The 57,671-nt window shown below is 72.1% G+C and carries 42 protein-coding genes, 1 tRNA gene and 3 pseudogenes (2 of these 46 cut by a window edge); 18 read left to right on the forward strand and 28 right to left on the reverse strand.

Annotated elements, in window-relative coordinates; genetic code table 11:
- The 6 genes and pseudogenes from ACSNN9_RS00235 to ACSNN9_RS00260 all read right to left on the reverse strand — a co-directional run.
- A protein-coding gene (locus ACSNN9_RS00235; RefSeq protein WP_436670586.1) for an ABC transporter ATP-binding protein/permease crosses the window boundary here: on the reverse strand, window positions 1-1,469 show its 5' portion. 253 nt of this gene lie to the left of the window's left edge; 1,469 of the gene's 1,722 nt are visible here — the first part of the coding sequence; it begins with the start codon at window positions 1,467-1,469; its stop codon lies beyond the left edge, outside the window.
- The gene (locus ACSNN9_RS00240; RefSeq protein ID WP_436670587.1) at window positions 1,466-2,263 is read right to left on the reverse strand and encodes an ABC transporter ATP-binding protein; all 798 of its coding nucleotides are present in this window, start codon (window positions 2,261-2,263) and stop codon (window positions 1,466-1,468) included. The genes ACSNN9_RS00235 and ACSNN9_RS00240 overlap by 4 nt, the downstream gene beginning before the upstream one ends.
- Window positions 2,260-3,234, reverse strand: coding sequence for a FecCD family ABC transporter permease (locus tag ACSNN9_RS00245; RefSeq protein WP_436670588.1), 975 nt, complete (start codon window positions 3,232-3,234; stop codon window positions 2,260-2,262). The genes ACSNN9_RS00240 and ACSNN9_RS00245 overlap by 4 nt, the downstream gene beginning before the upstream one ends.
- Window positions 3,231-4,205, reverse strand: a complete 975-nt coding sequence (locus ACSNN9_RS00250; RefSeq protein WP_436670589.1) for a FecCD family ABC transporter permease — start codon at window positions 4,203-4,205, stop codon at window positions 3,231-3,233. Before ACSNN9_RS00250 ends, ACSNN9_RS00245 begins: the two co-directional genes overlap by 4 nt.
- Complete coding sequence (locus tag ACSNN9_RS00255) at window positions 4,202-5,056, reverse strand: ABC transporter substrate-binding protein (RefSeq protein ID WP_436670590.1); 855 nt, start codon at window positions 5,054-5,056, stop codon at window positions 4,202-4,204. Before ACSNN9_RS00255 ends, ACSNN9_RS00250 begins: the two co-directional genes overlap by 4 nt.
- Window positions 5,057-5,495: 439 nt before the next feature.
- A pseudogene (locus ACSNN9_RS00260) lies at window positions 5,496-5,848 on the reverse strand (PEP-utilizing enzyme); the annotation flags it as partial.
- Window positions 5,849-5,993: 145 nt separating this feature from the next.
- Between ACSNN9_RS00260 and ACSNN9_RS00265 the strand changes: the two are divergent.
- Window positions 5,994-6,662, forward strand: a complete 669-nt coding sequence (locus ACSNN9_RS00265; protein ID WP_436670591.1) for a hypothetical protein — start codon at window positions 5,994-5,996, stop codon at window positions 6,660-6,662.
- 401 nt (window positions 6,663-7,063) lie between these two features.
- On the opposite strand, the gene ACSNN9_RS00270 is transcribed toward ACSNN9_RS00265, so the two are convergent.
- Window positions 7,064-7,627, reverse strand: coding sequence for a dihydrofolate reductase family protein (locus ACSNN9_RS00270; RefSeq protein WP_436670592.1), 564 nt, complete (start codon window positions 7,625-7,627; stop codon window positions 7,064-7,066).
- Window positions 7,628-8,092: 465 nt separating this feature from the next.
- On the opposite strand from ACSNN9_RS00270, the gene ACSNN9_RS00275 reads away from it, so the two are divergent.
- Window positions 8,093-8,932: a hypothetical protein gene (locus tag ACSNN9_RS00275; RefSeq protein WP_436670593.1), complete on the forward strand. Its 840-nt coding sequence runs from the start codon at window positions 8,093-8,095 to the stop codon at window positions 8,930-8,932.
- A 279-nt stretch (window positions 8,933-9,211) separates the two neighbouring features.
- On the opposite strand, the gene ACSNN9_RS00280 is transcribed toward ACSNN9_RS00275, so the two are convergent.
- The 3 genes from ACSNN9_RS00280 to ACSNN9_RS00290 all read right to left on the reverse strand — a co-directional run bounded on the left by ACSNN9_RS00280 (window position 9,212) and on the right by ACSNN9_RS00290 (window position 11,161).
- Window positions 9,212-9,652, reverse strand: coding sequence for a hypothetical protein (locus tag ACSNN9_RS00280; protein ID WP_436670594.1), 441 nt, complete (start codon window positions 9,650-9,652; stop codon window positions 9,212-9,214).
- A 210-nt stretch (window positions 9,653-9,862) separates the two neighbouring features.
- Window positions 9,863-10,777: an aminoglycoside phosphotransferase family protein gene (locus ACSNN9_RS00285; RefSeq protein WP_436670595.1), complete on the reverse strand. Its 915-nt coding sequence runs from the start codon at window positions 10,775-10,777 to the stop codon at window positions 9,863-9,865.
- A 72-nt stretch (window positions 10,778-10,849) separates the two neighbouring features.
- Window positions 10,850-11,161 (reverse strand): hypothetical protein, encoded by a 312-nt coding sequence (locus ACSNN9_RS00290; RefSeq protein ID WP_436670596.1) that lies wholly within the window; start codon window positions 11,159-11,161, stop codon window positions 10,850-10,852.
- Between the two features lie 138 nt (window positions 11,162-11,299).
- Between ACSNN9_RS00290 and ACSNN9_RS00295 the strand changes: the two genes are divergently transcribed.
- Both ACSNN9_RS00295 and ACSNN9_RS00300 read left to right on the forward strand, forming a co-directional pair.
- Window positions 11,300-11,575 (forward strand): dihydrofolate reductase family protein, encoded by a 276-nt coding sequence (locus ACSNN9_RS00295; RefSeq protein WP_436670597.1) that lies wholly within the window; start codon window positions 11,300-11,302, stop codon window positions 11,573-11,575.
- A gap of 165 nt (window positions 11,576-11,740) precedes the next feature.
- Window positions 11,741-13,129, forward strand: a complete 1,389-nt coding sequence (locus ACSNN9_RS00300) for an alkaline phosphatase PhoX (RefSeq protein WP_436670598.1) — start codon at window positions 11,741-11,743, stop codon at window positions 13,127-13,129.
- A gap of 82 nt (window positions 13,130-13,211) precedes the next feature.
- Here the strand turns inward: ACSNN9_RS00300 and ACSNN9_RS00305 are convergent, their stop codons facing one another.
- On the reverse strand, window positions 13,212-13,973 hold the full coding sequence (locus ACSNN9_RS00305) for a hypothetical protein (RefSeq protein ID WP_436670599.1): 762 nt from the start codon (window positions 13,971-13,973) through the stop codon (window positions 13,212-13,214).
- A gap of 128 nt (window positions 13,974-14,101) precedes the next feature.
- Here ACSNN9_RS00305 and ACSNN9_RS00310 point away from each other — a divergent pair, with 128 nt between their 5' ends.
- Both ACSNN9_RS00310 and ACSNN9_RS00315 read left to right on the forward strand, forming a co-directional pair.
- On the forward strand, window positions 14,102-14,776 hold the full coding sequence (locus tag ACSNN9_RS00310; protein WP_436670600.1) for a DUF6891 domain-containing protein: 675 nt from the start codon (window positions 14,102-14,104) through the stop codon (window positions 14,774-14,776).
- Window positions 14,777-14,901: 125 nt separating this feature from the next.
- On the forward strand, window positions 14,902-16,467 hold the full coding sequence (locus ACSNN9_RS00315) for a class I SAM-dependent methyltransferase (RefSeq protein WP_436670601.1): 1,566 nt from the start codon (window positions 14,902-14,904) through the stop codon (window positions 16,465-16,467).
- A gap of 340 nt (window positions 16,468-16,807) precedes the next feature.
- On the opposite strand, the gene ACSNN9_RS00320 is transcribed toward ACSNN9_RS00315, so the two are convergent.
- Window positions 16,808-17,005 (reverse strand): hypothetical protein, encoded by a 198-nt coding sequence (locus ACSNN9_RS00320; protein WP_436670602.1) that lies wholly within the window; start codon window positions 17,003-17,005, stop codon window positions 16,808-16,810.
- A 122-nt stretch (window positions 17,006-17,127) separates the two neighbouring features.
- Window positions 17,128-18,090: a phosphotransferase family protein gene (locus ACSNN9_RS00325; protein WP_436670603.1), complete on the reverse strand. Its 963-nt coding sequence runs from the start codon at window positions 18,088-18,090 to the stop codon at window positions 17,128-17,130.
- Window positions 18,091-18,291: 201 nt separating this feature from the next.
- Between ACSNN9_RS00325 and ACSNN9_RS00330 the strand changes: the two genes are divergently transcribed.
- The 5 genes from ACSNN9_RS00330 to ACSNN9_RS00350 all read left to right on the forward strand — a co-directional run bounded on the left by ACSNN9_RS00330 (window position 18,292) and on the right by ACSNN9_RS00350 (window position 24,259).
- Window positions 18,292-18,720, forward strand: coding sequence for a hypothetical protein (locus ACSNN9_RS00330; protein ID WP_436670604.1), 429 nt, complete (start codon window positions 18,292-18,294; stop codon window positions 18,718-18,720).
- Window positions 18,714-18,947: a helix-turn-helix transcriptional regulator gene (locus tag ACSNN9_RS00335; protein ID WP_436670605.1), complete on the forward strand. Its 234-nt coding sequence runs from the start codon at window positions 18,714-18,716 to the stop codon at window positions 18,945-18,947. Before ACSNN9_RS00330 ends, ACSNN9_RS00335 begins: the two co-directional genes overlap by 7 nt.
- A complete protein-coding gene (locus tag ACSNN9_RS00340) occupies window positions 18,944-19,915 on the forward strand; it encodes an NAD(P)-dependent alcohol dehydrogenase (RefSeq protein WP_436670606.1) in 972 nt (323 codons plus the stop codon). Before ACSNN9_RS00335 ends, ACSNN9_RS00340 begins: the two co-directional genes overlap by 4 nt.
- Before the next feature lie 490 nt (window positions 19,916-20,405).
- Window positions 20,406-22,007: a class I adenylate-forming enzyme family protein gene (locus tag ACSNN9_RS00345; protein WP_436670607.1), complete on the forward strand. Its 1,602-nt coding sequence runs from the start codon at window positions 20,406-20,408 to the stop codon at window positions 22,005-22,007.
- A 98-nt stretch (window positions 22,008-22,105) separates the two neighbouring features.
- The gene (locus ACSNN9_RS00350) at window positions 22,106-24,259 is read left to right on the forward strand and encodes an MMPL family transporter (RefSeq protein ID WP_436670608.1); all 2,154 of its coding nucleotides are present in this window, start codon (window positions 22,106-22,108) and stop codon (window positions 24,257-24,259) included.
- 95 nt (window positions 24,260-24,354) lie between these two features.
- On the opposite strand, the gene ACSNN9_RS00355 is transcribed toward ACSNN9_RS00350, so the two are convergent.
- Together ACSNN9_RS00355 and ACSNN9_RS00360 are read right to left on the reverse strand one after the other, a co-directional pair.
- Entirely contained in the window at window positions 24,355-26,751 is a 2,397-nt protein-coding gene (locus tag ACSNN9_RS00355) for an acyl-CoA dehydrogenase family protein (RefSeq protein WP_436670609.1), read from the reverse strand.
- 23 nt (window positions 26,752-26,774) lie between these two features.
- A complete protein-coding gene (locus ACSNN9_RS00360) occupies window positions 26,775-28,418 on the reverse strand; it encodes a fatty acyl-AMP ligase (RefSeq protein ID WP_436670610.1) in 1,644 nt (547 codons plus the stop codon).
- Window positions 28,419-28,627: 209 nt separating this feature from the next.
- Here ACSNN9_RS00360 and ACSNN9_RS00365 point away from each other — a divergent pair.
- A pseudogene (locus ACSNN9_RS00365) lies at window positions 28,628-34,204 on the forward strand (SDR family NAD(P)-dependent oxidoreductase); the annotation flags it as partial.
- Window positions 34,205-34,277: 73 nt separating this feature from the next.
- Here the strand turns inward: ACSNN9_RS00365 and ACSNN9_RS00370 are convergent.
- Genes ACSNN9_RS00370 through ACSNN9_RS00380 form a run of 3 tightly spaced genes read right to left on the reverse strand, consistent with a single transcriptional unit; the run spans window position 34,278 to window position 37,046 of the window.
- Complete coding sequence (locus ACSNN9_RS00370; RefSeq protein WP_436670611.1) at window positions 34,278-34,748, reverse strand: type II toxin-antitoxin system RatA family toxin; 471 nt, start codon at window positions 34,746-34,748, stop codon at window positions 34,278-34,280.
- A 31-nt stretch (window positions 34,749-34,779) separates the two neighbouring features.
- Entirely contained in the window at window positions 34,780-35,805 is a 1,026-nt protein-coding gene (locus ACSNN9_RS00375) for an SDR family oxidoreductase (protein ID WP_357868829.1), read from the reverse strand.
- Window positions 35,802-37,046 (reverse strand): aspartate aminotransferase family protein, encoded by a 1,245-nt coding sequence (locus tag ACSNN9_RS00380; RefSeq protein WP_436670612.1) that lies wholly within the window; start codon window positions 37,044-37,046, stop codon window positions 35,802-35,804. The genes ACSNN9_RS00375 and ACSNN9_RS00380 overlap by 4 nt, the downstream gene beginning before the upstream one ends.
- Window positions 37,047-37,167: 121 nt before the next feature.
- Here ACSNN9_RS00380 and ACSNN9_RS00385 point away from each other — a divergent pair, with 121 nt between their 5' ends.
- The 3 genes and pseudogenes from ACSNN9_RS00385 to ACSNN9_RS00395 form a co-directional block, all read left to right on the forward strand.
- Window positions 37,168-38,001 (forward strand): enoyl-CoA hydratase-related protein, encoded by an 834-nt coding sequence (locus ACSNN9_RS00385; RefSeq protein WP_436670613.1) that lies wholly within the window; start codon window positions 37,168-37,170, stop codon window positions 37,999-38,001.
- A gap of 16 nt (window positions 38,002-38,017) precedes the next feature.
- Window positions 38,018-38,497, forward strand: a complete 480-nt coding sequence (locus ACSNN9_RS00390; RefSeq protein ID WP_436670614.1) for an SRPBCC family protein — start codon at window positions 38,018-38,020, stop codon at window positions 38,495-38,497.
- Between the two features lie 68 nt (window positions 38,498-38,565).
- A pseudogene (locus ACSNN9_RS00395) lies at window positions 38,566-38,712 on the forward strand (NAD-dependent malic enzyme); the annotation flags it as partial.
- Window positions 38,713-38,769: 57 nt separating this feature from the next.
- On the opposite strand, the gene ACSNN9_RS00400 reads toward ACSNN9_RS00395, so the two are convergent.
- Together ACSNN9_RS00400 and ACSNN9_RS00405 are read right to left on the reverse strand one after the other, a co-directional pair.
- Window positions 38,770-39,312 (reverse strand): hypothetical protein, encoded by a 543-nt coding sequence (locus tag ACSNN9_RS00400; protein WP_436670615.1) that lies wholly within the window; start codon window positions 39,310-39,312, stop codon window positions 38,770-38,772.
- A 156-nt stretch (window positions 39,313-39,468) separates the two neighbouring features.
- On the reverse strand, window positions 39,469-40,035 hold the full coding sequence (locus tag ACSNN9_RS00405) for a sugar O-acetyltransferase (protein ID WP_436670616.1): 567 nt from the start codon (window positions 40,033-40,035) through the stop codon (window positions 39,469-39,471).
- A 529-nt stretch (window positions 40,036-40,564) separates the two neighbouring features.
- On the opposite strand from ACSNN9_RS00405, the gene ACSNN9_RS00410 reads away from it, so the two are divergent.
- Entirely contained in the window at window positions 40,565-41,323 is a 759-nt protein-coding gene (locus ACSNN9_RS00410; protein WP_436670657.1) for a class I SAM-dependent methyltransferase, read from the forward strand.
- A gap of 394 nt (window positions 41,324-41,717) precedes the next feature.
- Here ACSNN9_RS00410 and ACSNN9_RS00415 read toward each other — a convergent pair whose 3' ends face one another.
- Both ACSNN9_RS00415 and ACSNN9_RS00420 read right to left on the reverse strand, forming a co-directional pair.
- Window positions 41,718-43,877 (reverse strand): hypothetical protein, encoded by a 2,160-nt coding sequence (locus ACSNN9_RS00415; protein ID WP_436670617.1) that lies wholly within the window; start codon window positions 43,875-43,877, stop codon window positions 41,718-41,720.
- 55 nt (window positions 43,878-43,932) lie between these two features.
- Window positions 43,933-44,059, reverse strand: a tRNA-OTHER gene (locus tag ACSNN9_RS00420).
- Between the two features lie 127 nt (window positions 44,060-44,186).
- Between ACSNN9_RS00420 and ACSNN9_RS00425 the strand changes: the two genes are divergently transcribed.
- On the forward strand, window positions 44,187-44,999 hold the full coding sequence (locus ACSNN9_RS00425; protein ID WP_436670618.1) for a hypothetical protein: 813 nt from the start codon (window positions 44,187-44,189) through the stop codon (window positions 44,997-44,999).
- 44 nt (window positions 45,000-45,043) lie between these two features.
- Here ACSNN9_RS00425 and ACSNN9_RS00430 read toward each other — a convergent pair whose 3' ends face one another.
- From ACSNN9_RS00430 to ACSNN9_RS00445, 4 genes are all read right to left on the reverse strand, one after another.
- Entirely contained in the window at window positions 45,044-45,757 is a 714-nt protein-coding gene (locus ACSNN9_RS00430) for a hypothetical protein (protein WP_436670619.1), read from the reverse strand.
- Between the two features lie 289 nt (window positions 45,758-46,046).
- Window positions 46,047-46,994, reverse strand: a complete 948-nt coding sequence (locus ACSNN9_RS00435) for a carbohydrate ABC transporter permease (protein ID WP_436670620.1) — start codon at window positions 46,992-46,994, stop codon at window positions 46,047-46,049.
- Entirely contained in the window at window positions 46,991-47,962 is a 972-nt protein-coding gene (locus ACSNN9_RS00440) for a carbohydrate ABC transporter permease (protein WP_436670621.1), read from the reverse strand. Before ACSNN9_RS00440 ends, ACSNN9_RS00435 begins: the two co-directional genes overlap by 4 nt.
- A gap of 129 nt (window positions 47,963-48,091) precedes the next feature.
- A complete protein-coding gene (locus ACSNN9_RS00445) occupies window positions 48,092-49,456 on the reverse strand; it encodes an ABC transporter substrate-binding protein (protein ID WP_436670622.1) in 1,365 nt (454 codons plus the stop codon).
- A gap of 226 nt (window positions 49,457-49,682) precedes the next feature.
- Between ACSNN9_RS00445 and ACSNN9_RS00450 the strand changes: the two genes are divergently transcribed.
- Window positions 49,683-52,187, forward strand: a complete 2,505-nt coding sequence (locus ACSNN9_RS00450; protein ID WP_436670623.1) for a hypothetical protein — start codon at window positions 49,683-49,685, stop codon at window positions 52,185-52,187.
- Window positions 52,188-52,257: 70 nt separating this feature from the next.
- Here the strand turns inward: ACSNN9_RS00450 and ACSNN9_RS00455 are convergent, their stop codons facing one another.
- Entirely contained in the window at window positions 52,258-55,311 is a 3,054-nt protein-coding gene (locus tag ACSNN9_RS00455; RefSeq protein WP_436670624.1) for an alpha-mannosidase, read from the reverse strand.
- Window positions 55,312-57,488: 2,177 nt separating this feature from the next.
- A protein-coding gene (locus ACSNN9_RS00460) for an alpha-mannosidase (RefSeq protein ID WP_436670625.1) crosses the window boundary here: on the reverse strand, window positions 57,489-57,671 show its 3' portion. It continues 2,646 nt past the right edge of the window; the window shows 183 of its 2,829 coding nt (coding positions 2,647-2,829); its start codon lies off the right edge, out of view; its stop codon occupies window positions 57,489-57,491.

The raw sequence follows: 57,671 nt of genomic DNA on the forward strand, positions 1-57,671 counted from the left end.
GTGTCGGCGAGCAGCGCGCGGGCGATGGCCAGTCGCTGCCGCTGCCCGCCGGAGAAGGTGGCGCCGCGCTCGCCCACGGCTGTCGCGTACCCGTCCGGCAGGGCCGTGATGAAGTCGTGTGCGCCGGCGGCGCGGGCCGCGGCCCGCAGGTCGGCGTCGGTGGCGTCCGGGCGGGCCAGGCGCAGGTTCTCCGCCACCGTGCCATGGAAGAGGTACGTCTCCTGCGCGACCACGGTGACCGTCCGGTGCAGCGCGTCCCGCGTGAGGTCGCGCAGGTCGACGCCGTCCACGGTGATCCGGCCGGTGTGCGGGTCGAGGTGCCGCAGCAGCAGGCTGGCCAGGGTCGACTTGCCCGCTCCGGACCGGCCGACCACCGCGACGGTCTCGCCGGGGGCCAGCCGCAGCGTCACGTCCCGCACCGCCGGCGACTCCCGGTCGGGGTAGCGGTAGCTGACCGCCTCGACGGCGACTGCCGGGCCCTCGGTGAAACGGGGGGCGAGGCGGCCGGTGTGTGTCACCGGGGCCGGCGCGGTGAGCAGGTCGGTGAGGCCGTCGACGGCGGTGATGCCGAGGTAGCCGGCGTGCCAGTGCGCGCCCAGGTCGCGTACCGGCCGGAAGCACTCCACCGAGACCAGCAGCACCAGGAACGCGGTGGTCGCGTCGGCCCGGCCGCCGCTCGCGGCCACGGCCGCGGCGACGGTCGCCGCGGCGAGCCCGGCCTGGATGAGCAGGGCGCTGATCCCGCTCTCGATCAACGACAGCCGCAGCTGCGTCATGGTGGTGGCGTGCAGGTCGTGGTTGCGCGCCTCGATGCGGTCGCGCATTCGGCCGACCGCGCCGAAGGCCCGCAGGGTCGCGGCGCCCTGGAGGGTGTCGAGGAAGTCGGCGGCGAGCGCGGTGAAGGCCGCCCACCGTCCCCGGCCCCGCCGCAGGAGGGTGGCGTCCCACACCCTTGGGACGGTCAGCACCAGCAGCACGGCGGTGCCGAGCAGCGTCGCGGCGACGGGTGCGACGGTGGCCAGCCACCCCACCAGCGCCGTCGGGACGGCCACCGTGACGAGCACCTGCGGGACGTAGCGGCTGTAGTAGGCGTCGAGCCCTTCCACGCCGTCGACCAGCGTGGCCTGGGTGCGCCCGGTGCGCGCCCCGGTCAGCCAGGCCGGGCCCAGCTCGGCCAGCCGCGCCACCAGCCGGTCGCGCAGCCGGGCCCGGATCCGGGCGCCCGCCGTGGCGGTTGCGACCTCCCGCCAGTACAGCAGCACGGCCCGGGTCACGATCACGGCGAGCACTCCGGCCAGCAGCGGGGGAGTGGCGTCGAGGTCGCGGCGCGCCACCGCCGCCAGCGCCGCGGCGAGCAGCAGGGCCTGACCGACGTACGCGGCCGAGACCGCCACGCCGAGCGCCGCGCACCCGGCCACCGGTCCGGCGACGGCGCCGCCGAGCCGCACCAACTCCCGATGGACGATCACGCCGCCTCCAGCGGGGCGTCCGCCAGCGCCCGGACGGTGCCGGTGTGCGCGTCGGTGACCACCCGGCCGCGTACGCCGAACACCGTGGCGAGCAGCTCCGGGGTGACCACCTCGGTGGGCGGCCCGTCGGCGGCGACCCTGCCCTCGGCCAGCGCCACGACCCGGTCGGTGAACCGGGCGGCGTGGTCCAGTTCGTGCAGCACCGCCACCACGGTCAGGCCCCGCTCGGCGTGCAGGCGGCGCACCAGCGACAGCACCTCCAACTGGTGCCGTACGTCGAGGAAGGTGGTCGGCTCGTCCAGCAGCAGCACCGGGGTCTGCTGCGCGAGCGCGAGCGCGAGGCGGACCCGCTGGCGTTCCCCGCCGCTGAGCGTGTCCACCTCCCGCGCGGCGAGCCCCGCCACGCCCGCCGCGTCGAGTGCGGCGACCGCTTCGGCGTCCTCCGGGCGCCACAGCATCCCCAACGGCCCCCGGTGCGGATAGCGGCCCTGCGCGACGAGTTGCCGCACGGTCATCCCCGGCATCGGCGGTAGCTGTTGGTGCAGCACGGCCACCTGCCGCGCCACGTCCCGCCGGCGCATCGCGTGTGCCGGGCGGCCACGTAGCAGTACCCGCCCGCTCTGCGGCGAGTCGATGCCGGCGAGCAACCGCAGCAGGGTCGACTTGCCGCAGCCGTTGCGGCCCACGAGCGCCACGCACTCGCCTGGACGGATGACCAGGGACACCCCGTCGAGCACCGGCCGGTCGCGGTACCGGTACCGGACCTCCTCCGCCGCGAACACCGGTTGCGTCATGACACCTCCACGTGAGACGACCTGCGTGCCACGACGACCAGGGCCACCGCCCCGAGCAGCGCGGTCACCGCGCCCGCCGGCACGCCCAGCCGCTGCGCGGCCGATCCGGACTGCACCATCACCGTCAACACCTGCGCGAGCGCGTCCGCACCCGCGACCGCGCTCGCCCCGACCAGCGCGCCGGCGGGCAACGCCCGGCGCAGGTCCGCCCCGCACATCGCCCGGGCCACGTGGGGCACGACCAGCCCGACGAAGGCCAGCGCGCCGGCCAGCGCGACCGCCCCGGCAGCCAACGCCACCGCCAGCGCGAGGCCGACCGCGCGGGCCGGGCGGGGCGGCACACCGAGCGCGACGGCGTGCCCGTCACCGGCGGCCAGCACGCCCAGCGGGGCCGAGCACAGCCAGGCCAGTACCAGCGACGCGACCAGCCAGGGCCACGCGGTCTGCACGTGCGCCCAGACCCGGCCGTCGGTCGAGCCGACGAGCCAGCGCATCGCGTTGCCGAACCGACCCGGCTGGTACGCCAGCAACAGCGTGGTGACCCCGGCCAGCGCCGCCGACCCGAGCAACCCGTACGCCGCCACCTGCGTCGTCGAGCCGTGCCGCGCCAGCAGCCACATCAGCGCGCCACCGAGGGCGCCGCCGGCCAGCGCGGCGAAGAGCGCACCGGAGGCCGAGTCCGCGGGCACCAGCCCGAGCTGGATGCCGGTGAGCACGCCGAGCACCGCGCCCGGGCTCACCCCCGTCAGCTCCGGCGCGGCCAGCGGGTTGCGCAGCACCGCCTGCAACAGCAGCCCGGCCGCGCCCAGCCCGGCGCCGGCGAGCAGCGCGGTGACCAGGCGAGGTAGCCGCAGCTCGACGAGTATCCGCTGCTCCAACGGGTCGAGCTGCGGCCAGTCCACGCCGTTGCCCACGGCCAGTTCCGCGACGGCCGCCGCGAGCAGCGCCCCGACCGCCCACCACCACCTCACGACGTGCTCCGTCGCGCCAGCATGAGCAACCCGGCGACGATACCGACGGCCGCCGTCCACGCGCCGAGCGGAGTCTCCGCCGGGGCGAAGACGTGTCGGGCGGCGAGGTCGGCGACCGTGGTGAACAGCGCGCCGATCGCCGCCGCCCACGGCAGCAGGAGGCGCGCGTCGGCGGCCGGGCGCAGCCGGCGGGCAACGTGGGGCGCGACGAATCCGATCCACGCGATCGGTCCGCACGGTCCCACCACCACGGCGACCAGGACGGCGGCGAGCCCCAGCACGGCGATCCGGGCCCGGCCCACGTGCAGCCCGACGGCCGCCGCCGCCTCGTCACCGAGGCGTAGCACCCCGAGCGCGGGCAACGCCAGCACGGCCAGCGGCACGCACGCCAGCAACCACGGCAGCGTCAGCCGGGCGTGGTCCCAGGTGATGCCCGTGAGGCTGCCGACCAGGTACCGGAACAGCGTGTCGTACTGCAGCCGGTCGGCAGCCGCCATCACGGCCAGCAGTACCGCCTGCAACGCGGTGGAGACCGCCGCGCCGATCAACAGCACCGCGCCCGGCCCTCGACCCGTGCCGGCAGCGGCCAGACACACCGCACCCCCACACACCGCCCCGGCCAGCGCCACCACCGGCTGCAACGCCACCGGGACCGGCAACGCCCAGACCACCGTCACCGCCGCTGCCAGGGCACCGCCGGTGGACACCCCCAACAGTTCCGGCACGGCCAGCGGATTGCGCAGTGCCGCCTGCATCAGCAGCCCCGCTGCCCCGACCGCCGCGCCGCCCAGGAGGGCGAGCAGCAGCCGTGGCATCCGTAGCTCCCACAGCACCACCCGCGCGACGTCCGCCTCCGCGGGCAGGCTCACGCCCAGGGTCAACCCGACCGCGACGGCGAGGGCGGCCACCAGCGCCAACGTCGTCGACCAGCGCAGCACCGGCCGGGTCACGGCGACGACGAGCGCCGTCATGCGGTCGCCTTGGCGACCGCCTCGTCGAGAATCAACCCCAACGCGCGGGTGCCCCGGCCCGAGGCCCACAGCTCCGCCGGCACCTCGTGCGCCCGGCCCTCCCGCACTGCCGTGATCCGCTTCCACACGGGGTTGGCGGCGTACTGGGCCGACACCGTCTTGGCGTCCGGGCCGAAGGTGAACGACTGGATGAACACGATGTCCGGGTCGCGCGCGAGGATCTCCTCCACGTTGTACGCCTGCGCGGTGTCGAAGCCGCCGCCCTTGCTCGGCCACGGGTAGTCGAACACCTGCGACAGCAGGTGGCCGAGCAGGTCGTCTGAGGTGTTGACCCCGATCGACGTGCCGCCGTACATCGCCAGCGCGGTCGTCCTGTTCAGCCCACGCTCGGTCGAGGTGGCTCGGGCGGCGGCGAGCCGGTCGCGGAACGCGCGTTCGGCCAGCACCTGCTGGGCGCCGCGGTCGGTGAGCGTCGCCACGTCGCGTAGGTAGCGCACCGAGTCCTCGTACGTCTTCACCTCGACCAGCCACAGCGGCGCGAACTTCTCGATCGCCGGGCGAAGCTGGTCGTGTGCTCCAGCGAGACCCATGACGAGGTCGGGCTTCGCGGCGGCGATGGCCGCCACGTCCTCGTTGCCGAACATGCCTGGCACGGTGGGCACGGCCCTGCCGGCCTCCCCGAGGTAGTCGGGGCGGGCGACGAGCTTCGGCGTGGTGGTCGCCACCGGCGTCAGACCCAGTTCCACCAGCGCGTCGTCGCACAGCCCGGTCAGGCAGACGATCCGGTCCGGCTTCGACTTCAGGCTGACCGTCTGCCCTCGTGCGTCGGTCAGGCTCAACGTGTGGGTCACGGCCTCCACCGGCGGCGCGGAGGGCGCGGGGGCGGCAGCGGGCTGTGACGGTGCGGAGGGACCGGCGCAGCCGGTCAGCGTGACACCGGCGGCGAGCAGGGAGGCCAGAGCGAGACGTAGTCGTGTCACAACCAAGAACTTTCGTCGGGGGGTGGAAACACGGTAACGATAACGGTTGTCATAAGCGATTTCGTTTCGGGGTCGGGCCGGCCCGCGAGCCGGATGGCGGCGACCACTGACGGCAGCCCGGTGAGCGGGGGGTGCCGACGCCCTCAGCGCCGTCGCGCAGGCCGCCGGAGGCGTTCGGGCCGAAGAAGTTCCAGGCGGGTTGCGGATCGAGGGCGGCGTCGGCCACCCGCCGACAGCGCCTCGAAGCCGGTGAGCGTGGCCGGACGTGAGCTCCACCCACATGCCGGACGCGGCCTGGTCGAGCGGTCGGTCAGGGCAGGATTTCGACGTATCCGTCGGTCGCGTGCACCCGAATCCGCTGCCCGTCCCGGATCAACTTGGTCGCCTGCTCCACGCCGACGAGGGCGGGCAGGCCGTACTCCCGGGGATCACCGCCCCGTGGGTCATGCGACCGCCCACCTCCGTCACCAGTCCCTCGATCGCGACGGACAGGGGTGACCAGCTCGGGTCGGTGTAGGCGGTGACCAGGATGTCGCCTGGTTCGAGATCGGCCCTGGCCAGGTCCAGGACGACGCGAGCCCGCCCCTCGACGATGCCGCCGGAGACCGGGAGGCCGACCAGCGCGCCGGCCGGCACATCGTCGCGCCGGTACGCGCCGGCGATGAAGGCGAGGACCAGCGCGGCGTAACCGGGGGGCCTCGCGCGCGTCGGGCTGCCCGACAGCCGGCCGGTTCAGCCGATCCTTCACCGAGTCTTCCCTCGACGCATCCCGCTTGACCGTCCTGACGGGATTTGTGAGAGTCGGTTGATGATCGTGGTCCAGCGGGTGCTGACGGCATGGACCAAGCGGTCGCGAGGCGCCCCCGGCGCGGTACGCCGTAACGCCGTAGCGGAGATGTTCCGGCTGCCACCTGGTGACCCGGCCGCCCCCGAGGAATGGGTGAAGCAGTCGCGAGGTGCGCGACGGGTGGCGCGACGCAACACGGCCGCCAAGGCACTCCAGCTGCCACCACCCGAGGGCCGAGCCGAGGTGCTTGTGCACCAGGTCGTTGCCCGTGAGGAGGACGACTTCGCGGTGCGACAGACGGCGGCCAGGCTCACCTTGCCGGAAGTCGGGCCGATCAGATCGGCTGGCGTGCAGTTGGAGATGGTGGCTGGGCGGCTCGTGGTGGTCGGCGACACCCGTGTCTGGTGTCAGTGCTTCATTGTCTTCCCGCCGCGCCCGAATGACACGGTGCTCCGCCTGCCCGCTGGCCAATGGGGGCGTTGGCGCCTCAACTTCCGGCTCTGGGAGGACTGGGGCAACTGCGAGTGGCACTACCAGAAATGGGCGATCAACGTCGCCCATCTGGCCGGCCCGCCGCCGGCCGACCTGTTCCAGATGACGGAGCCGGCCGACATCGTCGACGACATGGTCCGGCTCTCGCGCCCGACACGGTCGGAGGACCGACGGATCTTGCGGTCCGGGCGCCGTTGAGTCGGGAGGGCAACGCTGCTTCGAGCAGAGCAGACTTGAATCTCTCCCCGCCCTTGGGGCGACGCCCGGGCCGCGCAGGCCGGATGAGAGCCACACGACCAGCGTGGGCAGGCGCGATAGGAGCGACAGCCCGGGCGCCTCGACCGAAGTCTGGCCGGACCACGGTCGCAGGTCAATGAGACAAGTAGCCGCGATCAGGGCGACCCGCGAGCGGCTGCGACGCTGACTGCTGAGGTTCGTGCCGCTGCAGCGGTTACACGCCTGTGGGGTAGAGCCTCACCACGAGAACAATTGCTCGCATGCGCCAGATGATCGCAGCCGACATCCGCTCATGCCGCCGTCCGCCAGTCGTCAACGCTGCGCTTGTCATGCACGCGTCGGCGATTGGACAGGGCTGTCGTTCATTGTCCGACAGTGCGGTAGCGCAGGTGTACGACGCCGTTTCGGAATCGGCGCTCATCGAGGAGCTCGAGGTCGGCGCGCATGCCGGTCGCCAGCCCTGGCTTGCCCCCGCCGACGACGATGGGCAGGATGAACAGCTGGCACTCGTCGACCAGTCCGGCCTTGAAGGCCTGCGTCGCGAGGTTCGCGCCTCCTACGGTGAGATCGCTGCTGGCCGTGGCCTTCAGTTCGCGTACTGCGGCGGGGTCGAAACGGCGTTCGAGTCGGGTGTCGGCAGTTGACACCGCGGCGAGGGTCGTGGAGTACACGACTTTGCTCGCCGCTCGCCAGGCGCTCGCGAAGTCGGCCATGAGATCGGACTGCGCGGCCAGAGCGGCGTCGGTCTCCCAGACGGCCATCGCCTCGTACAGGCGCCGCCCGTAGAGACACGTGCCCACGGACCGCAGGAGGTCGGTGTGGAACGCGAACACTTCGTCGCCGATCGGGAACCAGTCGAACGCGCCGCGTTCGTCCTCGATGTAGCCGTCAAGCGACACGTTCGTCACGTAGATGAGCTTGCCCATGCTGTTACCTCTCGGTGGCCGATCGAACTAGATCAAGTATCGGGCCGTTTCATGACTCCCTTGTCCCGGGAGCCCAAAACCGACTGCCTTCACCTGTTCTACGAACGACCCGCGGCGGATCCGACACCGTGCCGGAAACGTCCTCAGACTCCCGCCGCTCGGCGCCTATGATCCTGAAGCGCCCCTGCTCGTCTAGATCATCGTCTCCGTGAACCGGCCGCGCGTCCATCTGCCCCTCTGGGCGGGCTGGCGTCCATCGCTGCTGGTGACGCACGGTGATGTACGACAACCTCTCCTGCTCCCGCTTCCAGTGTCGTACCGACTGATCAGCTCGTTCTGCGCGCCTCAGTGTCCGCCTTTCTCGGCCGCTACCGTGGGCAAACTCGCGTCCATACTGAGTCCGACCTGCGAGTCTGCCTCCGTTGGGGCACCGGCCAGGCCCTTGATCCGCTCGCCATGGCGCGGATGGACGTCGAGCGGTACGTGCGCTGGCTGCAGGACGTACGCCGCTACCAGCCCTCGACGGTCTCGCGGCGCCTGTCGGTCGTGGTCCGGTTCCATCGGGTCTGCGTCAACGACGCCATCCTGGAGCATTCGCCGGCCGACTACGTCCGTCGGCCCACGGCGCCGTCCGGGTCGCCGACCCTTGGGCTGGGGCACCTGCGGTTCGAGGCTCTGATCACTACCGCCCGGCTGTCGGCCAAACCGAACGACTTCGCCCTGGTCGCGCTCCTGGGTCTGCTCGGGCTGCGGATCTTCGAAGCCTGCGGTGCGGACATCGCCGACCTGGGTGAGGCGCACGGGCACCGGGTCCTACGCGTGCGCGGCAAGGGAGGCAAGGTCGTGCTCGTCCCGCTGCCACCCGCGGTGGCCCGCCATCGACCGGCCGTCGAGGAGCGCGCCAGCACACGGGCAACCCAGGGGCGAGAGCGGATCGAGGCCGCTTTCCGTGGCCGTTCGCGTTACGGAGCGGTTGTATGGCCCGAACGAGCGCAGTCCGGGATAGCCTTGCCGTATATGGCTACCTATCGCAGCGCCTCAGTGCTTCTTTCCTCCGACGGCACCAGGACCCCCGGCACCGCCGCGCTCTTCGCCGAGCCCGCCCGCAGGGGTGGGACCCCGCCGTGGGCAGGCGACTTCCGACCCGCCAACAGCGCCGGCAACGGCCCCAAGAACGCCGTCGGGAAGACCTTCACGTTGGAGCTGCCCGACGGCAGCACCGGCAAGGTCGTGGTCCAGGGCCTCAAGAGCGGAAAGGGAGGCGTCGTGCTGGCGTTGATGGGCGAGGACGCGCCCCCCTTCTGAGCAGGGAACTGATCGCCGCCGACGCCACCGGCCAAAGACGGCCGGTAGGTGACCCTGCCGATGTCGATGCGTTCGGATGGCTGCCGGGCGCATCGCCTCACCAGTGGTTGGGCGTCGACGAGGGTCAGGTGTACTGATCCTTCGCTGAGAACGCTCGAGCCGCTCGCCGCCGTCGACGCACCGTGAGCGGCGGGGGTGTCGCGGGTGGTTCCGCAGCGCCGGTGATGGCTCGGGTCCGGGCTGCCCTGGGTCGGCGGCCCGCCGGCCCAGGGCGACCGGTCAGCGGCGGCCGGTGGCCAGGGCGACGAGGTACTGTCCGGCGCCAGCGTCGACGCTGGCGGTCACCGGCAGTCCGGGCACCAGCCGGGAGAACCGGTCGACCAGCCAGTCCGCCGCCTCCTGGGCGTCCTTCCTGCTCGGACAGCGGGCGACCAACTCGCGGCCACCCTTGCGTTCGAGTCGCTCGGCGACGGTGATCAGTGGCGCGGGCTCCACCACGTGCAGATGGTCCGGCCAGGCGATGACCACCTTGACAGCGCCCTTGCGGGTGTTGCAGGCCCGGTGCGCGAGTCGCTCGGCGACCTTGGCCTTCTTGTCGGCGGTGCGGCTGTCGACGCTGGGGCCACGGGGATCGTTCACCGACATGTCGGCGTCGACCGGCTGGTCGCAGACCCAGCACCGCCAACCGTCACGCCTGGCGACGTCATCGAGGAGACTCATCCACGCAAACTAGCCTGTCAGCCTCCGGCCAACGGCAGCCCCGGTCGGGGCGAGCGCCGCCAGGGGGTCTGAAGGTGCAAGGGATCGCTCTCCTGCGCCCTCCGCCTCGACGCGCGGGTGACGCATCGGCCGCCGGACCATGACGAGCGACTCGGCCGAGGTGCGGAGGGTCGGTCACGCCGTCTGTCGGACGCAGTCGCGATGCCCGGGTCAGCGGGCTGTGGCGACGAGGCGTCGCAGGGCGGCGTGGGCGGGTGGGCCCCAGCTGGGCTTGCCGCCCGGGCGGCCGTGGACGCCGGCGTCGCCGATGAGGATGCCGCCGAGGGCGCGTGCCATCGCCCAGCCGCGGGCGCGGCGCATCATGGCGGTGTCCGGGGTCGGCTGGTAGGCCGCGTAGAAGTGGTCGGTGGTGTCGTCCGGTAGCAGGAGCCACATGGCGGCCAGGTCGCATGCCGGGTCGCCCGCGCAGAGGTCGCCGAAGTCGATGACGCCGCAGAACGTGCCGTCGGCGGTGAGGACGTTGGCCGGATGCAGGTCGGCGTGCAGCCATAGCGACGGGCCCGTCCATTGCGGCGCGGCGACCGCGTCGTGCCAGACGGCGCGGACGGCGTCCGGGTCGTGGATCAGTCCCCGCTCGGTGGCGGAGGTGAGCGCCTTGGCGAACTGGTCGGCGTGGTCGGCCAGTGGCCCGCCGCGGTCCCGGCCCACGGGCGCGCCGCTGGGGGCGGGCTGGTGAAGAGCCGTCAGGAACGTGGCCAAGGAATCGGCCGCGTGTGCGGCGCGCGTGACGGGGGCCCGGTCGGCGGGCGTGCCCGGGATCCAGGTGGTGACGAGCCACGGCCGAGGGAAACGTTCGGAGGGCTCGCCGAACCGCTGCGGGACGGGAATCGGCAGCGGAAGTCGCGGGGCAAGCGCGGGCAGCCAGGAGTACTCCTTGCGCAGCAGCGCGTCTGCGGACCTGGTCGCCCAGGGGAGCCGGACGGCGAGGTCGTCACCGAGGCGCCACAGTTGGTTGTCCCAACCACGCGCGCCCAGCCGAACCGGGCGATCGGCGAGGTCGGGGTGCTGGTCGCGTACCAGATCCCGGACCAGCTCCGCGGTGATCTCGATCTCGACGTGGGTCATGTCGAGCAACGGTAGTGCGGTCGTCGCCGCGTCCGGCTTGCTCTGCTCGACCACGTCGAGACCGGCTTCTGGTCAGTCGATCGGCGGGCGGTCGATGACCTCGACGAACATGATCGTGTTATCGACCACGTCAAGGATGAGCATGCCCGCCCGGTGTGGGCTGAGACCGACGTTCCGGTGGCCCGGACCGTAGGCGCCGGCCGGTGGTGGTTGCGTGTAGAAGCTCTGGCAGAAGCCGTCGCCGCAACCGCACTCCTGGAGCACTCGGAGACTGTCGACCTGGCCGGCCAGGCTGCCCTCGTCCGCCTCGCGAAGCGCGGTCGCAAGCTCCGCCGCCAAACGCGGCCATCTGTCCACCACAAGCGGTGGTTGCCCAAGCGTCATCGTTGCGACGGTAGCCGACGACGGAGGTTCGGAATGGCACGCGCTGATCGGTGGCCAATCGGGCGCGTGGGCCGCCGACCCCGCATCCACACTGGGCCACGGGACGAAATCGATCCGCGCGCTACGTTGGCCGGGTCGGTGGAGCTGGACGGCCAGTCCGAGGTGCGCTTCGTCCGGGATCCGGCGGGACGGAGCCGCCGCTCGGCCGATCGTGACCTCACCGTCGACGGCCCGAACCTCGCCGCCCAGGCGATCGCGGCCGGCCTGGTGGACGAGTACCACCTGTTCATCACCACGAGCGTGGTCGGCGGCGACAAGCGGTTCTTCCCCGACGGCGTGCGCCTCGATCTCGAACTGGTCGAGGAGCGCTCCTTCGACAGCGGACTGATCTACGCGCGCTACCGGACCCGCTGAGCCGCACCGGTTGGTGACGCTTCCCGCGGCCGAGCCGAGGGAGTCGGCGGGGGTCGATTCGAACGGCGTCTTGACGGGCGGGTCAGGATGTGACGTAGTGGATCGAGCGATTCGGGTCGATGTCGGCCGGGGCGCAACGGTCCGTGACGTCCAGGAGGCTTGTCCGTGTCTTTGTCTCGCCGCCAGTTCCTGTCCCGCTCGGCTGGAGCCGGTTTCGCCGTGGCCGTGGCCGGTTCGGTCGACGCCCTGTTCACCGCGGCGCCCGCGCTGGGGGTGTCCGGCCCGAAGACCGGGTACGGTCCGCTCGTGCCTGACCCGGCCGGCATGCTCGACCTGCCGGTGGGCTTTCGCTACACGGTGCTGTCGCGCGAAGGCGCCGTCCGGCCCGACGGTGGCATCGTGCCGAGCCGGTTCGACGGTATGGGCTCCTTCGCCGACAGGGCACGCGGCACTCGCCTGGTCCGTAACCACGAGTGCTCCCCGACCGCGAGGATCACGGTCGTGGCTCCGCCGGAGCGCACGTACGACCCGGCGGCCGGCGGCGGGACCAGCACCCTCGTTGTCGACGCGTCGAACCGCGCCGTCTCCGAGCACGTCAGCCTCGGCGGCACGGCCATCAACTGTTCCGGCGGCCGGACGCCGTGGCGCACCTGGCTGACCTGTGAGGAGACCGAAGACAAGGCGGGCGCCCGCGGGTACGCGAAGGACCACGGGTTCGTCTTCGAGGTCGACCCGTACGACGAGGCGCGCAACACCGATCCGACACCGCTGACCGCGATGGGCCGGTTCCAGCACGAGGCGGTCGCGGTCGACCCGCACACCGGCATCGTCTACGAGACCGAGGACGCGTTCGTGGCGCCACTGGGCAGCTTCTACCGTTTCCTGCCGAACCGGCCGCTCGGCGGTCACGGGAGCCTGCGGGCAGGCGGCGTGTTGCAGGCCCTGCACGTCCCGGACCTGCCGGACCTGTCGGTGGTGACGAGCGCGGGCACGTCCTTCTCCGGCGTCGAGTGGCTGGACGTGCCGGACCCGCTGGCGACGACGGAGTCGGTCCGCGCCCAGGACTACGGCAAGCCGATCACCGGTGGGTACAAGATCGAGGGCGCCTGGTGGGGGGAGAAGGACGGCTGCGCCTACTTCGTCTCGTCGTTCGCCCGGCGTGAGCAGGGCTCGGCCCGCGACCACGACGGGCAGGTCTGGCGGTACGACCCGCGAGCCAACACGTTGCGCCTGGAGACCATCTTCACCCGTCCCACCCCGGCACCGGAGAACCCGGAGTTCGACGCTCCGGACAACATCTGCATGTCGCCGTACGGGGGCCTGATGATGTGCGAGGACGGGATCGGGGACCAGCACATCCTCGGTACGACCGCCGCTGGCGAGGTGTTCGTCTTCGCACGTAACCGGGTCAACGTCGGCACCGCCGGGGACCCGGAGTTCGGCGAGCTGGCCGGCGCGACGTTCTCCGCCGACGGCCGGACCATGTTCTTCAACGTCTACAACCCGGGCATCACGTACGCCGTCACCGGCCCCTGGAACCGCCGCCAGCGCTGACCCCGCAGCCACCGTCGGTGCGTCCGGGGGTCCCGACGTGATCGGGGGAGCCCCGCCTCGCCGGGGCCCCGGTGGGCGCGTCTCAGACCAGGCCGGCGACGGCGCCTATCGCGGTGATGGCGACTGCGACCCGCTCGGTGAGGGCGCCGCCGACCGGCCACGAGCCGTCCGGGCGCTGGGTGGCGGTGAGTCGCCGGACCACGACGTGGAACACCGGATGGTGCGAAGGCAGCAACGCCGTCCGTAGCGCGCATCCGGCGCGGGCGACGTCGGCCGGCGGGGCGTCGAGCAGCCGGCGCGCCAGGACGTCCAGTCCCTGGTCCGCCTCCTCGCGCAGCCCCACCGCCCACAACAGGGCGGCGGCGAGCCAGGTGGTGGTGAGGCACGACGGCCAGGCGCCTGAGGCCTCGACGGCGTCGCGCACCGCCCGGGCGGCCGGCCTGGCCGCCTCGGGCCGGTCCAGGACCGCCAGGCACCAGCCGACGTTGGCGGTCAGATGGAGCGGGTCCTGCGACGGCAGGTGTCCGGTGTCCACGGCGGAGCGCACCGTGCCGTCCGGCGCGACCAGCGCGGCGAGCCAGTCGGCGCAACGGTCCACCCGTGAGCCGTACCGCAGGTCCAACTCGATGATGCGGTCGAGCCGATCGCACGTCGCCGCCACGGAGGGTGCGCCGGCTGACCAGGGCGCGGGGAAACCGCCCTCGGGGGACTGGTCGGCGAACAACGCGTCCGCCACGTCCAGCGGCGCGGGCCACACCCCGGTCAGCACCGTCGCCAGCCGGTGCCTGTCGGACTCGTCGCCGTGCGCGACCACCCACTCGACCGCCGCAGCAGTGTCGATCATGCGCGGAACCTAGCAAGCCCGGAGCGATGGGACGAGCCGAGGCACGGCCCGGCGGGCGAGGTGGTGCTTGCCACGGCCGGTCACGGCCTGGCTCAGACCTGTCACAGCCCTCTGCGAGCATCGCTGCCGTGACTGGATGGATCTACAACGATCGCCCTGAGGGCGTCAGGTTCCTCACCGAGCGGATCACTGAGCCGGGCCGTGGGGCGATCGAGGCCGAGGTCTGGGACTGGGTCGTGCGCGGCCAGGATGACGCCGACGAGTTCGTGGAATTTCTCGACCAGGACGAGCTGCGCCACGGCGCCACCGACGAGGAACTCAGGGCGGCGTACGAGAAGGCTCTGGCCGTCCGGCGGGAGCAGCAGCGCCAGTGGGGTGCGGTGCGGAGCAACCTCACCCGTGCCTTCGTCGATCTCAACGAGCTCGGCGTGTTGGCCAGGGAGGACTTCAGCTGCTGTGGCACCTGCGCGGCCGCTGAGATCCACGATGAGCGGGACGACTCCCGGCACTGGCACGGATACCTCTGGTACCACCGCCAGGACACGGAGTCGTTGATCGCGAGCGAGGACGGGGCGGTCTACCTCGGCTACGGCGCCTATCCGGCAGCGGACTTCGACGAGGCCGCCTATGCCGCCCTGCCAAAGGCCGAACAGCGGGCCCGCTACCAGGCCGACGTGGAACGGCTACTGGACGAGATCGTCTTTCCGGTGCTCCGCACGTACGGCATGCGGGTGGAGTGGAACCGCGAGCAGTCGAGTCGGATACGGGTCACCGGCGCCCGGTGGTACGCGCCGTTGGTCTGAAACGTGCCGCGCGGCTCCGAGTCTCGGGCGGTCCGCGCCGTCCGTCGAGGGCTGCTGACCCTCGGGTCGGTTGACGGGCACCCCCTGCCGCGCACCGCCCAGCAGGCATCGGCTAGGAACGTGGCATGCCGCGCTACCTGCTCTTTCCTGGCCGCCACCACCTGCTGACCCGCTTCCAGGCCGGGTACCTTCGCCAGCTCGCGGCGCAGGGCGACGGCCCCCTCGCCGACGGTGACGGTGCGGCCGGGAGTGAGGACGCCGGCGGGACGACCGTGGTCTGGGCGGTCACCTCGGCCAACCACGAGAACACCCGGCGCAACCCGGTCCCGTACCACCGTCGGGAGGCGGCGATCGAACGGTTCAGCGTGCTCGCCGGGCTCCGGTCGGTGGTGGTGCCGATCTTCGACACCACACCCACCGACCGGTTCGCCGAGGTGACCCTCAAGACCGTCGCGGCGTCCACCGGGCTGGAGCTGACCCCGGCGGACACGGTGGTCGCCTGCTCCACCCCGGAGGTCGCCGCCATGTACGAACGGCTCGGGTTCCGCATCGCCGGGGTGGAGGCCGACGTCGAGCCGGCGCCGGTGCGGCCGTGGGACGTCCTGCTGCGGCTGGCGGACGACGACCCGTCGTGGCGTGAGCTCACCCACCCGGCGACCATCGACGTGTACCGCCGCTACCGCCTCGACGACCTGGTCCGCTCGGTGGTGAACGACCCGGTGGTCGGCGACGAGGGCGGGCTGACCACCACCCGCGACTACCGGACGTACGCCGAGGCGTTCAGCGACGCCGCGCAGCGCAAGTGGGACGCGGTGCGCGAGCACGTGCGGCCGGGGCGGATCGTCGACGTCGGCTGCGGCGCGGGCGCCGTCCTGGAGTTGGCCGACCGGGAGCCGGCCCTGCGGGAGAGCGACCTGATCGGCGTCGAGGTGGCCCGGCACCTGTACGAGGAGTGCGTCCACAAGAAGGCGCAGGGCGTGTTCACCAACCCGAACGTCTTCTTCTACCGGCGTAACGTGCTCGGCGGGGCGGTGTTCGCGCCGCGCTCCGTGGACACCACGATGACCTTCGCGCTGACCCACGAGATCTGGTCGTACGGCGAGCGGATGGCCTCGCTGCGCCGGTTCGTGCGGGCCCTCTACGACCACACCGTGCCCGACGGGGTGTGGATCAACAGCGACGTGTGCGGGCCGGACGGCAAGGACCGGACGGTACACCTGCGTCTGGCGACGACCGACGGCCTCAACCCGCCCCGGCCGCGTACCGACCTGGCGGCCGCGCCGCCCGGTGAGGTGGCGGCGCACGTCCGCGCGCTGTCGACCCGGGCCCGACTGGACCAGTTCGCGGTCGACTACCGGTTCCCGTTCGCGTACCGCCCGGTCGACGGGGCGGACGGCACGGTCGAGCTGACCCTCGGCGCGGCGATGGACTTCCTCACCCGCAAGGACTACACCGACAACTGGCTGTCGGAGACCCAGGAGCAGTTCTGCGGCATGGAGTACGCCGACTGGAAGTCGTTGCTCACCGACGTCGGCTTCGAGATCGACGCCGCGAGCGGTACGTCCCGCAACGACTGGATCATCACCAACCGTCTCGCCCCGGTGGCCGCCCTCAGCACCCCGGCGGGCGAGCCGCTGGACTGGCCGGTCACCCACGTGCGCCTGGTCGCCCGTCGTCCGGTCAACACCTGACGCCCAGGCGGCCCCGTCGTCGAAGCTCACAGGTGGGTTCCGCCGGTGGCGTCGATGATCGACTCCCGTTCCGCCGAGCCGTTGCCGAGTACCTGGCCCGGGCCGCCCGCGAGTTCATCACCGGTCCCGGGCGCGGGTGCATGATCTCGACCGGCATGACGGTGCCGACACCCGGCAACTCGAAGGCCTCGCCGAGACCGCCCTGGCAGTCATCCCGGGTCGTGGATAGCGGCGGGCCGTGCGCGATCCACAATCCGCTGTGCGGCACCCCGTCGGCTCGGCCAGGCTCGGTGGCGGCATCGTGGTGATCGCCCGCCGACCCCGCTCGGCGCGGGGCGGGTCATTCGCAGCGGTCTTCGGCGCCTCGGCCGTACGGCTCGCAGCAGTCGGGGCGGTGCCGGTAGACCCGGAGGTCCCGGCCGCGCCGGTGGCCGTACTCGGTCGTGATCTCGTACAGGCAGGCCTGCCACACGACGACCTCCCCGCCGCCGAACACCACCCGTCCGTCACCCGGCCCGCCGCGCAGCAGCACGTCCACCCCTCGACGGTACGTCCCCCGCGAGCGCACGACGCGGCGTACGGAGCTCTGCCCCCGAGCGGGTGGCGGTGCGAGCCTCCCCCTGAACGCATCACCCAAGGGCCGCGCCCGACCGCCTCGGCTCAGCCCAGCGCGTCCATCAGGGCGGTGACATAGGCGTCCAGCCGCTCCTCCACGGCCCGCGTCGTCAGCTCCGTCCTCCCCGCTTCCCGCCATGGCCGCGCCACCACCCGCACCTCCTCCGAGCACGCCAGCGCGTCCCGCACCTGCCAGTACAGCCGCTCGCTCGCGGCCGCGGCCAGCACCCCGCCGGCCTCCTCGTACGCCTGCGCGAACCGCAGGCCCCACGCCGGGCCGTGCAGCAGCGCGAGATTGGTGCAGCAGTGCGCCACATCGAGATCTGCCGGGCCCCAGGAGGTCGCTGCCCAGTCGACGACGCCGGCGATCCGGGCACCTGCCGACCCCGCGGGCGGCACGTCGAACAGCACGTTGCCCGGTTGGAAGTCCCGGTGCAGGAATCGCCCTTCGTAGGGCGGCGCGGGCCTGCGGATCACGTCGATCGCCGCGGCCCATGCCGCCGCGTCGGCGCCCTTCGGCGTCACGACGGTGTCGGCGGTCGTCAACGCCACGTACTCCCGGGGCCGCTCGGCGGGCCGCACCGCGTGGATCGCGACGAGTTGACGGGCCAGCAGAGGAACGCGCGTCTCCAGTCCCTCGTCCTCGAGGACCGTCCGGCCGGCCAGATGCGTCATCAACAGCGATGGATGCGCGCAATGCGCGGCGGTCGGATCGACGGCGACCAGCTCAGGAGCCGGCACGCCGGTCCCCATGAGCAGGGACAGGGCGTCGGCCTCCCGATGCAGCCAGTCCTCGGCGTGTCTGACGTAGATGGGGTCGACGAAGCTTCGCAGCACCAGCTCACGGGTGCTTCCGTCCCGCGTGCCGATGGTCAGCCTCCGCATCTCGGCGGTGATGCCGCCGTGCAGCGCCTCGGTCCTGACAATCCGTTCGCCGAGCTCCAGGTGCCGGCTCACCCAGGCCAGCGTCGACGGCGGGACAGCCGCCGCCTCATCGGGGTCGATCACCCTGCCACCTCATCATGCGGAGGGCGGCACGCGAAGTGTTCATGCCGGAGAGCACCGACGCGGCAGGACCACCCACCAGCGGCGCCCGAGTACCCGGATTGCGGTGCGACAGCGCCGGGTGATGTAAAGATTTCTAGACACGAAGTCAAAAATTCAGTACCTTGGTGATGTCAAAGATTCCAGACATCCGGAGGGCTTGTCGTGACGCACGAAGAGAAGCGCGCCTGGATCAGGCTGGTCGCCGCCGTGCTCGGCTACTCCGCCTACGTGGCCCTCATCGCCAGCCGCGCCGACGGTCGCTCGCTGCCCGACGTGCCGTACGCGAGCGCGCTGTTGTGGACGGTCGGCGCGGCCATCGTCGCGTCGATCGTGGCGGAGACCGGTATGGCCGTCGTGGATCCGCGCGCGTCGCGCGCCAAGGACGTGCGGGACCGCGAGATCGGGCGGCTCGGCGACCACGTCGGCCAGTCGTTCGTCGTCATCGGCGCGGTCGCTGCGATGTCCATGGCCATGGCGGACTGGGACCGGTTCTGGATCGCCAACGTCATCTACCTGTGCTTCGTGCTGTCGGCCATCGTCGGCGGCATCACCAAGGTCGTCGTGTACCGCAGGAGCTTCCCGCAGTGGTGAAGCCGACGCAGGTCACCAACCGCATCCGCGCGCTGCGCTTCGCGCACGGCGAGATGACCCAGGCCGAGCTCGCCGAGCGCATCGGCGTGACCCGGCAGACCCTCATCGCCATCGAGCAGGGCCGCTATTCGCCGTCCCTGGAAATGGCCTTCCGGATCGCCCGGGTGTTCGGCGTTCCGCTCGACGACGTGTTCCAGTACCCCGACTCCCCCGAGGAGAAGCCGTGAAGGCGATCGTCCGAGACGTGTACGGCCCGGCCGACGTGCTCGAGCTCCGCGAGGTCGGCAAACCCTCGATCGGAGACGAGGAGGTGCTCATCGAGGTACGCGCCGCCGGCGTGGACCCCGGCGTGTGGATCTTCATGACCGGCCTGCCCATGGCGGTGCGGCTCGCGGCCGGGCTGCGCCGACCCAGGGTCGCGGTGCTCGGTCGGGCCGTCGCCGGTGTGGTGGTGGCGGTCGGCGCCGGCGTGACCCGTTTGCGCGCCGGCGACGAGGTGTACGGCACCTGTCAGAGCGGCTCGTTCGCCCAGTACGCGACGGCGCGGCAGCACCGGGTGGCACCCAAGCCGGCCAACCTCACCTTCGAGCAGGCGGCGGCGGTGCCCATCTCCGCGGTGACCGCGCTACAGAGCATCCGCGACGCACGCGTGCAGCCCGGACAGCGGGTGCTGATCATCGGCGCCGCCGGAGGCGTCGGGTCGTTCGCCGTCCAACTGGTCACGGTGTACGGGGCGAGCGCGACCGGTGTCTGCGGCCCCTCGAAGATCGAGCTGGTGCGTTCCCTCGGTGCCGAGGACGTCATCGACTACACCCGGCACGAGATCGACCGTGGCGGCGCGCGATACGACATCGTCGTCGACACCGCCGGCAACCGGCCGTTGCCGCTGCTGCGGCGCGCGACCACACGGCGCGGCACGATCGCCCTCGTCGGTGGCGGCCACGCCACGGGTCGGCTGCTCGGCGGCTTCCAACGCCAGATGGCCGCGCCGTTGCTCTCCCTGTCCGGCAGCCAGCGGGTGCTCGGCGTGACCGCTCGGGAGCGCTACGAGGACCTCGAGGAACTGACCACCCTCATCGAGGCGGGCTCGGTCACCCCGGTCATCGACCGCAGCTACGCTCTCGCCGACGCGCCCGCCGCGATGCGCTACCTCGCCCAGGGCCATCCCGCGGGGAAGATCGTCGTCACGGTGTAGCCCCGCCGGCCGCCGCACCGCACGACCCCCGCGACCGCGAACACCACCAGCCCACCCGATGGTGGCGACCACGACCCACCACCGGGTCGGCCCTGGCGGACCGGGCCACCCACCGGGCGTACCGGATCGGGCGGAAGCCGGCGCCGGGTCGTCACCATCGTGCCAGGGGGGCGCATTATGGCCGGTCGCCGATCCGTCCACACTGGTCGGACGGTCCGGAGTTCGGAGGCGTTCGTGGTCGGATCTCCGTCCACCCAGATCTGGTCCGCGCCGGACAACGTCGATATCGTTACCGGCCAATCGGACGGCCGATGACCGTTCGTCGTCGGCCGACCTCCCCAAGCTTCCAGATCAGGAGGACGCGCTCGTGGCCTCACCCGCCGATTCGACAGTCACCGGCGACGACGTCGAGCCGCAGCGGCCCATTCCGCGGTTCCTCACCGAGTTCACGCCCACTCGGTGGCGCCGTCGGCTGAGCCCTTTCTCGCGCGTGCCCAAGCACTCCAAGATGGGCGAGACCTGGCACGTGGCGGCGAAGACCGCCCCGGACGAGCTGGTCATCGTCGATCGCCCGCCGGACATCGACCCCGGCGGAGCCGAAGCCCGCACCTACACCCAGTGGGCGGAGCTCGTCGACCGCGCGGCGGCCTGGCTGCACAAGGCGGGCGTGCGCCCGTGGGACCGGGTGGCGATCCTCAAGCAGAACCACCTGGACATCGTCGTTCTCGGCTGCGCCATCGCCCGGATCGGCGCCATTCCCTGCATGTTCTCCGGCTCCTACGGGCCGGAGGCGATGATCCCGATGCTGAAGCGGCTGGAACGACCGTTCCTGCTGACCGACCAGAAGCACCTCGACAAGTGCGGCATCACCCCCGAGGTGGTGGCCGAGCTCACCGTACGGACGATCAGCGTCGACGCGGTCGCGGACCGGCCGGACGTGCTGCGCCTGGACGACTTCAAGGACGCGCCGCCGGTCCAGCCGAACATGCGCGAGTTCAAGGAGCCGGTGGTCATCACGCACACCTCCGGCACCACCGGCATTCCCAAGCTGGTCATGCACTCCGCCGAGTCCATCTACGCGATGGCGATCGTGGAGACCGAGCGGTGGCCCCGGTTCGGGCTGCGGCGCAGCGACACGGTGGCGTTCTGCGACCCCTACACGCACGAGCGGCTCACCACCATGCAGCTGGCGATGGCGGCGGTCGGCCCGCGGGTGATCTACCTGTCCGACCCGCTCTCGCCACGGGTCCGGGAGCTGCTGGCCGAGCACAAGCCGACACTGGTGGAGGCGCTGCCGAACATCTACCTCGCCTGGGAGCCGCTGGCCCGCGACCCCGCCGGCCTGTTCAGCAACGTGCGGGAGTACGTCAACTCGTTCGACGCCATCCACACCCGCACGATCCGCACCTTCATGGCCGCCACCAAGCGCCGGTTCCCGATCTGGGTCCAGTCGTGGAGCCAGAGCGAGAACGGCGCGCTGTGCATCCGGCCGTTCTTCCGCTTCGTCGTGCGCCGCAGGGGGCACCGGCCGCCGCCGACGCAGCTGATCGGCTGGCCCATCCCGTTCCACGCCAAGATGCGGGCGGTGGACCCGGAGACCGGCAAGGAGGTCCCGCGCGGCCAGGTCGGCCTGATCGAGATCGACCAGCCGGGGCGGTGCCTCGCGTACGTGGGCGAGCAGGACCGGCACGACCTGAAGTGCAACGGCAGGTGGTGGAACACCGGCGACCTCGCGGTCATCAACAGGTGGGGCGCCGTGCGGATCGTGGACCGGGAGATCGACCGGATCCCCGGTGGCAGCGCGATCGAGTTCGAGGACCTCATCCTCGACCGGATCGAGTACACCACCGAGGTCGTCATCCTTCCGGTCGCCGGTGACCTGCCGGTACCCGTGGTGAGCACCGCGGACGACGTACCGCTGGACAAGGCCGACTGGGAGCGGGCGGTCGCCGACCTCAGCCCGATGGCCGCGCCGATCCAGATAAAGTGGGACGAATTCCCACGGACTGGCACCTGGAAGATCCGCCGGGTCGCGCTCCGGGAGAAGCTGCTCTCCGGTGCCCAGCCGATCGGCATCGGGCGTTGGAACTGAGCGTCCTCGTCCCCTGATCACCCCGACGCGGCGCCGGTCCTGACCGTGCCGGCGCCGCGTCGTTCCGCGCCACCGCGGTCGAGCGAAGGGTAACTGCGATGTTGGATCTCCTCGGCCGGCTCGCGCACCGGGCGCGCTGGTGGGTGATCGCCGCCGCCGCGGTGTTCCTGGTCGCCGCGGGCGGCTGGGGAGCCGGCGCCTTCGACGACCTGGCCGTCGGCGGGTTCACCTACGCGGCCAGTGAGAGCTCCCGCGCCGACGAGGTCGAACGCGAGGCGCTCGGACGCAACGACGCGGACGTCGTCGTGCTGTTCGGCAGCGACCGCTGGACGGTGGAGGACCCCGCGTACGCCGACGCCGCCCGCCGCGTGCTGGACGGGCTGCCGGCGGACCGGGTCGAGGGCGTGACCGACTACTGGCGGGCCAGAGTTCCCGCCCTGGTCAGCACCGACCGGCACGAGACGTTCGCGGCGGTGCAGATCGCCGGCGCCACCGAGAACGACCGCCTCACCAACTACCTGGCCATCAAGGACAGCCTGACCAGTCCGGACCTCGACGTCACCGTCGGGGGGCCGCTGGCGCTGATCGACGACGTCAACAGCCAGAGCAAGGCCGACCTCACCCGGGCCGAGGCGCTGGCGCTGCCGATCCTGTTCCTGCTGCTGGTGCTCATCTTCCGCAACCTGCTGGCGGCGCTGCTGCCGGTCGTGGTCGGAGTGCTGGCGATCGTGGGCTCGATGGCCGGCCTGCGGCTGCTGGCGCAGTTCACCGACATCTCGATCTTCGCGGTCAACGTGGTCACGCTGCTCGGTCTCGGGCTGGCCGTGGACTACAGCCTGTTCATGGTCAGCCGGTTCCGGGAGGAACTCAGCGCCGGCCACCCCGTCCCGGAGGCGTTGCGGCGGACCATGGTCACCGCGGGTCGGACCATCGTCGTCTCCGCGGTGACCGTCGCGCTCGCGCTGGCCAGCCTGGCCGTCTTCCCGCAGGTGTTCCTCCGCTCCATCGCCGTCGGAGGCGTCGCCGCGGTGCTGCTGGCGGGGTTCTTCGCGATGACCGTGATGGCGGCGATGCTGTCCCTGTTCGGGCTGCGGCTGCGGGAGCGGCGCCGCAGGCCGGTCGACACCGACCCGGACTCCGGCGCGTGGGCGCGGATCGCGCGGACGGTGATGCGTCGACCCGTACTCATCGGGGGCGCGGTCATCGCCGTGCTGGTGGTTCTCGGACTGCCGTTCCTGCGCATCTCGTACGGCTGGCTGGACACCCGGGTGCTGCCTGCCTCGGCGGAGAGCCGGCAGGTCCAGGACACCATCGAGCGGTCGTTCCCGGACAGCGTCACCCGGCCCATCGAGGCCATCGTCACGCTGGACGGCCCGGTGACCGGTTCTCCCGGCCGGGAGGAGATCGCCGCGTACGTGCAGCGGGTGGCCGCCCTGCCGGGCGTACGGCAGGCGGACCTCAGCGGTCTGGCCGGCGACACCGCGCGGGTCACCGTCCGCTTCGACGCGGAACCGATCTCAGAGCAGGGACGGGACCTCGTCGACGCCGTCCGCGACGTCGCACCGCCGCCGTCCGGCACGGTGCTGGTCGGCGGCGACGCCGCCGGGTTCGCCGACCTGATGGACATGCTCGCGCAGCGGCTGCCGTGGATGGCGCTGCTCGTCGTGGTCACCACGTTCGTGCTGTTGTTCCTGTCCTTCGGCTCGCTGGTGCTCCCGGTCAAGGCGATCCTGATGAACGTGCTGAGCCTGACCGCGGCGTTCGGCGCGGTGGTGTGGGTCTTCCAGGACGGCAACCTCGCCGGGCTGCTGCGCTTCACCTCCACCGGCAACATCGACGTGGTGCAACCCATCCTGATCTTCGCCGTCGCCTTCGGACTGTCGATGGACTACGAGGTGTTCCTGCTCTCGCGCATCCGCGAGCACTACGACCTCAGCGGTGACAACACCGAGGCGGTGGCGGTCGGGTTGCAGCGGTCCGGCCGGATCATCACCAGCGCGGCCCTGCTGCTGGTGGTGGTGATCGGGTCGTTCGCGACCGCCAGCGTGCTGGTCGTGAAGATCATCGGTATCGGGCTCGCCCTCGCCGTCGTCGTCGACGCCACCGTCGTCCGGGCGCTGCTGATGCCGGCCACGATGCGGCTGCTCGGCCGGCTCAACTGGTGGGTGCCCGGGCCGCTGCGACCGCTCTACAGCCGGTGGGGGATCCGCGGCGAGAACGCCCACCTCGACGCGGAGCGCACGACCGTGTAGAGCCACCCCGCCGCGGTGCCCGCGGCGGGGAGGTCGCCGCCCGCGTGAGGCGCGCCCGTGGCCTGGGGGACCGCCCCAGGCCACGGGATGGAAGGTCAGTAGATCAACGCCCGGCCGAGGCCCATGTCGGTGAGGCGGGTGGAGTGCACGATGCTCGTGACCTCGACAGCCTTCTGGAGGCGCTCCTCGGGCGTGGTGTCGACCAGCCGCCGCCCGTCCCACACCTCGTAGTCACCGATGGCGGCCCGGTGCGGGGCGATGCCTTCCTGGAACCAGTTCTCCCAGCGGGTGAGCTGGTCGGACACCGGCAACTGCTCCCACAGCCGCATGCCGTCGCGGATGAGCGCGACGAGGCGTTCCTTGTCGTCGGGGTGCCGCTGCACATGCTCCCGGATGATCGACGTGCCGACGGCCAGGTGGCGCACCTCGTCGATGGCGGCGCCCTTCTCCATGTCCGCCATGCGCGGGTCGAGCGGCCGCCACTTGCGTTCGCTGAGTTCGAACGACGGGGCGAGGAACCCTTCGACCAGGATCGTCAGCAGCACCACGCCGCCGAGGAAGTCCTGTCGATCGCGCACGATCGGCATGCCGTACTCCTCCAACGGATCGAGGATGGCCGCCCGGTCGTGCGCGGTCTCCCGCGCGATGACGGCGGCGACGTCCCGCTCGTCGACGCCGAGGTTCCGCAGGTGGTTCCGGAAGATCATCGCGTGCCGGGTCTCGTCCATCAGCTGCGTGGCGTAGAACTCGGCGGTCGTGGAGTCCGGCGCGCACGCCACGATGTAGCCGATCGCGCGGGCCGCCCGCTCCTCGGCCAGCGCCCGGAACGCGACCTCCTGGATCAGTGCGTCGCGCAGCGGACCCGGCTCGTGCAGGAAGTCCGGGGTCACCAGTTCCGGCGAGTAGCCGACGATGTTTCCGCGCAGCGTGCGCTGCGGGACGTTGGCGAACCAGTACCGCAGGTCGCAGTCGCGTGCGGTCAGCCGGATGCCCTCCGCGCCGTCGAACAGGGCGGACGCCTGGTCCCAGTCGGCGGCGTCGTCCGCCGTCATCCCCGACCGCTCGTCGGTGCGCGGGGCGGCGGGCTGGGGACTGTAGGTGACCGCCGGCTGCGGGCGCGGGGCGGGCACGGTGGCCGGCGCCGCGTCGGCGGCTCGAGCAGGGGCCGGGGTGGGGGCCGGCTCGATCGTGGGACCGGGCGCGGGTGCGCCGGCCGGCGCGACCACGGACGGCGGCGCCGGCGCCGCCGGTGCCTGCGGCGCGACCGGTGGCTGCGGCGCGACCGGTGGCTGTGGGGCAACCGGTGCCTGAGGTGCCGTCGCCGGTGGCTGCGCGGCCGGTGCCGGGGCGCTGTCGTTCATCATGAACGGGCCGGTGCCGTCGAGGAAGTCGACAAGCGGGGCCGCGACGCTGGCGCGCGACGGCGGGTGGAACGCGACGCACTGGCAGGCCGCGACCAGGTAGGCCACCTCGGGGGAGCGGATGAACGACATCCCCCCGAGCATCTCGACCGCCTGGCGGGCGGCGTCGGTGATGGCGTCCTGCGCGCCGTAGCGGGCCATCAGGACACGGGCCAGCGCGTCGTTGTCCGTCTCGCCGGCCTGCATGGCGCGGGCCGCGCCCTCCAGCAGCTGCGTCGCCGTCTCCAGGCGGGTGCCGAGGGCGGCGCGGTCGGTGACCGCGCCCCGCCGCTCGGCCAACGCGCGTGCGACGAGCGCGCTGGCCATGCCCAGGTACGACGCGGTGATGAGCAGCTCGAACCAGATGAACCCGACGGTCTGCAGGTCGTCGAGCATCCCGTCCGGGCCGTTCTCGGTCGGGATGACCAGTTCCTCCTCGATGAACACGTCGGTCAGCCGGACCTCGTCGCTCTCCGCGCCGGCGAGCACGCTGCTGCCCCAGAACGGATGCCGGGTGATGCCGCGCAGCGTGGCCGGCATGAGCAGGAAGGCCGTCTGCTGGCCGCCGCCCGGTGCGGGCACCGCCACGCTGGCCGTCAGCAGGTCCATCGAGTGGCTCAGGCTGCACGGTTTCTTCGACCCGTTGATCCGGTAGCCGCCGTCCACCGGCGTCGCCGTCATCGAGGGGGAGAGGATCCCCTGCGCCGGGCGGCCCTCGGCGAAGCCCGAGGAGACCAGCAGGTTGCGGCTGGTGATCGCCTCCAGCAGCGCCCACTCCATGCCCGAGTTCTTGATGCTCTCGGCGAAGGTGAACAGCGTCGCCACGGAGAAGTGGTGCATCGTGGTCGCGACCGCCAGCGACGGCGCGTGGGCGCCGATCGCGCGGGTGACCCGTACCGCGTCCAACGGGGACGCGCCGAGCCCGCCGTAGTCCTTCGGGATCACCAGGCTCGGGCCGCCGCTGGCCCGGAACACCGGCAGCGTGGCGGCCCCGGCGGCTTCCCGCTGCGCGAACGGGATCTTCGACAACCCGTCGAGCAGCCCCGGCAGGTACGACTCGCAGAGGGCGTGGGCCTGATCGAGGGAGCGCACAGATGTCCTCCGGGGGGCGACGGTCAACGAGGGATGAGTGAGTGGGCCGCCGCGCGGCGCAGCTTGCCCGACGGCGTCTTCGGAAGGGTGCCCGGCGGCAGCACCACGATCTGCGCCGGACGGGCGTCGACGTCGGCGAGGACCCGGCTGGCGATCGCGTCGGACAGCGCCTTCTCGGCGGCCGGGTCCCCGGCCAGGCGTGACTCGACCAGCACCGCGAACGACTCCCGCGCCACCGAGTCGCCGGCCATGAGTCGCACCGCCGCGACGTTGCCGTCCCGGACGCCGTCGACACCGGCGGCCGCGCGTTCGATGTCGGTGGGATAGATGTTGCGCCCGCCCATGATGATGACGTCCTTGCGGCGGCCGCAGACCACGATCTGCCCGTCGACCAGGTAGCCCTCGTCGCCGATGTCCAACCAGCCGTCGTCGTCCAGGGCGGGGACCGGACCGTCCTCGGTGAGGTAGCCGCGGGTCACCGAGTCACCGCGCAGCTGCAACCGGCCGACCTCGCGGTCGCCCAGCTCGGCACCGGAGTCGTCGACGACCCGCACGGCGACGCTCGGGTGGGCGGCGCCGAGCATCGGCAGCCGGCGTACGCCGGTCGGGTGGTCCTCGCCCGCCGGTACCGCCCGCCGGTTCTTCTCCAGCTCCAGGGCGTCGACGGTGTCGAGGAGCATCGGATCCGACAGCGCCGACAGCGAGATGACCAGGGCGCTCTCCGCCGCGCCGTAGCAGCAGTTCACCGCCTCGGGCCGCAGGCCGAACCGTGCGCCGGCCGCGACGAACGCTTCCACCGTCGACGGGTCGATCGGCTCCGCGCCGTTGCACAGGGCCTTCAACCGGGACAGGTCGAGCGAACCGGCGTCGGCGCGGGCGAGCTGCCGGGTCAGGATCGCGTACGCGAAGTTCGGCGCGGCCGTGATCGTGCCGCCGTAGCGGCTCATCAGTTCCGCCCACACCATCGGTCGGGCGAGGAACTCCGCGGGCGTGACCATGACCAGGTCGATGCCGGTGAACATGGGCAGCAGCAGGCAGCCGACCATGCCCATGTCGTGGAAGAGCGGCAGCCAGCTGACCAGCACGTCGTCGTCGCCGCACTCGAGGTGGGCCGCGGTGTCGACGAGGTTGGCGTGGATGTTGCGGTGGGTGATCCGCACCGCCTTCGGCTCGGCGGTCGAGCCGCTGGTCAACTGCAGCAGCGCGGCGTCGTCCTCGTCGGCGGGCACGACGGTGAACTCCCGGTCGCTGTCCAGGTCGCCGATCATCAGGTGCGGGATGCCCCGCTCGCGCAGCACGCCGGCCATCGCCTCGAACGGGGCGCCCACCAGCACCAGCCGCGCGTCGATCATGCGCAGCACCCGCAGCGTGTCGTCGCGCCAGACGGACAGGTCGGTCCGCGGGGTCGGCTGGTGCAGCATCGTCACGCTGCCGCCGGCCAGCCACGTCCCCTGGGCGACCCGCGCGACCTCTCCCGGGTCACCGGCCAGGACCGCCACGGCCTGGCCGGGGGCCAGCCCGCCCGCGACCAGTGCCGCCGCCGTACGCCGGGCCGCCTCGTGCAACTGCCCCCAGCTGCGCCGCAACGGGTTCGCGGGGGCGCCGGTGACCATGCCGCCCGGCGACCGCCCGGCGGTGCCGACCACGGCGTCGACGAAACGGCTCACCTCAGTCTCGCCAGAATCATGCGGGCCAGCCTAGACAGGCCGATCGACAAAGACCATAGATCCTTTGTGGAGTCCGTACGGGCGATTGTGCCCGCGACCATGGCCGATAAAGGATGACCGCTGCCCGGTAGTCGACCGCGGCACTGACGATGATGATCCGGAAGGCGGCCGCCTGAATGGGTGACTCCAGGACGCAGTGGTGGTTGGATGTCGTACGCACCCAGGCGGCCGAGGCGCTCGGCCGGCCGCGGAGTGACGTCACACCGGACGGCGCCTTCGCCGACCTGGGCTTCGACTCACTGACCGCGCTCGAACTGGCCGACCGGCTGTCCGAGGCGAGCGGTCTCCAACTGTCCGGCACCCTCGCCTTCGACCATCCCAACCCGCAGGCCCTGGCCGAGTACCTGGCCGCACAGGTCGACGGCCCGGACGCGGACCCGGACCCGGGGCGCCACAGCGCGGCCGGCGAGCCGGGCGGCGCACGGTCGGGTGAGCCTGAGCCGATCGCCATCGTGGCGATGGCCTGCCGCTTTCCCGGCGGAGCGGCCACCCCCGAGGACTTCTGGACCCTCCTGGCCGACGGCCGCGACGGCGTCGGTCCGTTCCCGACCGACCGGGGCTGGGACCCGCAGGTCTTCCATCCCGACCCCGACCGCCCCGGCTCCACCTACGCCCGGCACGGGGGATTCCTCTACGACGCCGGTGACTTCGACGCCGGGTTCTTCGGCCTGTCGCCCCGCGAGGCGTTGGCCACCGACCCGCAGCAGCGACTGATGCTGGAGATCTCCTGGGAGGCGCTGGAACGCGCCGGCGTCGACCCCCGCACGCTGCGCGGAAGCCGCACCGGCGTGTACACCGGCGTCATCGCCAGCGACTACGCCCCGCGCCTCGGCGCCATCCCGGCGGAGGTCGCCGGCTTCCTGATGCCCGGCAACGCGTCCAGCATCGTCTCCGGTCGCGTGTCGTACGCGCTGGGCCTGGAAGGGCCCTCCCTGTCGGTCGACACCGCCTGCTCGTCGTCGCTGGTCGCGCTGCACCTGGCGGCCCGCTCGCTGCGTAGCGGCGAGTGCGACCTCGCCCTGGCCGGCGGGGTCACCGTGATCGGGACGCCGTTGGTGTTCACCGAGTTCAGCCGCCAGCGCGGCCTCTCCCCGGACGGGCGGTGCCGGTCGTTCGCCGCGTCCGCCGACGGCACCGGGTGGGCCGAGGGCGCCGGCGTGCTGGTCCTCGAACGACTCGCCGACGCACGCCGCCACGGCCGGCGCGTCCTGGCGGTCCTGCGGGGCAGCGCGGTCAACTCCGACGGGGCGTCCAACGGCCTCACCGCCCCCAACGGCCCGTCCCAGCAGCGCCTCATCGCCGACGCGCTCGCCGATGCGGGGCTCGACGCCCGCGACGTGGACGTGGTGGAGGCACACGGCACCGGCACCCGGCTGGGCGACCCGATCGAGGCTCAGGCGCTGGCCGCCGCGTACGGCCCCGGCCGGCAGCGTCCGCTGTGGCTCGGATCGGTCAAGTCGAACATCGGACACACCCAGGCGGCGGCCGGCGTGGCCGGTGTCATCAAGATGGTGTCGGCACTGCGGCACGGGCGGCTGCCCCGCACCCTGCACGTCGACGAACCCACCCCGTACGTGGACTGGTCCGCCGGCCCGCTGCGGCTGCTCACCGACGAGCAGCCCTGGCCGGCCGGCGACCGGCCGCGCCGCGCGGCGGTGTCGTCGTTCGGGATCAGCGGCACGAACGCGCACGTCATCGTCGAGGAGGCGCCGCAGGACGAGCCCGCCGCCGCGACCGACGACGCGGCCGTGCCGGCGCCGCTGGTGCTCTCCGCGCGGACCGTCCCCGCGCTACGCGAACACGCCCGCCGCCTCGACGCCTTCCTCGACGCCCACCCCGACCTGCCGACCCGCGCGGCGGCGGTCGCGGCAGCCCGGCGTACGGCGTTCGAACAGCGCGCCGTCGTCCTCGACCGCGCCGCCCTCGCGGCGCTCGCCGCCGGGCAGGACACCCCGGCCGTGGTCACCGGCACGGCCGGCGAGGGCAGGCTGGCCCTGGTCTTCCCCGGACAGGGATCGCAGCGACCCGGGATGGGGCGGGAACTCGCCACGGCCGAACCGCGCTTCGCCGCCGCCCTGGACGAGGTCTGCGCCGCACTGGACCGGCACCTGGACCGCCCCATCCGCGCGGTCGTCGACGGCGACCCGGACCTGCTGGACCAGACCGAGTACACCCAGCCGGCGCTGTTCGCCGTGGAGGTGGCGCTGTTCCGGCTGCTGCGGCACTGGGGCGTCCGGCCGGACTTCGTCCTCGGCCACTCGATCGGGGAGATCACCGCCGCCCACGTGGCCGGAGCGCTGTCGCTGGACGACGCCGCCCGCCTCGTCGTCGTCCGTGGACGGCTGATGCAGGCGCTGCCCGCCGGCGGCGCGATGGCCGCGATCCAGGCCACCGCGCAGGAGGTCGAGCCGCTGATCGCCGACCCCGCGGCGCGGGTCGGGCTCGCCGCCGTCAACGGCCCGACGTCGGTCGTCATCGCCGGCCCGCGCGACGCGGTGCAGACCGTCGCCGACGCGTTCGCCGCCCGAGGCCGCAGGACCACCCGGCTACGCGTCAGCCACGCGTTCCACTCCCCGTTGATGGAGCCGATGCTCGCGGACCTCGCCAAGCTGGAGGCGGACCTCACCCACCGGGCGCCGGAGATCCCGCTGGTCTCCAACGAGACGGGCCTGCCGGTGGACATGATCACGCCGGGGCACTGGAGCCGGCACGCGCGGCAACCGGTGCGGTTCGCGCAGAGCGTACGCCGGCTTCGCGAGCAGGGGGTGAGCCGGTTCCTGGAGGTCGGGCCCGGCGGCGTGCTGTCGGCCATGGTCCTCGACTGCGTCGGCGACCTGGACGCCGACACGGGTGACCCGACGATCGCCGTGCCGCTGCTGCGCGACGGGCGCGACGAACGGGACTCCGCCTGGGACGCCGTGGCCCGCCTGTTCGTCCGCGGCGTGGACGTCGACTGGCCCGCGCTGGTCGGCGGGGACGTCGCGCCCGCGGAACTGCCCACCTATCCGTTCCAGCACCGGCGGTACTGGTTGACCCCAGCGGCCCGGCCGCTGCCCGGGGAGCCGGTCGAGACGCCGGGCGCCGCGGTGCTGACCGGCGAACTGTCGGTCGCCGCCCAACCGTGGCTCGCCCAGCACCGGGTGGGCGGGGCGGTCGTCGTGCCGGGGGCGTTGCTGGCGGAGCTGGCGGCGCGCGCGGGTGCGCACGCCGGCTGCCCCGAGGTGGTGGAGCTCCTGCTGCAGGCGCCGCTGGTGCTCCCCGAGGCCGGCGCCGTGCAGACCCGGGTGGTCGTCGCCGGGACCGACGGCGACCCGACCCGCCCGCTGACGATCCACGCGCGCCCACCCGGCGGAGCGTGGACGCCGCACGCGACGGGAACCGTCGCCCCGGTGCGGACCAGCGACGCCACCCGGTTGAAGCTGTGGCCGCCGCCGGGCGCGGCGCCGCTGGACACGGAGGGCTTCTACGACCGCCTGCGCGCCGGTGGCTACGACTACGGCCCGGTGTTCCGGGGCGTCGGGCGGGCCTGGCAGCGGGGCGACGAGATCTTCGCCGACGTGACGCTGCCGGCCGACGCCGCCGGCGCAACCGACGAGTTCCTCATGCACCCGGCGCTGCTCGACGCCTCGCTGCACGCCCTCGGCCTGCTCGGCGACGCCGGCGCGGACGACGGGATCGCGCTGCCGTTCTCCTGGGCGGGCCTGCAGGTGCACGCCGCAGGCGCCACGGCGCTGCGGGTCCGGCTGACCCGCGACGGCGACGGTGTCGACGTCGTCCTCGCCGATCCGTCCGGTGCGCCGGTCGCCTCGGTGCGGCACGTCGCGCTACGGCCGATCGCCCCCGACCGGCTCGCCCTCGGGCCGTCCGGGTCGGGCGGCGGGTACGAGCTGCGCTGGGTGCCGGCGGCCGCGGTCCGCTCCGAGCGGCCGGTGGTCTGGCTCGACGAGTCGACGGCCGGCGACCAGGTTCCCGACCTCGTCTTCACCGAACTGCCGCCGGGCGGTGACGACCCGCACCCCACCGTCGCCGCCGCACTCGAGCTGGCACACCGCTGGCTGGCCGACCCGCGGTACGGCGCCGCCCGGTTGGCGGTGGTGACCCGGGGGGCCGTCGGCGACCAGTGCCGGGATCTGGCTCAGGCGGCGGCGTGGGGGCTGCTGCGCTCGGCGCAGTCCGAGCACCCCGACCGCCTCGTGTTGATCGACCTGGACGACGACCCGGCGTCGCGGCAGGCGCTCGCCGCGGCCGGCGCCGCCGGAGAACCGCAGGTCGCCGTCCGCGGCGGCGACCTGCTGGTGCCTCGGCTGCGCCCGTCGGCCACCGACGGCCACGGCCCGGAGACCGGGGCCCCCGCTGATTCCCCGGCCGTCACCGGCGTCGGAGCGCGGCCGTGGGCCCCGCAGGGCACCGTCCTCGTCACCGGCGCGACCGGCGCCATCGGCCGCCTCGTGGCACGGCACCTCGTCGAGCGGCGCGGGGTACGGCACCTGGTGCTCACGTCCCGGCGCGGGGCCGACGCCCCCGGCGCCGACGACCTGCTCGGCGAGCTGTCCGCGCTCGGCGCGGAGTCGGTGCGCGTCGTCTCCTGCGACGTCGCCGACCCGGCGGCCCTGACCGACCTGCTGAGGTCCGTACCCGCCGAGCATCCGCTCACCGCCGTGCTGCACCTGGCCGGTGTGCTCGACGACGGGGTCGTCGAGACGCAGACCCCGCAGCGGGTGGCCGCGGTGCTGCGGGCGAAGGCGGACGGCGCCCGGCAGCTGCACGAGCAGACCCGCGGCTGTGACCTGGCCGCGTTCGTCCTCTTCTCCTCCGCCGCCGGCCTGCTCGGCTCGCCCGGACAGTCCGGGTACGCCGCCGCCAACGCCTACCTCGACGCCCTCGCCGAGCAGCGGCGCGCGCAGGGGCTGCCCGGGCAGTCGCTGGCGTGGGGCCTGTGGGAGCTGCCGGACGGGATGGCCGGGCAGGTCGGCGCCACCGGCCTGCGTCGCATGCGCGGGATCGGGCTGACGCCGTTGTCGCCGGCACGCGGACTGGCCCTGCTGGACCGGGCGCTCGACTCGGACGCGGCGACGCCGGTCCTCGTCGACGTGGACAGCGCCCTGCTCGACGGGCACGACCGGCGGTCGGTGCCGCCGGTGCTGCACGACCTGATGGCCACCGACCGCCTGGCCGGCGCGCACGACGCCGGCCTGGCGTCGCCGGCCACCGCGTCGGTCGACCCGGTACCCGGCGGCACCCGGGCCGCGGGCACGGACCTCGCCGGGACGCTGCCCGGGCTCGCTCCCGCCGAACAGGACCGGGTGCTGCGTGAGCTGGTGCTCGCCGAGGCCGCGATGGTGCTCGGCCACACCTCCGCCGCCGACCTGGACGGCACCCGGAGCCTGCCCGAACTCGGATTCGACTCGCTGACGGCGGTCGAGCTGCGCAACCGGCTCGCCGCCGCGACCGGGCTGACGCTGCCGGCGACCCTGGTGCTGGACTACCCGAACGTGCGGGAACTCGTCGGCTACCTGCGCGGTGAGCTGCTGCCCGAGCAGGCGTCCACCCCGATCGGGGTGCTGGAGGAGCTGACCCGGCTGGAGTCCAGCCTGGCCAACCTGAGGATGGACGCCGTGGCGCGCAAGCGGCTCGCCGACGCCCTGAACCAGCTGCTGTCGCTGGTAGACACCGAGTCGGACAAGGTCGACGCGGCGAAGGACGACTTCTTCGACCTGCTCGACTAGGGGACCGCCCGGCCGCAGCAACGCGGGGCGCCTTCCAGCCGCTGCGGCGACTGGAAGGCGGCCCGCGGGTCGCTCAGCCGACCGGGGCGGCCTCCACCACGGTGACCTCGATGTCGGAGCCGAACAGCCCGAGCAGGATGTTGCGGATCGAGTCGCGCATCGCCGCGCACGCCACCGGGTCGATCAGGCTCGCCAGGGAGGCGATGCCCAGGTCGAATCGGCTCTCGAACTCGACCCGTACCGCCTCGCCGGCCTCGACGACCAGCCACGAGCCGGTGAACGTCGCGAAGTCGCCCTTGGTCTGTGCGAAGTCGATGCGGCGGTTGACCGGGTCGATCTCGTCGCGTTCGGTCCAGACGAGGATGCCCCGGCGGAAGTTCACCTCCCACGTCGACTCCACCTGGGTCGGGCTGACCTGGGTCACCCCGACCGTCCGTACGGTGTCGGTGAACTCCGGATACGCCGCGAAGTCGGCCAGCCGGTCGAACGACTCCTTGGCCTCTGCCCTGGGCAGCAGAGCGTGCACGATGACGGAACACTCCATCGCGGGTGGCCTCCTCAGCTCGGGTTGAGGATCACTGCTGCAACCCCCGGATCAGGTGACGCAGGCTGACCCGCCACGCGTCCTCGGCCTGCGCCGGGGTCATCGCGTCCGGTCCGCCGGGAATCGTGCCGAACGACGTCGGCAGCAGTTCGGGGATGATGACCAGCCCGCAGACGGCCACCACGCCGTCCAGCCGTGCCAGGTCCTCGGGGGGAAGGACGTCCGCGAACGCCGGCCGGACCAGCCGGTCCACGATGGACGGGTCGGCGATGCGGCCGTCGGGCACGTCCATGCCGCACTCGCGGGCGGTCTCCGTCACCAGTTCGAGGTAGCGCTCCACAGGGATGCCGGCGGGTCCGGCGGTCAGCCAGTAGTCGCCCTTGCGCAGGTCGGCGTCGAGCACCGCGCGGATCGCCTGCGCGACCATGTCCTGCGGGACGAGGTCGAAGAACGTGCCGGGATGCGCCGGGACGAAGGGCAGCTCGCCCGTCACCAGGTACTCGGCGAGCTGGTGCACTCCCTGGTGCTGGCGGATGACGCCGGTACGGGAGTCGCCGATGACGATCGCCGGCCGGACGATCACCGCGTCGATGCCGCTGTCGCGGACCAGCTGCTCGCCGAGGTACTTCGACGTGACGTACTCGTCGGTCCGGGCGGCCGCCTTCTCGGTGCCCAGCCTGCCGCCGCCGCCTTCGCAGCCGTACCGGGAGACGTAGGCGGTGCTGACGTGGACCAGGGTCGCGTCCGCCTCGGCGGCGAACTCGACGACCCGGCCGAGGCCCTCGATGTTGAGCCGGTTGACCTCCGCCTGGTCGGCGGAGAAGTTGACGATGGCGGCCGAGTGGACCACCGCGTCGACCTCGGCGCACAGCTCGCGGTAGGCGCGGCGGTCGAGCCCGAGCGAGGGGGCGTGCAGGTCGAGCCTGACCACCCGGTTCGAGCCGCCCGGCAGGCGTCGGTAGGCGGCGGCGAGCACGTCGTACCCGGAGAGTTCGGCCAGCACGGCGGTGCCCACGACGCCGCTGGCCCCGGTGACCAGGACGGTACGTCGCGTCATGCGGGGGAGTCGCTTCCGGTGGCGGGGAAACGCGCGGCCAGGCCGGCGCAGGCCCGCTCGAACGAGGTGACCAGCCGCGTCTCCTCGTCGGGGGTCATCGTGGCGGGCGGGGTCAGCCGCAGCACCGGGTGCGCGTTCATCGAGTGGTTGACGACCACGTCGTTGTCGAGCAGGTCCATCAGGAACTCCGCGGCGTGCATGGCGGAGCGGAACTCCACCCCGATGAGCAGCCCGGCGCCGCGTACGTCGGCCACCAGGTGCCCGATCGGGCGCACCGCCTCGGTGATCGCCGCGAGTAGCCGTGCGCCCAGCTCGGCGGCCCGCTCCACCAGCTTCTCATCCCTGATCACCTCGACCGTCGCGCGGACGGCGGCCATGGCGAGGGGGTTCGCGGAGAACGTGGACGTGTGCAGGTAGGGGTCCTTGTCGAACGGGGCGAACGCCTCCGCGGTCGCCAGGGTCGCCGCGACCGGCACCAGCCCGCCGCTGAGCGCCTTGCCGACCAGCAGGACATCGGGCCGTACGCCTTCGCGGTCCGCTGCCCACCAGGTCCCGAGCCGCCCCAGCCCGGTCATCACCTCGTCCAGGACGAGCATCGCCCCCCGATCGCGGCACAGCGTCTCGACCGCCTTGAGGTAGCCGGGCTCGGGGATGATCACCCCGCCCTCGCTCTGCACCGGTTCGACGACCACGCAGACGTCCCGGTCGACGACGGCGGCCAGCTCGTCTAGGTCGCCGAACCTGACGTGGGTGACCTCGGGCAGCAACGGGCGGAACGGATCCTGGTAGAGCGACCGCGCGGTGAGCGACAGCGCGCCGACCGTCTTGCCGTGGTACCCGCTGTGCATGGAGACCAGCCGGTGCCGCCCGTTCGCCCGGGCGATCTTGATCGCGGTCTCGACCGCCTCCGCGCCGGAGTTGGAGAAGTGCACCTTGGCCAGGCCCTCCGGCGCCACCGATACCAACGCCTCGGCGGCCCGGGCGGCGGGCTCGTTCAGCAGCACCCGGGTGGACAACGCCTGCCGTTCGAGCTGGTCGCGCACCGCCGCGAGCACGACCGGATTGCCGGCGCCGACGAAGAACACGCCGTAGCCGGCGCAGTTCAGCAGTTGACGGCCGTCCGCGGTGTGCACCACGGTGCCCGTGGCGCCGACCTCCAGTGGTGTGTGGAGCATGGCGGCGACGCGCCCCAGCCCCTCGCCGAGATGGCGGCGGTAGATCTCGAAGACACTGGAGGACACGGCGGAAGTCTGCCCGACCGGCACCAGCGGAACAATGGTCTACTCAGGACAGCCGACGGTGACCGAACAGCCGACCCGTCCGGCATTGCTGCCGGCGTTGACCTTGCTCTATGGTGCGGCCGTGGACACGTACCGCGAGATCATTTACTCCGTTTCGGACCGGATCGCCACGGTCTCGCTCAACCGTCCCGAGGAGCGCAACGGCTACACCCTGCGGATGGCCGACGAACTCGCCCACGCGTTCGACCGTGCCGACCGCGACGACGAGGTCCGGGTCGTGGTCCTCACCGGTACGGGCGAGCACTTCTGCGCCGGGCTGGACCCGTCCGTGACGGAGTTCGACACCCCCGACGACCCCGAGGCCGAGTGGGCGGAGCCGGCGGGGCGGTGCTCGATGCGGATCTTCGCGATGAACAAGCCGGTCATCGCCGCGATCCGGGGCGCGGCCGTCGGCGCGGGCGCCACCATCATCCTGCCGGCCGACTACCGCCTCGCCGCCACCGACGCACGATTCGGGTACGTCTTCAGCCGGCGCGGCATCTACGCCGAAGGCGCGTCCACCTGGTTCCTCCCGCGGCTGGTCGGGATGGGGTGCGCGCTCGACTGGATGATCAGCGGGCGGGCGTTCGACGCCGCCGAGGCGCTCTCGGCCGGCCTGGTGCACAGCGTCCACGAGCCGGAGCACCTGCTCGACAAGGCGTACCAGCTCGCGCGGACCATCATCACCACCACCGCGCCGGTGTCCGTGGCGGTCATCCGGCAGATGCTGTACCGCACCAGCGCTCTGGACTCGCCGTACCCGGCGCACCGGCTGGACTCCCGCCTCTCCGCCGAGGCACTGACCAGCGCGGACGCGAGGGAGGGCTTCGACTCCTTCCGGCAGCGACGCGCTCCGGCCTTCCCCGGGCGGGTCAGCAGCGACCTGCCCGACCACCTCCCGTGGAGGAACGAATGACATCTGTGGTTGCGGCATGACGCAGGCAGCCGGGCACGGTCCGGAAATCGCCGAGCAGATCACCGTCGCCGCACCGGCGGAGGCGGTCTACGCGGCCGTCGCCGACGTACGGCGGATGGCCCGATGGAGCCCGGAGTGCGTCGCGGTCTGGGTCACCCGGCGCGACGGCGGGCAGCCGCGACGGTTCGTCGGCTGGAACCGGCGGGGACCGTTGCTGTGGTTCACCACCTGTCGGGTCGTCACCGCCACGCCGGGCAGCGAGTTCGCCTTCGACGTCACCACCTTCGGCCAGCCGGTGGCCCGCTGGGGCTACCGGTTCAGCGAGACCGACGGCGGCACCGAGGTGACCGAGTACTGGCAGGACCGGCGCAACGGAGCGGCCCACGTTCTCGGCCGGATCTTCACCGGCAAGGTGGCGGGCGACCGTCCGACCGCGAACCGGAGCGGCATGCGTGAGACCCTGCGCCGGTTGAAGCGGGAGCTGGAAGCGGCCTGAGCCCCGGTGGCACATCGCGGCGGTCGACGCCCTGTCCTGCCGGTGCGCGTGTTCGGGAAGCGGCCTGCGCGCTGACCACCGCGCCGCGCGTCGTCACCAGGCAGCTCGCGGACGTCAGGGTCATGGTGTCCGGCGTGGGCGCGGCCGGCACCGCGCTCACGAAGCGGCTGCGCCAGGGCGCCGGCGACGTCATCGCGTACGACAGCCCCGGCGCCCGGCGGCCCGAGGTCCACTGGGCCCGGGCGCCTTCGCATGATGTCGGCGATCCCGGGTCATCCGCGCATGCCGCGAGCAGGGTGGGGGAGTGTGGAGTCAGTGTGCCGTCGGCGCCGGTCTGCGCGACTCCGCCACCACACCTCGACGAGGGTCGGTGGCAGCGCGATCGCGGCGCCGGCGAACGCAAGTGCCAGGGTGCGCCGTTGCTGGATTTCTCCACGTAGTTCTTCGTAGGTGGCCCGGTGTTCGATGACGTCGCCGCGGGACCGTACGCATTCGTCGCCGGGCCCGATCAGGACATCGTGGTTGGCCGGGTTGGCCTCGAAGCAGGCGATCCTGGTCGGCTTCAGATCCCAGTTGACGCGGTCCCAGTCGACGTCGATCCACGACTGCGACGTGCACACGTGGCCTGAGCAGGAGGTTCGCACCGGCAACTCCCAGCCGGAACGCAGCATGAGAGCGCCGACGAACAGGCCCAGCAGGACAGAGCCGAGGGAGACGACCGCACGCATGTCAGGTTGGACCGCCGGCAGTCGTGACTGGTTCCACCGGCGGCCCTCCAATTTGATCCGTTGCACGCTCGCCTCGGTGTAGTCCACCGGGACGGGCCCGAGATTGCGTCATCCACGTCGAATCCCGTGTGGGCTTTCAAACGGGCCTGCCTCGCCGAGGACGAGACGCACCCATCTGCCGCCGACCGTGCGCGTTCGGCGCCGCCCTGCACACCGCCGATGCGCACGGGTGCGCCACAGGCTTCAGGAGGTCGCGGTGGGCGTTGGCTTCAGACGCTTTCGCTCGACCACGCTCGTCGCCGTCACCACAGTCAGCGGCGGCACGTCCTGCGCGACGACGGCGCCCGCGCCGACGACAGAGCCGCGACCGATCGTCACTCCGGGGGTGACCGTGGCGGCGGCGCCGATCCACACGTCATCCTCGATGACGATGGGCGCGTGCGTGATGAAGTCGTACCGTTCGTCGAGTTCGACGGGGTGCCCGGCCGTGCTCAGGGTCACCCGGGGACCGATCATGACGCGGTCACCGACGGTGATGCCCCCGTAGTCGAGAAAAAAGCACCCCTGGTTGATGAACACGCCCTCTCCGAACGATGCCCCGAGCCCGTAGTCGCAGTAGAACGGGGGCAGGATGGACACCGAGTCCGGGATCGGTGCGCCGAAGATCTCGGTGAGGAGCGTCCTGCGCGCGTCGAGGTCGTCGAACGGCAGCACGTTGAGGCGCGAGGTCAGGTCCATGACGAGCCGTACGCGCTCCGCGAAGGCTCTCGACTCGGGCGTCCGTGTCCGTAGGCGTTGCTGGTTGCGCACGAGGCCATGCTGGCACGACGGGTCAGGGACCCGGTGACGAGCACCGGCAGGGGACGCGTCGCTCCGCGATCCGCGCGGATCGGTACGTGGCGCAGGAGCGTGAGGGCTTGGCGGTCCTGCTGCAACCTGAGGGCCGTGTCGACGAAGCGATCAAGGAACTCCGTGAAGCGATGGCCGAGGGATTGGTCGGTCTCGGTCCTCGCCTGGCTGAACGTGCTCCTCCAACAAGCAGGGCGGCTGTCGCACTTTGCAGGACGCGCTGATTCGCCAACGAGCCGGACGTTGTCTACCGGTTGACCGCGCTCTCGCCCACCGGCGACGCAGGCTGAGCACCCGCCGCGCCACCTCGAACGAGCGCGAGTCGGGGGCGGCAGCGCCAATTGTCGGACGCGGGTGCCTGCCGACCGCAGCCCCTTCGCGCACCTGCTGCTTTACGACGTCATCGCGAAACTCCGAGTACGGTTCGGGCCGACGAGCGGACGCGACGTGGCCATGCAAAGCGGTTGACGGCACCGACAGGATGCTCGGTGTGCGTACGTTCAGTGACCTGATCGATGAGGCCGCCGCGGTGGACGTGTCCGGCTGGGACTTCGACTGGCTCGAGGGCCGGGCGACGGAAGAGCGGCCGCCGTGGGGGTACTCACGGTTGATCGCATCGCGCCTGCCCCACGTCACCTCGGCCCTGGACATCGACACCGGTGGCGGCGAGATCATCGCCGCGGTGCCGCACCTACCGCCGAGAATGGTCGTCACCGAAGGCTGGCGCCCGAACGCCGAGCGCGCCCGTCGGGCGTTGTCGCCCCGCGGTGTCGAGGTCGTGCCCGTCGAGCAAGGCCGGCCCCTGCCCTTCCCCGATGCCAGCTTCGAGCTGGTGACGAGCCGTCATCCAGTGGCCCCCGACTGGAACGAGATCGCCCGCGTGCTCACCGATGACGGCACGTACCTCGCCCAGCACGTCGGGCCGGCCTCCGCGTTCGAGCTCATCGAGTTCTTCCGCGGCCCGCTGCCGCGCGAGCGGCTCGGCCGTCACCCCGATCATGAGGCCGCGGCAGCGCGGGCGGCCGCGCTCGAGATCGTGGACCTGCGCACCGCTCGTTGCCGGATGGAGTTCTTCGACATCGGCGCGGTCGTCTACACCCTGCGCAAGTGCGTGTGGTGGGTGCCCGACTTCACGGTGGAGCGGTACCGGGACACCCTCGAGCGACTGGACGCCCACATCCGCCACCACGGCGCCTTCGTGGCCCACTCGACGCGGACCCTCGTCGAGGCCGGACGCGCACCCCGCTGAAACGCCGCACCAGCTCGTCGACCCCGACGCGGCGACCGCTCGCACCGTCGCCTCCACCGCAGGATGGGACTCCCCAGCCGCCCGAGGCCGACACGCGCTCGTGCCGCCGATCGTGCGCGCCGTCCGCCCGATCGAGATGCTCCTGCCGGCCACGCTACGTCGCCGGCAGTCCTCACCGCACGGCGCGCGCACCCACGTGCGTCATGAGTCCCCCCGGCCGGGAACGCGGCCGAAGGATCCCGGTGGCTCACCCGGGTGGACACCGCGACCCGGGCGAGCAGCAGGCGAGGGCCGAGGAGAGCGTGGGCGCTGAATACCAGATCCTCCGCTTGCGCGGAGGTACCGAATCGAACGGGATAGCAGGAAGCGCCCGCATGGCCTCGGCTCTCGCCGCCTACTCAGGGATCAGCTCACTGAGCCGATCAAGTGTATAGGCCTCCGATCCGTCCGGCAGGTCGTCGGGCGCCTCGATGCCGACGAAGGTGACCGGCTCGTCCGGCAGCCGGCCGCTCCACATCGTCACCTCAGTCCGCGCGCGCCAGCGGTCGACAAGGTAGGACACGGTGAGGTGACGCCGCTCCATCAGCGCTCGTACCCGGTCGGCCGTGGTGAACGTGTTCTCCTCCACCCGGTTGAACGACGGCCTGCCCCGCAGGTACAGGTGCAGCCACACGGCCTGCCAGCCATGCTCGCTCCTGGCGAACACCATCGGCAGCGCGACCCGGCCCTGGCCGCGCAGGTGCGAACGCGCCCGCACGGTCCGTGCGTCGAACGGGGCGCCGAGCTGGTCCCGTGTGCGGGTCTGGTACCCGAACATCGACTCGGCGACCTCGTCGAACGACTCGCCCGAATAGATGTTGACCTGCGGGACCACGTAGTGCCCGCGGGCGGTCAGCGGCACGTCGATGAATTCGGTCGCACCGTTCGTCGCGTCGGTGACGTCGCCGGAATGCACCACGCCGTCGTGGCGGTAGTTCGTCCACGACACCTGGCCCGCGTTGTGGAACTCGTCATCGAGCAGCAGCACCGACAGGTCGTAGTCGGTGCGGCGGCTGCTCTGGCGCCAGTACGTGAAGAAGCGCAGCAGCTCACCGGAGACCGATGCCCGCGAGCCTCTCGGCAGGACCGCGAAACCGTCCTCGGTCGCCTTGCCGGACAGCGGCAGTGCGACGTCGAGCACCTGCGGGTCCACCACCAGCGGTCGTTCCGACTCCGGCAGCCGGGCGCCGATCTCGGCGTCGAGCAGCGACGACAGTTCGGCCACCAGCCCGGCCGGCAGCGGCGGCCGCTCGTCGGGCCCGACCCAGGCGTTGCGCGAGCGGCTCGCGTACATCCGGGCGGACGCGGGCGTCAGCCGGTTGTCGACGTGCTCCCGCAGCGAGAGGAGCACCCGGCCCGACGCCGAGCCGAGCGCACCGGTGACCGCTTCGACGACGGCGGTGCGCTCCGACGCCGGCGCCAGCCGCAGCAGCCGGTCGGCGGATCGCAGGAGCAGGCCCGGCGCAGCCGACAGCACCGATGCGGCCCGACCGACGGCTCCGGCGCGCATCGCCGCCTCCGCGCGGCCGGCGATGGTGCGTACCCGCCGCTCGCCACGCGCGACCGCGAACACCTCCTGCGCGTGCGGCCACTGGTCGTACTCGTGCGGGTGCAGCCGTTCCCCGAGCCGCTTCCACCGCTCCGCGTAGCGCGCGACGTCACCGAGCTTCTCCGGACTCGCACCGACGACCTCGTCCAGCGCGGCCAACAGCATCCGCCGCTCCGGGCGCCGGAAGGCACGCAACCGCGTGGGCGTCGCGAGCGAGGCGTCCCCACCGGAGACCTGGCAGGCGAGGCGCAGCACGTCGGTCGTCGTGTCCACGCCGACCAACGGCCGGCCGAGGACGAGCCGGATCCCGTTGAGCACGGCACGGTTCTCCCGTACCGGAATCTCGGCCGGCTGCGCGCCGTCCACGCAGGCGACCGCCAGCTCGCTGAGGATCGCGAGGTCCGCCTCGCCGTGTGGCGTCGCGCTGCCGGCCAGGGCCAGATAGAGCCGTGCCGCCTCCGCGTCGGCGGTGTCGCCGAGACACAGCAGGGTCACCCGGTCACCGGCTGCGGTGATCAGGTCGTCGTGCGCGGCCAACAGCTCGGCGTAGGTGTGCTGGTAGGTCCCGTAGGCCGGCAGGTCGAGCAGGTTCACCCCGCCCGACGCGACGGCGTCCCGCAGTTGCTCGTCGGTCGCCGTGCCCCCGCCGGTGAGTACGGCCGCCCGCAGCCGGTCCGTCCAGAACTCGATGGTGTCCGGCACGTCGTCGGGGAAGCCGATGAAGTAGGCGTTGTGCTGGACGTGGTCGCCCACCAGCTCGCGTACCGCCGAGACGACCGTAGCGGCGAGGTCCATCGCCGGCGCGGGGGCCAGGGTGCCGATGTGTTCCAGCAGCGCCCGCGACGCCGAGAACCCGACATCGAGCAGTGCCGCGTCCAGTTGCCGGGCCACCGGTGTGCCGTCGCCGGCCGGGCCGGTGCTGACCGGCACGCGCAGGGTCCTCTGGATGATCAGCTTCTCGAGCACGTGGTCCTCCGGTCCGGTCGACTCCGGCGGTTGCCGGCGTGCAGCCGCGGCACAGTGGGTCGCCGGGGACTCGAACCCCGAACCCTTCGATCCAAAAAGGAGAAGGAAGCGCTGCCATGACCGCACAGGCGGAGAGCGGAGGCGCTACTCAGTCGAATGCTCTGCCATTGAGCTAGCGACCCAGATGTCGATCATCGCATCGGCCGGGTCGACATGGCTATCGGGTTTCGGGGTCTGACAGGCGTGACGAAATCCGTTGCAGGACATGCTCGACGGCCCAGGTTCCGTCACCCCCTAGAGTTCGACCTCATGGGCTGGTTCGGGACACTGCTGCTGGCAAGACCGACGACCGCCACGCTTCCGTCGCAGCCGGGGGTGCGCGAGGCGTTCGGCTCTTCCTTCGCCATGCCGACCTCCCGGGGCAACAAGCTCGGGCTCTACGACCTGGGCCGGGGCTGGCAGCGGGTGGGAGTCACGCCGTTCCGCACCGAGCGGCTGCGGTTGTCCGCAGGGGTGGACGGTCTCGCGGCGGATACGGCGGCTCCCGCTCTGGCGGCGTACGTGTCCAACAGCGCCTGCGCCCACCTGGAGTGCCGGACGCCGGCGGGTCTCAGCTTCTCGCTGCATCTGCCCGACACGGACGAGTCGTGCGGGTACCGGCACCCGGAGGGCCGGCCCGGGCGGGTCGACCCGGACGCCGCGGTGGAGGCGTTGCGTGCCTGGGCGGTGGAAGCAGGCCGGACGCCTTCGACGGACGCCGTGGCGGCCGTCGTCACCGGCCGCGAAGGCGACCTGCCGGTGATGCAGGACGCCGTGTTGATGCTGTTCGCGGGTCTGGGTTTCACGTCGGAGACTGAGATCCCGCCCGTCGTCAGCCCCGACGACCCGGCGTTCGGAGACTACGAACTCGTGGTGCGCATGGCCGACGTCAGGGCGGCTGGTGAGCACTACATGGCGAGCCGAGGGTGGCCGCTCGACGATGACCAGAAGGCGACCCCACAGGACCTCGACTACCTCCGCTTCCGGGACCTGCTGTGGCGTTCCGTCTACGGCGGGGGAGCGACCCGGGACGAGCTGGTCGCGCAGTACCAGCAGTTGGCCGCGCGATGGAAGAAGCACTGATCCTCGCCCAGTCCCGCTGCCGCTCGGCGCCACAAGCGGTGTCCTCAGGCCAGGAGACGCTCCCGCATCCTCGCGCCCAGGTTGATGGCACCCACCGCCCGAGGGCCGGCCGGATCGTGCACGTGGAGGGTGTTGTTGCGGCGCATCAGCTCACGGACCGCGGGTGGCAGCCGGGGCGGGTCGTCCATGGCCGCGAGGATCTGTCCGGCGCTCGAGATCAGTCGATCCGCCAGGGCGGCGGCGTCGGTGTCGATCCGCACCCCGCCGTACTCCCAGCCGGCGGTGGTGAGGTCGAGCACCTCGAAGACGTGGGTCACCAGCGGGTGCGGGTCGGTCACCCGGTCGAGCCGGGACGCCTGGCTGCCGACCACCGCGACGGCGGCGGCCACCTGGACGTACGGGTGGAAGCCGCTCGGCAACGCGATCAGTGGCCAGCGCAGCGCTGGGCCGGCCTCCAGCCACAGCGGCCGGTAGTTGCGACGGTGCACCAGGAGGCGCCGGCCCGTCCGTCGGTGTATCTCGTGGGCCTGGGCCTGGAGGTCCGCGTAGGCCTCGTCGGCGACCTGGCTCACGATCCGGGCCGCCACCACCAGGCCGTCGTCGCCGGTCAGCATCCCGGTGACAGCCTCGACCTGCTCGGGAAACCGGATCTGCGCGTGGGCGCCGTACCGGTGCTGGACGTCCCGTAGCAGCGCCTGCTGTCGTCCCGGGTCGAGCTGCACCCGCCCGCCGCCCAGCAACCGCTGGAACCAACGCATTTCGCCTCGTTTCAGCAGAGCCGTCCCGGACTGGGGCAATGCTAGTGCGTCGGGCCCTTCTCGCGTCCGAAGGGGTGGCCGAGCGATCCCCCGACCCCGATCGCGCCGCGCTCGCGTCGACGGCGAGGCGACGAGCGCCAGCGGCATCCGTCCACCGGAGGGGGGCGCGGGGCCGTCGCGGCGGACGGATCTGCAGGGGCGAAGCCGATCGCTGCCACAGACATGGCAGACAAGCGAGGACGCGGTCGGGGCCCGGCGCCGCGCCCGGGCCCCGACCGCGTGCCAAGGATCAGCCCTTGCGACCCTGGGTGGCGACGCCCTCGATGAAGTACCGCTGGCCGAAGCTGAACAGCAGCAGCATGGGCAGCGTGACGAGCAGCGAGGCGACCATGACGTACTGGTAGTCGCCCTCCCCACCGGCCGTGGGGCTGTACTTCGTCATGGCGTACGCGATGCCGAGCGGAGCGGTGAAGTCCTCCATCGACTCCCCGTTGAGATAGATCAGCGCGCCCTGGAAGTTGTTCCACGCCGCCTGGAACTCGAACAGGAAGACGATGACGAACGACGGGATCGACAGCGGCATGGCGATCTTCCAGAACAGCTGCCAGTAGCTGGCCCCGTCGATCCGGGCCGCCTCGAACAGCTCCCGAGGCAGGCTCAGGTAGAACTGCCGTTGCAGGAAGATGTAGAACGCCGAGCCGAACAGGTTGGCGCCGAACAGCGGCACCCAGGTGCCGAGGAGACCCGTCTCCTTCCAGATCAGGTACATCGGGATCATCGTGACCGCGCCGGGCAGCATCATCGTGCCCAGGACCAGCCCGAACAGGAGGTTGCGGCCGGGGAAGCGGAAGTACGCGAACCCGAAGGCCACCATCGAGCTGGAGATGGCGACCGTCACCGCGGCGAGCAGTGCGATCGACACGCTGTTGAACACCCAGTGCAGCAGCGGCAGCTCGCTCCAGACCTGGACGTAGTTGTCCCACCGCCAGGTCTTGGGGATCAACGAGTTGTCGAACACCTGGCTGGCCGGCTTGAGGCTGGCAGCGATCAGCCAGACCAGGGGATACAGGAACAACGCGGCGAACCCGACGAGCAGGAGGGTGAGCAGTACCCGCCCGACGGTCCATTTCGTGGGCCGGCGTTCGGGCTCCCGTAGCCCTGCGGAGGGCGCCGCGTCCACGGCCTGGGCCAGGACGGGGGCTGCGGTGGGTGCGGTGCTGGGGCCGATTGTCGTCATGACCGCTCTCCCTCGTAGTACACGAAGCGGTTGCCGACCTTGACCTGGATGAAGGTCAGGATCATCAGGATGACGAAGAGCAGCCAGGCCATCGCCGCCGCGAAGCCGAAGTTGAACTGCCGGAACGCCTCCTGGAACAGGTAGACCGCGTAGAACAGCGACGCCTCCGGCGCCACGTTGTTCTGGTCCCGCCAGAACAGCAGGTAAGCCTGGTCGAAGACCTGGAACGCCGCGATGGTCAGGATGATGACGTTGAAGAACAGCGCCCCGGAGATCATCGGCAGGGTGATGGAGAAGAACTGGCGGACGGGACCCGCCCCGTCGAGCGCGGCGACCTCGTACAGGTCTCGCGGCACGTTCTTCAGCGCGGCCAGGAAGATGACCATCGTGCCGCTGACCGTCCAGAGGGTCATGAGCACGATCGACGGCTTGACCCACGTCGGGTCCACCAGCCACTGCGGGCCCTCGATGCCGATGAGGCGCAGGCCCTGGTTGATGGCGCCGGTGTTGCCGTTCAGCAGCAGGAGGAAGATCGATGCCGTGGCCACCGCCGGGGTCATCTTCGGCAGGTAGTAGACCGTGCGGAAGAACCCGGCGCCGCGGCCCACCCGGTTGAGCAGCACCGCCAGCAGCAGCGCGAAGCAGATCTCCAGGGGTACGGCCAGCACGGCGTAGAAGAGGGTGTTCGCCAGCGCCTTTGCGACCTTCGGATTCTCCAGCAACGCCTCGTAGTTGCTGGTCCCGGTCGGTCGGATGACGTTGGTCGCCAGGTTGTACTTGCTGAACGAGATGACGAGGCTGTAGATCATCGACCCGGCGGTGAAGACGAGGAAGCCGATGATCCACGGCGAGATGAAGAGGTAGCCGGCCAGCGCCTCCCGGCGGTTGTACTTCCTTCCCCGGGCCGGCCGCTTCCTGCTGCTGTCGCGAGTGCCGTCGCCGGAGGGTGCGACGGTGGTACTTGTCATCCAACGCCTCCATGGTGTGCCGGGGTGCCGGAGGTTCCCGGGGTGGATCGCAAGATCTCCACAATGGGGCGTGGCGGGCTCCCGCGCCATGCGAGGACCCGCCACGCCCACGAGGAACGTTGCTGGCGGTCAGCCGCCGGTAACGGTCTTGTACGCGCTCATCGATGCCGTCTGGGCGTCGGCGAGCGCCTGCTGGGCGGGCTTGCTGCCGAGCAGCGTCGCGGTGACGGCGTTCAGCAGCTCCTGCTTGATCTGCTGGCCGGCCGGCGAGGCTCCCACGCTCTTGCCGGCGCCCGCGACCTCGTAGTACGTGCTGATCACCTGGTCGAAGCCGGCGTCACCGCTGGGCTTGACGAACTTCTCCCGGATGGCCTTGTCGGACACCGGCGACCCGGTGAACAGGCCGGTGTTGATGGACTTCTTCTCCTGCACCGTCTTGGCCCGGGCCTCGGCGGCGGCGTTCCAGGAGCCCTCCTCGGTCAACGCGAGCGCCCACTTGCAGGCGGCCGAGGGGTTCTTGGCCTGGGCGGGGATCACGAACGAGGTGCCGCCGGCCTGGGTGACCGGGTTGCCGTCCTTGCCCTTGAACGGCACGGCGCCCAGCTTGATCTTGTCCTTGTACGGCGAGAGGACGTTGGGGTACCACTGGGCGTCCACTTCCGCCCCGACCTGGTTCTGGACGAACTGGTTCTTCTCGCCGAACATGTCGAACGAGTCGGTGAAGCTCTTGTACTTCGCGAACCCGCCCTGCGCGTCCACGATCTTCTTGAGCAGCTCGAGCGCGGCCACGTTGTTCGGGTCGTCCAGGGTGGGCTTGCCGTCCGCGTCGGCGAGCTTGCCGCCCATGCCGACGAGCCAGAGGTTGATCTGGCCGGTCGCCTGCGGGTTGAACCCGAGCGTCGTCGGCACGCCGTTGCTGGCCTTGTACATCTTCGCGACGGCGGCGAGCAGCTTGTCGGGGTTCGACGTGTCGATGTCGGCGTCCTGCACGCCCGCCGCGTCCATGGCCTTCTTGTTCAGGATGATCGCCGCCGGCTGGTAGAACTGCGGCACCGCCCACATCTGGCCCTTGTACGTGACGTCGTTGGCCACGGACGGGTACCAGCGGTCCTTGGTGACCTTGTTGACCTCCAGGCACTTGTCCAGCGGCTGGATGAGGCCCTGGGCGGCGTAGGTGAGTACCAGCTCGCGGTCCATCTGCACCACGTCGGGGACGTTGCCGCTGGCCTGGCGGGTGGTGAACTTCTGCGCGTCGAAGCCGGTCTGGTCCATCTCGATCTTGACGCCGTCGAGCTGCTTCGCCGCGTACTCGATCCGGGCCTTGCCGACGTCGTCGGCGTTGTTGAAGCCCCAGGCACTCAAGGTGCCGGTGGGCTTGGCGTCGAAGTTCGCGGCCTCGCCACCGTTGTCGCCTTCGGACGAGCCGCAGGCGGCAGTCGCGACAAGTGCGGCGGCGACGCCTGCGGCTATGAAGGCAGATCGCCTTTTCCTCATCTGGGTCCCTTCGACGGCGTGCGGGGCCGGCAGGACCGGCCCTCAAGAGGCTGAAGTCAGCATGGAATCCGTACCAGGCGGGACCGTATCCGAACGTGAGACCGGACACAAGTGGAGAATGTTTCCATTAGATATCGGCCCAGGTCAGAGGCAAAACTGGGGTTGCCAGAGCGGCCGAAGTGGAGTTGGATCCGGTGTGACAACGATGCCACAATCGGGGGCCTGAGTGTCGACCATCAGCCAGATCCTTCTTATCGGACATACCCACCACGACGTGGGCTACACCAACAGCCCGCGGCTGCTGGACGACCAGCACCGGCGTGTCGTCGGCGAGGTGCTGCGGCTCTGCGAGGCGTACCCGCAACCGGGCCCGGCCCAGTTCCGCTGGACGTTCGAGGTGGCCCGGCCGGTGTTGCGCCACCTCGCCGAGACCGGCGAGGCCGGGGCGGCGCGGCTGCGGCAGCTCGTGCACGAGGGGCAGGTTGCCGTGACGGGTGGCTACCTCAACATGACCCAGTTGCCGTCCGACGCGGAGTTCGGGGCGGCGTACGACGCGGTCCAGGTGCTTCGGGCCGCCGGGCTGCCTGTCCGCACCGAGCAGCACGGCGACGTCAACGGGATCCCCTGGGGCACCGTCGAGGCGATGCGCCGGGCGGGGATGTCCCGGCTCGTCATGGCGCTCAACCCCGACCACGGCCGGGCGCCGTACGAGCAGCCGACCGGGTTCTGGTGGGAGGGTCCCAGCGGCGACCGGGTGTTCGTGTGGCTGTCCACGCACTACGGCATCGGCGAGGAGTGGGGGATCGTCGACGGCGACGTGGTCGCCGCGCAACGCCACATCGCGGCCTTCGTCGAGCGACTGGCGGCGCGCCCGGACTACCCGTACGACGTCGCGGTGGTCCATGCGGCGAACGACAACCGCTGGCCGACGCCGTTGTTCCTCGACGTGGTGCGGCACTGGAACGCCGTACCGGGCAACCCGCCCATGCGCACCGCGACCATCGACGAGGCCCTCGACCTGCTGGAGTCGCAGGCCAGCCGGGCGGACGTGCCGGTCGTACGCGGCGAGTGGTCGGACTGGTGGTCGCACGGCCACGGCTCCACGGCCCGGGAGGTGGCCGTCTACCGGGAGGCCCGGTCGTTCGCCCGGGCGGCCCAGACGAGTCTCGGGCTGAGCATGCTCAGGGGGGACGGCGAACCGGCCCTCGCCCACGTGCTCGGCTACCGGCGCGGGCCGACGCGGCTGCGCGACGAGGGCGAGGTGGTCGCCGACCTGGCCAGGGTGGACGAGGACCTGCTGCTCTTCGGCGAGCACACCTGGGGCTCCTGGGAGACGTATTCCAAGCCGCACTCCACCTTCAGCCACTCGCACTGGAACGCCAAGGCCGGGTTCGCGTACCAGGCGTACGACCTCGCGCGTGACCTGGCCGTCGAGGGGATGTTCCGGCTCGCGGCGAGCGGCGCGGGCCCGGCCGACGCGGCGCCCGTGCCGGCCGCGGGCGACGGGATCCTCGTGGTCAACCCGACCGAGCGGGACCGGACCGAGCCCGTCGAGGTCGAGCTGGACACGACCCGCCGGTGCCGGCTGGTCGCCCGGGCGCCGGCCTTCGGTGTGGCCGTGCTGCCGCCGCCCGCAGCAGCGTCGACGGCGCGGCACGGCCGGGAGATCGCCAAGGGGCCGTACCGGGTGGTGGTCGATCCGGCGCGCGGCGGTGTGGTGTCCCTGGTCGACCAGCGCGACGGTCGGGAGCTGGTGGACACCGCCGTGCCGCACGGGCTGGGCGCCGTCGTGATCGAGAGGATCCCCGCCGGCTGCGACCACCCGATGGTGGTGCGCTCGCCCAAGGACTTCCATCCGGATCACCCGGGACCGGACTTCGAACGGCTGGTCGCCCGGGGCGAGGACGAACCGACGATCGCCGAGTCGGCCGAGCTGGCCACCATCACGTGGCGGGTCACCCCGCCGGATCTCCCGGCGGCCACCGTGGCGCTCACCCTCTACCGCGACGTCGACGTCGTGGACCTCGACGTGCACCTGGTCAAGCCCGCGCGGCTGGAACCGGAGAGCATCTTCGTGGCGTTCCCGTTCGCGGTGGGAGACCCGGAGTTCCTGCTGGAGACCACCGGCGCGGTGTACGCGGCCGAGACCGAACAGCTCCCGGACACCAGCAAGGACTGGTACTCGGTCCAGCACGCCGTCGGCGTGACCAACCGCGACCACGGCATCCTGTGGGGCAGCTTCGACGCGCCGCTGGTGCAGGTCGGCGGCTTCCACACCGGGCGGTGGGCGCGGACCCTCGCGGTGGCCGGTGGGCAGGTGAACAGCTGGCTGATGAACAACCTGCACTTCACCAACTTCCAGGCGAGCCAGGACGGGACCCGGCGGTACCGGTACCGGTTCGCCGCGCGCCCCGGCCCCGTGACCCGCGAGCAGGTCCGGGTGTACGGCCGGAACCTGCTGGAACCGCTGCAGGCGCGGCGGTACGCGGGACCGGTCGCCGCGGCGGGCGGCAGCGGGCTCCGGGTGGAACCGGCGGACCGCCTGCTCGCCGAGGTCCGGCCGGTCGGCGAGCAGGCGGTGCGGGTACGGCTGCGCAACATCGGCGCCGAACCGGTGGCGGCCACCGTCGACTGGGCCGGCCCGGGGGTGACCGGCGGCGGCCCGGTGACCGTGGCCGGTCACGGGGTCGCCGACGTGACGCTGCGCCGCGCCGACGACCCGGCGTCCTGACCCAGCGACCCGGACGTGATCTTCGCTGACAGACTCAGCGAGGATCACGCCCGGGTGTCACCACACTGTCTCAGGCCTGCGCCGGCCTGAGCCGGAGCGTCACCACCTGGAACGGGGTCAGGGCGAGGTGGACGGCGTCGCCCTCGACCGTGACCGGGGCCAGCGCGGCGACCGCTTCGTCCGCCCGCTCCAGCAGGTCGACCACCTGGGCCCCGGCCAGGTTGAACGAGGTGCGCAGGCGGGCGCGGGCGCGTCCGCCGAGCGACTCGTACAGCCGGACGATCACGTCGCCGGAGCGGTCGTCTGCCAGCTTCACCGCCTCCACCACGACGGCCGGGTCGCTGACCTCGATCAGCGGGTCCACCGGGTGCCCGCCGGTACGCCGGCGGACCGGCAGGTTCGCCCGGTAGCCCTCGCGTACCGCGTCCTCGATCTCCGCCCCGCAGACCAGCGCGTAGCCGAAGCGGTGCGCGCCCCGGTCGGTGTCCGGGTCGGGATAGCGGGGGCCGCGCAGCAGGGACAGCCGTACGGTGGTCGGCTGCGCGCCCTGCGCGTCACCGGGCGGCCGGCGCGTCACGTCGTGGCCGTACGTGCCGTCGTTGACCAGCGCCACGCCGTATCCCGGTTCGCCGACGTGCAGCCACCGGTGGGCGCAGATCTCGAAGCGCGCCGCGTCCCACGAGGTGTTGGTGTGGGTGGACCGCTGAATGTGGCCGAACTGGATCTCCGAGCTGGAGTGCGGGGCCTGGACGTCGATGGGGAAGGCCACCTTGAGGAACGTCTCCCGCTCGTGCCAGTCCACCTCGGTCTCGAACCGCAGCACCCGCTCCCCGGCGGCGAGGGACACCGTCTGCACGTACGCGGAGTTCCGGTCGTGGCGGCTGATCCGGACGCGGACGCACCGGGGATCGTCGGCCTGGACCGTCAGCTCGGTGACCTCGGTGAGGTCGTGCCGCCGGTTGCGGTAGAACTCGTCGACGTCCCAGGCGTCGAACTTGTTCGGCAGGTCCGGGTGCAGTTGCAGGACGTTGGCCGGGGCGCCGGCCGGCAGCACCTCCCGGTCGGCCACCAGGTCGCGGACCGCCGCGACGGTCCCGTCGGCGGCGATGCGCACCCGGAGCAGGCCGTTGTCCAGCACGGTGCCGTCCGGGCCCGTCCGCACCGACACCTCGTCAGCGGCGACGTCGGGCGCGGTGCCGTCCGCGCGGGTCGTCGCGATCCCGAGCGCCGGCACGCCGGGCCGTGCGTGCGGCGCGGCGTTGGCGACCAGCGGCACCGACCCCGGGCCGGTGAGCGCCGCGAGCGCCGCGTCGATCAACGTTTCGAGGCGGTCGGCCAGTCTCGCGTACGTCTGCCGGGCCTCGCGGTGCACCCAGGCGATCGAGCTGCCCGGCAGGATGTCGTGGAACTGCAGCAGCAGGGTCTCCTGCCAGATGGCGTCCAGCTCGTCGTACGGGTATTCGTGGCCGGTCCGCGCCGCCGCCGTGGCGCACCACAGCTCGGCCTCGCGCAGCAGGTGCTCGGTGTGCCGGTTGCCGCGCTTCATCGCCGACTGGCTGGTGTACGTGCCCCGGTGGTATTCGAGGTACATCTCGCCGTTCCACACGGGCGCGTCCGGATACTCGTGCTCCGCCTCGGCGAAGAACTCGGCCGGGGTACGGATGGCCAGCCGGGGCGAGCCTTCGAGGTCGGCGACCCGGCGGGCGATCTCCAGCATCTCCCGGGTCGGCCCGCCGCCGCCGTTGCCGTAGCCGAACGGCAGCAGCGACGCGGTGGAGCGCCCGTGCTCGGTGAAGTTGGCGACCCCGAACGCCAGCTCGCGCCCGCTCAGCTCCGAGCTGTACGTCTCGGCCGGCGGGAAGTGGGTGAAGATCCGGCTCCCGTCGATGCCCTCCCACCAGAAGGTGTGGTGCGGGAAGCGGTTGGTCTGGTTCCAGGACATCTTCTGGCTGAGGAACCAGCGGAATCCGGCGAGGCGGGCGAGCTGCGGCAGGGACCCGGAGTAGCCGAACGAGTCCGGCAGCCAGACCTCGCGTGGCTCGACGCCGAACTCGGCGGCGAAGAACCGCTTGCCCTGGGTGAACTGGCGTACCAGGGCCTCGCCGCCCGGCATGTTCGTGTCGGACTCCACCCACATGCCGCCGACCGGCAGGAACTGCCCGCTGGCCACCTTCTCCGCCACGCGGCGGTACACCTGCGGGTGGTGCTCGCGCAGCCAGGCGTACTGCTGGGCGGAGGAACAGGCGAAGACGAGCTCGGGGTACTCGTCGGCGAGCGCCACGACGTTCGAGAAGGTGCGCGAGCACTTGCGGATCGTCTCGCGTACCGGCCAGAGCCAGGCGGAGTCGATGTGCGCGTGGCCGACGGCGGTGACCCGGTGGGCGCTCGGCGCCGCCGGGGAGGCGAGGACGCCGGCCAGCCGCTTGCGGGCGGCGGGCGCGCTGCCGGTGAGGTCGCCGAGGTCCAGCTCGTCGAGCATCAGCTCCAGGGCCCGACGGATCTCGTGGTGCCGCGGGTCGGTCACGGCCAGCTCCAGGGCGAGCTGGTGCAGCACCTGCACGTCCAGGGCGAGCGCGTACACCTCCTCGTCCCGCACCGCCAGTTCCGCCCGGTCGAGCCGGTAGAGCGGCTGGTCGGGGGCGGTCTCCCGGTCGCCGAGCTGGGTGACGGTGCCGTCGAAGCGGGGGTTCGCCGCGGCCTCGACGTACACCTCGACGCGCTCGCCGCCGGCCGCCTCCCGCGCCACCGGCACGTACGCCGTCCGTGGCTCGATGCCCTTGATCGGCGTGCCGTCCGCCGTGTACGCGAGGCCCTCCGAGCGGAATCCGGGCCCGGCCCGTTCGAAGCCGAGATCGACGATCAGTTCGACCCGCCCGCCGCGCATCCGCTCGGGCACCTCGCCGGTGAACCGGAACCAGGTGGTGCTCCAGGCGGGGCCCCACAGCTGGCCCACGGTGAACGGCGCGTAGGGCAGCGCCAGCCCGACGTCGGCGGGCACCGGCTCGCCGGGCAGGTGGGCCGCCTCGACGGTCACGGGTTCGACGTCGCGGTAGATCGCGGGGATCAACCGTTCGAGCAGCACCCGGTCGATGCGTTGGGTCAGGTTGGACAGTGAGCGATGCATCGGGAAGCTCCCGGGGGAGTGAGCGGCCGGACCGCTTGTGGGAACGAACCCACAGACGCAACCACACGCTTTTTGCTCGTGTCAATGCGTTCTGGCCGTCCGGGCCCTGGTTCTAGGGGCCCTATTTCCGCTATCTTGGCGACTCAATAGTGGCATCGATCCCAGAGCGAGAAGGACGTGCGCGCCAAGGTGACCGGCCCCCCGCCCGCTACCATCGCAGCCCTGACGCCACCGCGTGACGCGGCCGGTGCGACGGCCGGCCCCGCGCCCGGCACGGTCGACGTCGTCTGGTCCGATGGCCGCGCCGAACCGGCCGCCGACGGGCCGTTCACCGCCACCCTCCACTGGGCGCCGCCGTCGGCCACCGGGCGACGGAACGCCCGGCTGACCGTCGAGTACCGGGGAGAATCGGTGGTGGACGCGGGAATCCGGTACCGGGTCGACCTCGCCGCCGACCCCGACCCGCCGTGGTGGCTGCTGCCCGGCGCGTTCTACGGCGAGAACCGGCCGGCGGACTGCCTGCGGGTGTATCCCCGGTTCGCGGTCGACGGCGTCGACCACGCCGGCATGGTGAGCGACCACTGGGAGTTCCGGGCCGACCGGGCGGCCACCCCGGCCGTGTTCGGCTGGGCCGGCGAGGGCGGCGTCGCCCTGGTCGCCGACGAGACCACCGCCCTCGGCATGACCGGGCTGGGGTTCGGGCACGACGCCGGGCGCGGCCGCGGACACCTGCACCTGACGTTTCCGTTCCGGGAGGCCCCGGTCAGCTACGACGGATCCGCGGTACCGGGGCCCGCCGAGGTCAGCACGCACACCTGGCGCCCGGGCGAGCGGGTGGAACTGGAGTTCGCCGTCTACTTGCTGGACCGGGACCGGCACGGTTACGCGGCCGTGCTGCGCGAGGAGCACGCCCGCCAGGCCGCGGCCGCCCCGCTGCGGCCCTGGGTCGACGTCACGCAGGCCGCCGCGCTGGCCGCCGAGGGGTTGCGCCGGTGGCACTACGCCGAGCCCGGCGTCCTGCTGGAGACGGTCGCGTTCGACCGGGGCATCAGCGGTCAGGACGGGCTGCCCGTGGACCGGCAGGCCATGCACGTGGGCTGGATCAGCGGCATCCCGTGGGCGTACGCGCTGCTGGCTCACGGCCGGCGGGTCGGCGCGACGGCCGACGTCACGGCCGCGCAACGGGTCATCGACTTCTGCTGCGCCGAGCTGTCCCCGTCCGGCACCTTCTGGGGCGTCTGGTACCGCCACCGGGGCTGGTCGCAGAGCTGGTCACCGGTGCCGCACACGCTGCACTCACGCACCCTCGCCGAGGCGACGCAGTTCCTCGTCCGGGCGCTGGAACTCGACGGCGACCCGGGTGGCTCGCGGCCGGCGTGGGTCCACGCGGTCCGGTCCAACCTCGACGCGGTCGTCGCCCGGCAGCGGCCGGACGGCAACCTCGGCTCGACCCACCACGCGCTGACCGGCGAGGTGCTCTCCTGGGCCGGCTGCGCGGGACTGGCCTGGGTGGGCGCGCTGGCCGAGGCCACCCGCTGGGACGGGCCGGACGGCGCCGGGGGCGGGTACCTGGCCGCCGCCGTCCGGGCCGGGGAGTACTACGCGCCGTTCGTGGAGAGCGAGTTCCTGCACGGCGCGCCGGAGGACGTGGACCTGGCCCTTACCTCGGAGGACGGCTACGTCGCCGTGATGGCGTACCTGGCGCTGTACCGCCGCACGGGCGAGCGGCGCTGGCTGGACCTCGCCCGCCGCGCCGCCGACTGGACGCTGACCTTCCGGTACACGTACAACACCGCGTTCCCGGCCGGCACCCTGCTGCACACCTACCGGTTCGCCACCCGGGGGGCCGACAACGCCTCGCCCTCCAACCAGCACCTGCACGCGTACGGGCTGATCTGCACGGCCGAGTTCGCGGAACTCTCCGCCGCCTGCGGCGACCCGCACTACGTCGAGCGTGCGCGCGAGGCGCTGGCCTGCTTCCGCCAGTTCGTCGCGCGCTTCGACGGCGACTTCAACGCGTACCGGGGGATGGTGAGCGAGCGGTACTACCAGACCGCCTGCTTCCAGCCGAAGGGCATGCTGCTGACGCTGTCGCACGCGTGGAGCGTGGGGGTGCTGCTGCTCGCCTGCGAGCAGGCACTGGCCGACCCCACCCTCCTGGTCCCGCGCGCCCGGGCTCAGCCAACCTCGCGGCGGCGCTGGTTCGGGGCCAGCCGCTCGGCCGGCATCGTCGCGTCGGAGGACTCGCGGTCGGGCTCGGTGCTCCGCCGCCCGCCAGGCGCCGCCGGCATCGTCGACTCCGCGACCGACCCGGGCGACGCCTCGGCGAGGTCCCACTCGATGAGGTCGACCTCCCGCAC

The sequence above is a fragment of the Micromonospora sp. URMC 107 genome (assembly GCF_051386315.1).
Lineage (GTDB): Bacteria > Actinomycetota > Actinomycetes > Mycobacteriales > Micromonosporaceae > Micromonospora.

Excerpts from the sequence above, each read along its gene's own strand:
- ACSNN9_RS00375 (WP_357868829.1), bottom strand. The coding sequence starts at position 35,805 with ATGACGCGACGTACCGTCCTGGTCACCGGGGCCAGCGGCGTCGTGGGC.
- ACSNN9_RS00445 (WP_436670622.1), bottom strand. The coding sequence starts at position 49,456 with ATGAGGAAAAGGCGATCTGCCTTCATAGCCGCAGGCGTCGCCGCCGCA.
- ACSNN9_RS00270 (WP_436670592.1), bottom strand. The coding sequence starts at position 7,627 with ATGGGCAAGCTCATCTACGTGACGAACGTGTCGCTTGACGGCTACATC.
- ACSNN9_RS00275 (WP_436670593.1), top strand. The coding sequence starts at position 8,093 with ATGGACGTCGAGCGGTACGTGCGCTGGCTGCAGGACGTACGCCGCTAC.
- ACSNN9_RS00425 (WP_436670618.1), top strand. The coding sequence starts at position 44,187 with ATGGGCTGGTTCGGGACACTGCTGCTGGCAAGACCGACGACCGCCACG.
- ACSNN9_RS00265 (WP_436670591.1), top strand. The coding sequence starts at position 5,994 with ATGATCGTGGTCCAGCGGGTGCTGACGGCATGGACCAAGCGGTCGCGA.
- ACSNN9_RS00370 (WP_436670611.1), bottom strand. The coding sequence starts at position 34,748 with ATGGAGTGTTCCGTCATCGTGCACGCTCTGCTGCCCAGGGCAGAGGCC.
- ACSNN9_RS00390 (WP_436670614.1), top strand. The coding sequence starts at position 38,018 with ATGACGCAGGCAGCCGGGCACGGTCCGGAAATCGCCGAGCAGATCACC.
- ACSNN9_RS00455 (WP_436670624.1), bottom strand. The coding sequence starts at position 55,311 with ATGCATCGCTCACTGTCCAACCTGACCCAACGCATCGACCGGGTGCTG.
- ACSNN9_RS00315 (WP_436670601.1), top strand. The coding sequence starts at position 14,902 with ATGCCGCGCTACCTGCTCTTTCCTGGCCGCCACCACCTGCTGACCCGC.
- ACSNN9_RS00280 (WP_436670594.1), bottom strand. The coding sequence starts at position 9,652 with ATGAGTCTCCTCGATGACGTCGCCAGGCGTGACGGTTGGCGGTGCTGG.
- ACSNN9_RS00250 (WP_436670589.1), bottom strand. The coding sequence starts at position 4,205 with ATGACGGCGCTCGTCGTCGCCGTGACCCGGCCGGTGCTGCGCTGGTCG.
- ACSNN9_RS00285 (WP_436670595.1), bottom strand. The coding sequence starts at position 10,777 with ATGACCCACGTCGAGATCGAGATCACCGCGGAGCTGGTCCGGGATCTG.
- ACSNN9_RS00440 (WP_436670621.1), bottom strand. The coding sequence starts at position 47,962 with ATGACAAGTACCACCGTCGCACCCTCCGGCGACGGCACTCGCGACAGC.
- ACSNN9_RS00430 (WP_436670619.1), bottom strand. The coding sequence starts at position 45,757 with ATGCGTTGGTTCCAGCGGTTGCTGGGCGGCGGGCGGGTGCAGCTCGAC.
- ACSNN9_RS00350 (WP_436670608.1), top strand. The coding sequence starts at position 22,106 with ATGTTGGATCTCCTCGGCCGGCTCGCGCACCGGGCGCGCTGGTGGGTG.
- ACSNN9_RS00305 (WP_436670599.1), bottom strand. The coding sequence starts at position 13,973 with ATGATCGACACTGCTGCGGCGGTCGAGTGGGTGGTCGCGCACGGCGAC.
- ACSNN9_RS00435 (WP_436670620.1), bottom strand. The coding sequence starts at position 46,994 with ATGACGACAATCGGCCCCAGCACCGCACCCACCGCAGCCCCCGTCCTG.
- ACSNN9_RS00240 (WP_436670587.1), bottom strand. The coding sequence starts at position 2,263 with ATGACGCAACCGGTGTTCGCGGCGGAGGAGGTCCGGTACCGGTACCGC.
- ACSNN9_RS00290 (WP_436670596.1), bottom strand. The coding sequence starts at position 11,161 with ATGACGCTTGGGCAACCACCGCTTGTGGTGGACAGATGGCCGCGTTTG.